General features: G+C 71.7%; 46 protein-coding genes (2 of these 46 only partly in view). 28 read left to right on the plus strand and 18 right to left on the minus strand.

From position 1 onward, the window contains the following. Positions 1-415, plus strand: partial view of a hypothetical protein gene (locus tag WMF45_RS09505; protein WP_437716611.1) — the 3' portion only. Its footprint begins 101 nt before the window's first position; the window shows 415 of its 516 coding nt (coding positions 102-516); its start codon lies beyond the left edge, outside the window; its stop codon occupies positions 413-415. 111 nt (positions 416-526) lie between these two features. Here WMF45_RS09505 and WMF45_RS09510 read toward each other — a convergent pair whose 3' ends face one another. The 3 genes from WMF45_RS09510 to WMF45_RS09520 all read right to left on the minus strand — a co-directional run bounded on the left by WMF45_RS09510 (position 527) and on the right by WMF45_RS09520 (position 3,435). Beyond that, positions 527-1,033, minus strand: a complete 507-nt coding sequence (locus WMF45_RS09510) for a CarD family transcriptional regulator (protein ID WP_012234339.1) — start codon at positions 1,031-1,033, stop codon at positions 527-529. A gap of 631 nt (positions 1,034-1,664) precedes the next feature. Beyond that, the gene (locus tag WMF45_RS09515) at positions 1,665-2,600 is read right to left on the minus strand and encodes a Ppx/GppA phosphatase family protein (protein ID WP_437716612.1); all 936 of its coding nucleotides are present in this window, start codon (positions 2,598-2,600) and stop codon (positions 1,665-1,667) included. Positions 2,601-2,610: 10 nt separating this feature from the next. Continuing rightward, positions 2,611-3,435 carry an OmpA family protein gene (locus WMF45_RS09520; RefSeq protein ID WP_437716613.1) on the minus strand — a complete coding sequence of 275 codons (825 nt, stop codon included), beginning with the start codon at positions 3,433-3,435 and terminating at the stop codon, positions 2,611-2,613. 491 nt (positions 3,436-3,926) lie between these two features. Here WMF45_RS09520 and WMF45_RS09525 point away from each other — a divergent pair, with 491 nt between their 5' ends. Next, entirely contained in the window at positions 3,927-4,304 is a 378-nt protein-coding gene (locus tag WMF45_RS09525; RefSeq protein ID WP_012234342.1) for a hypothetical protein, read from the plus strand. A gap of 371 nt (positions 4,305-4,675) precedes the next feature. On the opposite strand, the gene WMF45_RS09530 is transcribed toward WMF45_RS09525, so the two are convergent. Next, positions 4,676-6,286, minus strand: coding sequence for a hypothetical protein (locus tag WMF45_RS09530; RefSeq protein WP_437551195.1), 1,611 nt, complete (start codon positions 6,284-6,286; stop codon positions 4,676-4,678). A gap of 28 nt (positions 6,287-6,314) precedes the next feature. Further along, complete coding sequence (locus WMF45_RS09535; protein WP_437716614.1) at positions 6,315-6,977, minus strand: AgmX/PglI C-terminal domain-containing protein; 663 nt, start codon at positions 6,975-6,977, stop codon at positions 6,315-6,317. A gap of 95 nt (positions 6,978-7,072) precedes the next feature. Here WMF45_RS09535 and WMF45_RS09540 point away from each other — a divergent pair, with 95 nt between their 5' ends. Then, the gene (locus WMF45_RS09540; RefSeq protein WP_437716615.1) at positions 7,073-7,540 is read left to right on the plus strand and encodes a hypothetical protein; all 468 of its coding nucleotides are present in this window, start codon (positions 7,073-7,075) and stop codon (positions 7,538-7,540) included. Positions 7,541-7,598: 58 nt separating this feature from the next. Here the strand turns inward: WMF45_RS09540 and WMF45_RS09545 are convergent, their stop codons facing one another. After that, positions 7,599-8,264 (minus strand): HNH endonuclease, encoded by a 666-nt coding sequence (locus WMF45_RS09545; RefSeq protein WP_437716616.1) that lies wholly within the window; start codon positions 8,262-8,264, stop codon positions 7,599-7,601. A gap of 320 nt (positions 8,265-8,584) precedes the next feature. Here WMF45_RS09545 and WMF45_RS09550 point away from each other — a divergent pair, with 320 nt between their 5' ends. From WMF45_RS09550 to coaD, 3 genes are read left to right on the plus strand one after another with little or no spacing between them, the layout of a single operon-like run. Then, positions 8,585-9,481: a 3'-5' exonuclease gene (locus tag WMF45_RS09550; protein ID WP_437716617.1), complete on the plus strand. Its 897-nt coding sequence runs from the start codon at positions 8,585-8,587 to the stop codon at positions 9,479-9,481. A 7-nt stretch (positions 9,482-9,488) separates the two neighbouring features. Beyond that, positions 9,489-10,976: a tetratricopeptide repeat protein gene (locus WMF45_RS09555; protein WP_437716618.1), complete on the plus strand. Its 1,488-nt coding sequence runs from the start codon at positions 9,489-9,491 to the stop codon at positions 10,974-10,976. 5 nt (positions 10,977-10,981) lie between these two features. Continuing rightward, entirely contained in the window at positions 10,982-11,479 is a 498-nt protein-coding gene (gene coaD, locus WMF45_RS09560) for a pantetheine-phosphate adenylyltransferase (protein ID WP_012234349.1), read from the plus strand. A gap of 12 nt (positions 11,480-11,491) precedes the next feature. Here coaD and WMF45_RS09565 read toward each other — a convergent pair whose 3' ends face one another. Then, entirely contained in the window at positions 11,492-12,526 is a 1,035-nt protein-coding gene (locus WMF45_RS09565) for a site-2 protease family protein (protein ID WP_437551206.1), read from the minus strand. A gap of 444 nt (positions 12,527-12,970) precedes the next feature. Here WMF45_RS09565 and WMF45_RS09570 point away from each other — a divergent pair, with 444 nt between their 5' ends. From WMF45_RS09570 to WMF45_RS09595, 6 genes are all read left to right on the plus strand, one after another. Beyond that, entirely contained in the window at positions 12,971-13,933 is a 963-nt protein-coding gene (locus WMF45_RS09570) for a serine/threonine-protein kinase (RefSeq protein ID WP_437716619.1), read from the plus strand. A gap of 405 nt (positions 13,934-14,338) precedes the next feature. Next, positions 14,339-15,589: a polynucleotide adenylyltransferase PcnB gene (pcnB, locus tag WMF45_RS09575; RefSeq protein ID WP_437716620.1), complete on the plus strand. Its 1,251-nt coding sequence runs from the start codon at positions 14,339-14,341 to the stop codon at positions 15,587-15,589. 133 nt (positions 15,590-15,722) lie between these two features. Then, positions 15,723-17,369 carry a transglutaminase-like domain-containing protein gene (locus WMF45_RS09580; RefSeq protein ID WP_437716621.1) on the plus strand — a complete coding sequence of 549 codons (1,647 nt, stop codon included), beginning with the start codon at positions 15,723-15,725 and terminating at the stop codon, positions 17,367-17,369. Then, positions 17,366-17,812, plus strand: a complete 447-nt coding sequence (locus WMF45_RS09585; RefSeq protein WP_437716622.1) for an NUDIX hydrolase — start codon at positions 17,366-17,368, stop codon at positions 17,810-17,812. The genes WMF45_RS09580 and WMF45_RS09585 overlap by 4 nt, the downstream gene beginning before the upstream one ends. 209 nt (positions 17,813-18,021) lie before the next feature. Next, complete coding sequence (locus WMF45_RS09590; RefSeq protein ID WP_437716623.1) at positions 18,022-18,294, plus strand: hypothetical protein; 273 nt, start codon at positions 18,022-18,024, stop codon at positions 18,292-18,294. A 164-nt stretch (positions 18,295-18,458) separates the two neighbouring features. Continuing rightward, positions 18,459-19,256, plus strand: coding sequence for a TetR/AcrR family transcriptional regulator (locus tag WMF45_RS09595; protein ID WP_437716624.1), 798 nt, complete (start codon positions 18,459-18,461; stop codon positions 19,254-19,256). Positions 19,257-19,267: 11 nt separating this feature from the next. Here WMF45_RS09595 and WMF45_RS09600 read toward each other — a convergent pair whose 3' ends face one another. Then, positions 19,268-21,271, minus strand: coding sequence for a C1 family peptidase (locus tag WMF45_RS09600; RefSeq protein WP_437716625.1), 2,004 nt, complete (start codon positions 21,269-21,271; stop codon positions 19,268-19,270). A 137-nt stretch (positions 21,272-21,408) separates the two neighbouring features. On the opposite strand from WMF45_RS09600, the gene WMF45_RS09605 reads away from it, so the two are divergent. The 4 genes from WMF45_RS09605 to WMF45_RS09620 all read left to right on the plus strand — a co-directional run bounded on the left by WMF45_RS09605 (position 21,409) and on the right by WMF45_RS09620 (position 26,234). Further along, positions 21,409-22,488 (plus strand): geranylgeranyl pyrophosphate synthase, encoded by a 1,080-nt coding sequence (locus WMF45_RS09605; protein ID WP_437716626.1) that lies wholly within the window; start codon positions 21,409-21,411, stop codon positions 22,486-22,488. A 112-nt stretch (positions 22,489-22,600) separates the two neighbouring features. Beyond that, a complete protein-coding gene (locus WMF45_RS09610) occupies positions 22,601-22,822 on the plus strand; it encodes a Franean1_4349 family RiPP (protein ID WP_437534351.1) in 222 nt (73 codons plus the stop codon). Next, positions 22,819-24,828, plus strand: coding sequence for a hypothetical protein (locus WMF45_RS09615; RefSeq protein WP_437716627.1), 2,010 nt, complete (start codon positions 22,819-22,821; stop codon positions 24,826-24,828). Before WMF45_RS09610 ends, WMF45_RS09615 begins: the two co-directional genes overlap by 4 nt. After that, positions 24,825-26,234 carry an adenylate/guanylate cyclase domain-containing protein gene (locus WMF45_RS09620; protein ID WP_437716628.1) on the plus strand — a complete coding sequence of 470 codons (1,410 nt, stop codon included), beginning with the start codon at positions 24,825-24,827 and terminating at the stop codon, positions 26,232-26,234. Before WMF45_RS09615 ends, WMF45_RS09620 begins: the two co-directional genes overlap by 4 nt. A 31-nt stretch (positions 26,235-26,265) precedes the next feature. Here WMF45_RS09620 and WMF45_RS09625 read toward each other — a convergent pair whose 3' ends face one another. After that, a complete protein-coding gene (locus tag WMF45_RS09625) occupies positions 26,266-27,972 on the minus strand; it encodes an oxidoreductase (protein ID WP_437716629.1) in 1,707 nt (568 codons plus the stop codon). Between the two features lie 491 nt (positions 27,973-28,463). Here WMF45_RS09625 and WMF45_RS09630 point away from each other — a divergent pair, with 491 nt between their 5' ends. The 3 genes from WMF45_RS09630 to WMF45_RS09640 all read left to right on the plus strand — a co-directional run bounded on the left by WMF45_RS09630 (position 28,464) and on the right by WMF45_RS09640 (position 30,093). Next, entirely contained in the window at positions 28,464-28,868 is a 405-nt protein-coding gene (locus WMF45_RS09630; RefSeq protein WP_437298776.1) for a response regulator, read from the plus strand. 515 nt (positions 28,869-29,383) lie between these two features. Then, positions 29,384-29,740 (plus strand): response regulator, encoded by a 357-nt coding sequence (locus WMF45_RS09635; protein ID WP_044964390.1) that lies wholly within the window; start codon positions 29,384-29,386, stop codon positions 29,738-29,740. Next, entirely contained in the window at positions 29,737-30,093 is a 357-nt protein-coding gene (locus WMF45_RS09640) for a gamma-glutamylcyclotransferase family protein (RefSeq protein ID WP_437716630.1), read from the plus strand. The genes WMF45_RS09635 and WMF45_RS09640 overlap by 4 nt, the downstream gene beginning before the upstream one ends. A gap of 8 nt (positions 30,094-30,101) precedes the next feature. Here the strand turns inward: WMF45_RS09640 and WMF45_RS09645 are convergent, their stop codons facing one another. The 4 genes from WMF45_RS09645 to WMF45_RS09660 form a co-directional block, all read right to left on the minus strand. Next, positions 30,102-33,197: a CheR family methyltransferase gene (locus tag WMF45_RS09645; protein ID WP_437716631.1), complete on the minus strand. Its 3,096-nt coding sequence runs from the start codon at positions 33,195-33,197 to the stop codon at positions 30,102-30,104. Between the two features lie 155 nt (positions 33,198-33,352). Continuing rightward, complete coding sequence (locus WMF45_RS09650; RefSeq protein ID WP_437716632.1) at positions 33,353-33,997, minus strand: hypothetical protein; 645 nt, start codon at positions 33,995-33,997, stop codon at positions 33,353-33,355. Positions 33,998-34,181: 184 nt separating this feature from the next. Beyond that, positions 34,182-34,565, minus strand: a complete 384-nt coding sequence (locus tag WMF45_RS09655) for a hypothetical protein (RefSeq protein WP_437716633.1) — start codon at positions 34,563-34,565, stop codon at positions 34,182-34,184. A 341-nt stretch (positions 34,566-34,906) separates the two neighbouring features. Then, positions 34,907-35,638: a TetR/AcrR family transcriptional regulator gene (locus tag WMF45_RS09660; protein ID WP_012234368.1), complete on the minus strand. Its 732-nt coding sequence runs from the start codon at positions 35,636-35,638 to the stop codon at positions 34,907-34,909. A 149-nt stretch (positions 35,639-35,787) separates the two neighbouring features. Between WMF45_RS09660 and WMF45_RS09665 the strand changes: the two genes are divergently transcribed. Beyond that, positions 35,788-36,450, plus strand: coding sequence for a UdgX family uracil-DNA binding protein (locus tag WMF45_RS09665; protein WP_437716634.1), 663 nt, complete (start codon positions 35,788-35,790; stop codon positions 36,448-36,450). A 58-nt stretch (positions 36,451-36,508) separates the two neighbouring features. Beyond that, on the plus strand, positions 36,509-38,455 hold the full coding sequence (locus tag WMF45_RS09670; RefSeq protein WP_437716635.1) for a potassium transporter Kup: 1,947 nt from the start codon (positions 36,509-36,511) through the stop codon (positions 38,453-38,455). Between the two features lie 15 nt (positions 38,456-38,470). Here WMF45_RS09670 and WMF45_RS09675 read toward each other — a convergent pair whose 3' ends face one another. Continuing rightward, the gene (locus tag WMF45_RS09675; RefSeq protein WP_437716636.1) at positions 38,471-39,760 is read right to left on the minus strand and encodes a citrate synthase family protein; all 1,290 of its coding nucleotides are present in this window, start codon (positions 39,758-39,760) and stop codon (positions 38,471-38,473) included. 223 nt (positions 39,761-39,983) lie between these two features. Between WMF45_RS09675 and WMF45_RS09680 the strand changes: the two genes are divergently transcribed. The 4 genes from WMF45_RS09680 (at position 39,984) to WMF45_RS09695 (ending at position 47,372) form a co-directional block, all read left to right on the plus strand. Further along, positions 39,984-41,132 carry a citrate synthase gene (locus WMF45_RS09680; RefSeq protein WP_437716637.1) on the plus strand — a complete coding sequence of 383 codons (1,149 nt, stop codon included), beginning with the start codon at positions 39,984-39,986 and terminating at the stop codon, positions 41,130-41,132. Positions 41,133-41,405: 273 nt separating this feature from the next. Continuing rightward, a complete protein-coding gene (locus WMF45_RS09685; protein ID WP_437716638.1) occupies positions 41,406-42,206 on the plus strand; it encodes a recombinase A in 801 nt (266 codons plus the stop codon). 13 nt (positions 42,207-42,219) lie between these two features. After that, on the plus strand, positions 42,220-44,088 hold the full coding sequence (locus WMF45_RS09690) for a DinB/UmuC family translesion DNA polymerase (protein ID WP_437716639.1): 1,869 nt from the start codon (positions 42,220-42,222) through the stop codon (positions 44,086-44,088). After that, positions 44,085-47,372: an error-prone DNA polymerase gene (locus WMF45_RS09695; RefSeq protein WP_437716640.1), complete on the plus strand. Its 3,288-nt coding sequence runs from the start codon at positions 44,085-44,087 to the stop codon at positions 47,370-47,372. The genes WMF45_RS09690 and WMF45_RS09695 overlap by 4 nt, the downstream gene beginning before the upstream one ends. Positions 47,373-47,441: 69 nt before the next feature. Here the strand turns inward: WMF45_RS09695 and WMF45_RS09700 are convergent, their stop codons facing one another. The 3 genes from WMF45_RS09700 to smc form a co-directional block, all read right to left on the minus strand. Next, a complete protein-coding gene (locus WMF45_RS09700) occupies positions 47,442-49,091 on the minus strand; it encodes an ATP-binding protein (RefSeq protein WP_437716641.1) in 1,650 nt (549 codons plus the stop codon). A 182-nt stretch (positions 49,092-49,273) separates the two neighbouring features. Then, the gene (locus tag WMF45_RS09705; RefSeq protein WP_437716642.1) at positions 49,274-49,858 is read right to left on the minus strand and encodes a hypothetical protein; all 585 of its coding nucleotides are present in this window, start codon (positions 49,856-49,858) and stop codon (positions 49,274-49,276) included. Next, positions 49,855-53,460 (minus strand): chromosome segregation protein SMC, encoded by a 3,606-nt coding sequence (gene smc / locus WMF45_RS09710; protein ID WP_437716643.1) that lies wholly within the window; start codon positions 53,458-53,460, stop codon positions 49,855-49,857. Before smc ends, WMF45_RS09705 begins: the two co-directional genes overlap by 4 nt. A 275-nt stretch (positions 53,461-53,735) precedes the next feature. Here smc and WMF45_RS09715 point away from each other — a divergent pair, with 275 nt between their 5' ends. From WMF45_RS09715 to WMF45_RS09725, 3 genes are all read left to right on the plus strand, one after another. Beyond that, positions 53,736-54,077 carry an FmdB family zinc ribbon protein gene (locus WMF45_RS09715; protein WP_437716644.1) on the plus strand — a complete coding sequence of 114 codons (342 nt, stop codon included), beginning with the start codon at positions 53,736-53,738 and terminating at the stop codon, positions 54,075-54,077. A 123-nt stretch (positions 54,078-54,200) separates the two neighbouring features. Continuing rightward, complete coding sequence (locus WMF45_RS09720; RefSeq protein WP_437551260.1) at positions 54,201-55,295, plus strand: bifunctional chorismate mutase/prephenate dehydratase; 1,095 nt, start codon at positions 54,201-54,203, stop codon at positions 55,293-55,295. Continuing rightward, positions 55,295-56,332: a hypothetical protein gene (locus WMF45_RS09725; RefSeq protein WP_437716645.1), complete on the plus strand. Its 1,038-nt coding sequence runs from the start codon at positions 55,295-55,297 to the stop codon at positions 56,330-56,332. The genes WMF45_RS09720 and WMF45_RS09725 overlap by 1 nt, the downstream gene beginning before the upstream one ends. A gap of 1 nt (position 56,333) precedes the next feature. On the opposite strand, the gene WMF45_RS09730 is transcribed toward WMF45_RS09725, so the two are convergent. Beyond that, a protein-coding gene (locus WMF45_RS09730; protein WP_437716646.1) for an ATP-dependent RNA helicase crosses the window boundary here: on the minus strand, positions 56,334-56,920 show its 3' end. The gene runs 2,137 nt beyond the window's last position; only the last 587 of its 2,724 coding nucleotides appear in the window; its start codon lies beyond the right edge, outside the window; it ends in the stop codon at positions 56,334-56,336.

Raw genomic sequence — 56,920 nt, forward strand, 5'->3', positions numbered from 1 at the left:
CTCTGCCGGATGCAGCAGGCGGCCTCCGAGCGGCACGCCCGACGGTGCCGTCCGGGAGCTGGTCGCTCGTCTGCGCCAGCTGCACGGCGACCCGGCTGACGCCAAGGCCGCCTTCGAGCTCCTGTCGCGCCGCGCTCGAGACAACCTCGCGTCGCGCGCGCAGCGCTACAGCGCCGCGACCGGCAAGGCGATCGCGCCCGAGGCGATGATCACGCCGTCCCGCTTCCTCTTGCGCTTCGAGCCGCAGCGCTACACCGCCCAGATCGCCGGCGCCCACGCCCTCGTGGACATCGCCGGCCTGCTCCCGGGAGAGCGCGTCCAGGTGCCCTGCGTCTACGAGGACGCGGGGTGGCGCGTCGATGTGGCGCTGCCCCCGCTCCCTCCCGTGCAGAAGCGACCGGGCAGCGACCTCTGAACGCACCCGGACCGATGGTGCAGGGAATTTTCGGCCCACAAAAGCCCGGAGGCCGGCAGTGCCGGCCTCCATCGGCAGCGGCCGCAAGGCCGCTAACCATCAGGTAACGCCTTAGTTGGCGAGAAAGATCGCCTCGATCTCGGTCTTCACCTGCTCTTCCGTCTGACCTCGGGCGATCGCGATCTCCTTCACGATCAGCGTCCGGGCGGTGTCGAGCATGCGGCGCTCACCGAACGAGAGCTGCTTGTCCGTCTTCAAGCGATAGAGGTCGCGTAGCACCTCGGCGACATCGTAAATAGAACCCGTCTTGATCTTGTCCATGAAGCCGCGGTACCGACGGTTCCAGGTCTGGTTGTCGAACGCGATGGTACGCTCGCGGAGGATGTCGAAAATTTCCCGGATTTCCTGTTCAGAGATGACCTGGCGAAGGCCGACCGCGCTCGCGTTGCTGACTGGAACCATGATCTTTCGATCCGTGTCCAAGATGCGGAGAACATAGAATCGCTGACGGTTGCCAGCGATGTCCTTCTCCTCGATGTTGACCACCTCGGCCACGCCTTGGGCCGGGTAGACGGCTTTGTCGCCCACCTTGAACTGGATCTCCGAACGAGCCTGCATATCGTCTCCTTTGCCTTCCACCCCGCCGTCCTTTTAGTTTTTCGTCTGCCTCCCGAAATCCCTTCGAGGGGCGTACGCTGCACATGCGGTTGAACCTGGACCCGCAGAACCGACACACACCGTCACGCATTCCGAGAAAAATTCCGAGAAAAGAGCCACGAGCCGCCGCTCGAGACCGCTGTGCGAGAAGCGGGAACGCGAGCACCCTCCATGACCCGCGAGAGGTCGGTGCTCCGGCGTGCACGGCGGAATCTTGACAAGCGGCGGTTGAAGCGGACGGTTGCGGGCGGAAGGGATTGAGGTTGGGGGAACCGCCCTCTTGGAAAAGGGCCGGTTTGCGCCAGGCGCGCGCACTCTAGTGAGCCGGCCGATATACGTCAACGAAAATCCCCGTGGTTGAGCCATCGTGGCGTGATCACTCTGGTTTTTCCTCGGGGTCGGGCGGGGTGACAGTGTGTACCGATGGAGGCATCGGCGTGGGTACGCGCCGGCTCACTCGCCTAGTTTAGGGCAGAGCGGGCCTCTCCGGGAGAGGTGGCGGACCTGACCTGGGTGGGATGACTCGAAAATGTGACGGACGCGACGCACCTCGGGCGTTGCGTCCGTCCGTACTTCAAACGAGCCGGGGTGCTCAGGCGGCGCTGAGGCGTTCGGCGAGCCCCCAGCGGACGCCGCGATCCGAAGCGACGAGATCGACAGGAGCTCCGGCGAGCCGCGAGGCCCAGGCGAGGATCTCCTCGATGAGCACGCTGCCCGCCACGATGACGTCCGCGCGCGCTGGATCCAGCGCGCGCAGCTGCCTGCGCGCGGAGAGCGGCAGCGAAGCGAGGCGGGACGTGATGTCCACGATCTCTGCCCCGGATACCCGCGCGCCATGCACGCGGGCGCCGTCGTAGGGGGCCACGTCGCGCACGAGCGCGGCGAGGGTCGTCACCGTGCCCGCGACGCCGACCAGGGTGGGCGCCGCGAGCTGGGGCACGGCTGGAAGCGTCGCCAGCGCCGCCCGGACGTCGGCGCGGACAGCCTCGAGGTCCGAGGCGGCCGGCGGATCCGTGCGCACGTGACGCTCGGTCAGGCGGACGCTCCCCACGTCGAGGCTCACCGCCTGCTCCACCGCGCCGCCGGCGCTGCCGACGATGATCTCCGTGCTGCCGCCGCCCACGTCGACCACGATCCTGGGACCATGCGCCGGCAGGTCGAGCCCCGTCAGCGCGCCGGCGTACGTGAGCTCCGCCTCCTCCGGCCCGGAGATCACGCGCGGCGCGACGCCGATGAGCTCGCGGGCGCGGGCGATGAACGCCTCGCCGCCAGCGGCGTCGCGCATCGCGCTGGTGCCGACGGCGTCCACGCGCTCGACCCCCCGGGACCGGAGCTCCTCCCCGTAGCGGGCGAGGCAGGCGAGCGTGCGCTCCACGGCCTCGGGCGCGAGCGCGCGCGCCGCGTCGACCCCCTGGCCGAGCCGGGTGATGGTCGCGCGCTCGACGAGCGCGACGAGCTCACCCCCGCGGCGCTCGGCGATGAGCAGGAGGACCGAGTTCGTGCCGATGTCGATGGCCGCGACGCTCATGCCCCGAGCCTTACTGGGTGAGCGTCTTCAGGTCGAGCATCTCCTCGACGTTCGGCAGCACCACGAGCTCGCAGCGCCGGTTGGCCTGCTTGTTCTCCGGGGTGTCGTTGGGCTTCACCGGGTCGGTGTCGCCGTAGCCGGAGGCGCTCCACCGCTCGGGCTTGAGGCCGCCGCCGGCCTTGTCCTCCGGCTGGAGCAGGAACGCCAGCACCTCGCGGGCGCGCATCACGCTGAGCCCCCAGTTGTCCTTGAAGCGGCCGCCGGCGAGCGGCGCGTTGTCCGTATGCCCGGCGACCTGGAAGGAGCGCGCCGACAGGCCGGCGTCGTTGCGGATGACCTCGGCCACCTTGAGCAGGATCTCCTGACCCTCCTTCTTGAGCGTCTCCCGTCCCGAGTCGAAGAGGACGTCGCCGGGCAGCTGGATGACCATCCGGTTGTTGCGGACGGTCACGCTGAGCCCGAGCTTGGTGAGGGCCTGGAGCTTGTCCCGCAGGACCTCGAAGCGCTTCTTGATGTCCTCGAGCTGCTGGGCACGGCGGCGGAAGTCCTCGAGCGCGCGCGCCTGCTGCTCGAGGTTCGCGTTCAGGTTGGAGATGTCCACGCCTGCTGCCTTGAGCTGGGACTTGAGCTGCTCGATCCGGGCCGCCGCCTCGTCGAGCTCGCTCTTGGCCTTCTTGTTCTGCGCCTGCTCGGCGCTCAGCTGGGTCTTCAGGCCCTCGATCTCGCGGATCTTCGCCTGCATCTCCTCCTCCGAGTAGCCGCACCCGAGCGCCCCCGAGCCCGCAAGGAGCGTTGCACCAAGCAACAACCACGACGTCGAGCGACGAACCAACATACCTTTCCTCCTAGAGCAGCCTAGAGCAGCGCGGCGCTCGGCCATGAGGGGCGCCGCGCAGGCGGCGCGACCGTAGCGAGGCGAATGGCGCCGCACAAGGCTCTCTAGAGCCTGCGCAACGCTGGAGCTCCGTGCGACCATGAGCGCTCCGGCGCCTTTTGCCGCGCCGTGCAGGCGCGCGATCGCCAGGAAGGAGCGCAGAGGGCCAAGACAGACATCCCGTCAACTGTCAACAAAAATCATTCGTACGGTTCGGTCTGGTTGCTTCACCATGGCCTGCTCCGACGTTTACCCTCGCAACGCTTGCGGACCAGTTTGCCTGGAACACACGGGATACATCGGTTTAGGGCCTGCAAGATTTTCCTTGACCATCACCATGCGTGGCAATATACGTCGTGCAACATCTGTTGCCTCGGTAAGGAAACTGTAGCGGAGAGGACGTTTGGCGATGTCCGCCGTGCCGTGCCGGGGCGAATGCAGGAGGATTTCCAATGGCTGCTAAGAAGACCGCGAAGAAGCCTGCGAAGAAGGTGACGAAGTCGGCCAAGAAGCCGGCCGCCGCGAAGGCCGGGAAGGTCGCGAAGAAGCCGGCGCGGAAGGCAGCGAAGAAGGCCGCCCCGAAGCGCGCCGCCGCCAAGAAGACCCCGAAGCGCGCCGCCGCCAAGAAGCCGGCCGCGAAGAAGGCCGCTCCGAAGCGCAAGGCGAAGGCCGCCGGCAAGCGGGCGGCTGCGCCGAAGAAGGCGGCCGCTCCTCGAGGACGCGCCGCCGCCAAGCGCGCGCCGGCCAAGGGCGCGAGCACCCGCGGCGCGCGCAAGAGCACGCCGGCTCCTGCTCCTGCGAGCACCGGCCCGTCCGACGAGTCGGAATAAGGCGACACGGGAGCGCCTCGGGTCTTCCAACAGAACGAGGCGCAGCGAGCCGACCCGCCGTTTGCGACCAGATAATCCGTCTTACAAGACCATCGGGGGGTGAGGACGCCGCGGCTCCGGACGCGCGAGGCCAGGCCGGAGGCGCGCGCGGGTGGACGATATCCCCGCGGCGGCGCCGCCGCCTGCGGCCGAGGTGGCCGGCATCGGCGTGCGGCGCGTTGCTCCCGTTCGCCGGCGTGCCGGAGCGGCGGGTGGGGCGCGTGCGTCCCGCTCAGCGACGGCGGACCGCGGGGGAGCTTCCAGGATCTGCGAGCGGCGCTCGTGCCCTCGGTGCGCTCTGAGGATGCGGCGGCGCGGCCCGCGAGGGGCGCTCAGGTGCGCTCGCCGAGGTAGAGCCGGAGAGCGCGCGCGGCGCCCTTGCGATCGAACGGGACGCCGGCGAGGTCCTCACGCTTCGAGATCTGCTCGAACAGCTTCATCAGGAACTCGAAGAACGCCTCGCACTCGCGGATGGCGGCGTCGAGCCGCTGCGGATCGAGGAGATCGCTCTCCTCGAGCGCCGTCATCGCGGAGACGAACGCGTCGACGTGGGGATAGTCGCCCACCCGGAGCAGCGGGTAGCCCATCGCCCGGAAATACGAGAGGAACTCGCGCACGAACGCGAAGCTCGCGATGCCGGTCCATCGATCGGGCGCCGGGCCGGTGTGGCGCGCCTTGCTCGCGAACGCGCGCGCGATCTGGGCGAACATCCACACGTCGCGTCGTAGGCGATCGCTCGTCGCGCGCCGCGCGGCCTGATCGTCGAAGACGCGGCCCTCCTCGAGCTTCGCGCCGAGCGACCTGCCGAGGAACAGGATCGCGTTCTGCAGCGCGGGGCGGAGGCCGTGCGAGACGGCGCGGAGGCGGACCCGGTACTCGGACTCGCTCACCAGCGCGTCGGCGGGCGGGAGGTCGTGCTCGAAGGCGCGGCGCATCTCGAGCCGCAGGTTGGCGGCGAGCCCGGTCAGCGCGGCCTTCGTGGAGAGGAGGCGGTGCCCCTCGGCGGCGAGCTCGTCGTGGCGCGCGACGATGTCGCTCGCGGGCACGCGCAGCAGATCGCGCTCGAAGCTGTCCGCGAGCAGCGCGCCCGCCCGGCGCCGGAGGTAGTTCGAGAGCGCGCGGGCGTCGCTGCGCAGGACCGCGAGCACGAGGTACCCGCGCCCCGCCACGCGGTGATCCGAGTGATCGAGCGCGATGGCGTCGAGCAGGCGGAGGTACCTGAGCATCCTGAACAGCGCGAGGAACGTGAGCGCCACGAGCCGGTGCGCCTGCTCGCCGGGCACGCGGTGGATGAGCTCGAGCACCTGCGTCGACGGGATGCGATCGAACTCAGGGCGAAACTCGAGCGCGTGGAGAGGGTTGAAGAACGTGCTCTGGGCGATCTCGCGCATCGCCGTCGCGAGGTGGGCGTAGAAGAGCCTGAAGCTGACCCTCGGCAACCGGAGCAGCCCGCCCGCGACCTCGATGAGGTTCGTGAAGCCGTGCCGAAGCACGAAGAGGCTCGACTCCGGCGACTCCTGCGCCATCGTCGCGTGGAGGAGGCGCGTGCGCGCCGTGTCCTCCGGGAGCACCGTCTCCAGGTAGCGCTGGAAGACGAAGGCGCGATCGCGATCGCCGAGCATGGTGCGCGTCAGCTGAACCACGCGGGCCATGCCGTCGCGGGCGTGCTGGAGGTGCTCGCGGAAGTCGTGGCTGACGATCGTCTGGCGCCGCCCGGCGCCCGGGTGGTTCCGCGGGTTCGCGAAGCAAGCGACGCCCTTCAGGAGGATCTCGAGCTCGAAGAGCGTCTCGTCCTTCTTGTCGGCCGCGAGGCGCGCGAACCACGCCTCGCGCGCTTGCTGCTGCTCCCGCCTCAGGCCGCGCGTGTCGCGGAGCAGCTCGGCGTAGGCATTGCGGCCGGGGTGGCCCGAGCCGCGCAGGATCCCCGAAGCGTCGCTCGACACTGACGTGCTCCTCGCAGGCGGCGCGCTGCTAGTAGTTGCGTCGCTTGAAGTCGAAGGGGTAGGTCAGCACGGTCTCCTTGCCGCTCGGCGAGCGCGCCCAGGTGATCGACTTCGCGAGCTCCTCCATGCAGGACTCGACCTGCGGCGCGGTCACGTCGCTCTTGTCGCGCACGATGCTCGCCTCCTCGAACGTCCCGTCGGGCTTCAGCTTGAGCTGCCACGTGATCCTGCCCTGCGCGCCCGGGTGCTTGCGGGCGTAGAGATCGAAGCAGCAGCGGAAGCCGTCGCGCCTCGCCTTGATCGCGTCGACGAGCGGCTGCAGGCGATCGCTCGATCCGGCGTCGGCGGAGGTCGTCGCGTTGTTCATCACGACCCCGCCGTCCGGCGGATCGTTCGTGATCTCGGAGGCGATGACCTTGCAGTCCTCGACGGTCTCGGGGGCCTTCTTGCGGCTCGCAGGCCGGTCCGGCTGCGCGGGCGCGGCGGCGCCTGGGTCCGCGGCGCCAGGGGACGTGGCGCCGGGGTCCGCGGCGCCAGGGGACGTCGGCTGCGAGGCAGGCGGCGGCGAAGGCAGCGGCGCGCTGTCAGGCGGCGAGGGCGGCGGCGCGGCGCCGCTCGAGCAGGCCGCGAACAGGGCCGCGGCGAGGAGGACTCCGGTGAACACGGCGCTGGCGGTGGCGCAGGGACGCATGGCGCGCATACTAAACGGTTCGGCTGAGCGGAGGCGAGGCGCCTTGCGTTTTTCTCCCCTCGCGCCGGCAATCCGAGCTCTCCTCGACGGCCGTCTTGAAGATCCCGCTGTGCCTCATCGCGGCCGCCGCCGTCGCCGCCCTCGCGCCAGGCTGCGATCCCATCGCGGAGCCGCAGCTGTGCGGCCAGATCCCCCAGGGAGGGTGCCCGGTCGGTCGGGGGGGCACCTGCGACGATGCAGCGTGTCGTGCGCTCTACGATTGCCTCGAGGGGGCCTGGACGGAGGCCGCGGTCTGCGATTCCGCCAGTGAGCCCGCCGGGGACGGGGATGCGGGCGCGGGCGGCGGCCCCGGCGCGTGCGAGGTCGTGACGCTCGATCGCAGCGGCGAGGCCGCGGGCTGCTCGCCCGCCCTGCAGCAGCCGGACTGCCCGGCGGATGCCGCGGAGACCTGCGTGGATACCGCGTGCTGGACCGGCTGCATCGACTTCTTCCTCTGCACCGAGGACGGGTGGAGAGCGATCGCCTACTGCGACGAGCAAGGGCGCGTGACCATGGCGCCGTGAACGATCTGCTCGTCGGCGCCCGCCTTCGGCGCCGAGGAGAGACCTGCGGGGGAGCCCGTCAGCCGGCCCTGAGGAAGGGGCTCCACTCGTCGAACGAATGCGGCAAGCCGATCAGGATCTGCATCGTCGCTGACCACCGCGGCGGCAGAGGCTGGCGGATGAGCCGCATGCTGGCCTCGTCCGGCGTGCGCCAGCCCTTGCGGAGGTTGCACGTGCGGCACGCGGTCACGAGGTTCTCCCAGGTGTCCTCGCCGCCGCGCGACCGGGGGAGCACGTGGTCGATGTTGAGATCACGGACGGGCGGGCGGCGCGCACAGTACTGGCACTGGTGCGTGTCGCGGAGCATCACGTTCTTGCGCGTCAGCCGGATCGTCGGGCGCCGCATGCGGTCGTACCGGCGGAGGTGGAGGACGCGCGGCACGCGGAGCGAGCCGCCGACCACGGGGAGGCCATCGTCCTTCTCGCGCACCGGCAAGCTCCGCCATGCCGAGAAATCGTGGAGATCGCCGACCTCGTCGACGGCGAGGGCGGCCCCGCCGAAGAGCAGCAGGAAAGCGCGACGCGCGGTCGTGATCTGCACAGGTTGGAAGAAGCGGTTCACCACGAGGACCGGGAGATCGAGCGGCTCGGTCCTACGCTCGCAGCGGAACCCCGAAAAACCGTCGCCGAGATCGAGCTCCTCGTGAGGAGGGCCCCCCGGGACTGTAGCTACCCCGTCCGGCACGCTGGGCAGTGTAGCAACGAAAGCTCCGGTGAACATCCGGCGCTGCACGGCGGCGTTTCTGCTGGATCTCTGCCATTGCCGCGCGGCGGATCCGGCGCGACGCCGCGCCCTGCGCCGTCAGGGCATCGCCTCGAACCCCCCGCGCCCGCCCTGTCGAAGCTCGGGCTGCGCGCCGGAGCCCGGACGTCACGGGCCGGGCGTGCCGCGCTCGAAGCTCCGCGAGGATCGCTTTCGATCGGGCGCCGTATTCGCTAAGACGCGTCCATGTCGAGGGACGGTCGTCTCCTGGGTCGAGCCGCCGTGGTGGGGAAGCAGGTCGGATGACGGAGCAGCGCGAAGGGGTGGGGCCCGAGCGGGCGACCGGCGCGGAGCCCCCTGCCGGCTCGCCCTGGGATGATCCGATCGAGAGCGCGCCGCTCGTGTTCCTCGATCTCGAGATGACGGGCCTCCGCCCCGAGAGCGATCGCGTGATCGAGGTCTGCGCCGAGCGGACGCGGGGGGATGCGTGCGAGGACGCGATCACGTCGCTCGTGCGGCCCGAGCCGGGCGTGTTCGGCAACGCGCACGTGCACGGCATCGATCCGCGGGAGCTCGCGGGCGCGCCCACGTTCGCCGAGCTCTGCGATCGCATCGACCAGGTCACGGAGGGCGCGGTGCTCATCGCGCACGCGGCCGCATGGGACGTGGCGTTCCTCGAGGCCGAGCTTGCGCGGGCGGGCAGGGCGAGGCGCCTCCCGCACTACCTCGACACGCTCGTCCTCTCCCGCCGGGCCTTCGCCCTGCCGAGCCACAGCCTCGCCTCCCTCTGCAGGGAGCTCGGCGTGCACCGCGAGCGCGCTCACCGCGCCGAAGACGACGTCCATGCCCTGCGCGCCGTGTTCCGCAAGATCGTGGAGGTCCTCGCGCCGCGGACGCCGCGCGACCTGTGGCACGTCCGGATCGGCGAGCGCCACGCCCGCCCGGCGCTGGTGGCAGCGGCGGTGCGCGCGGCCGAGCACGCCGCCATCGTGCGCGTGAGGTACCGTCCGGCGCGCCGGGGGCCGGAGGAGCTCGTCGTGTGCGTAACGGGGGTGCGAACGGACCTCGACCCACCCCGGGTTCTCGGCTATCTGCTCCCGTCGCGCAGCCGTCGCGAGCTACGGGCCGATCGCATCCTGGCGATCGAGCCGATTTCGCCGGGAGAGCTCGGGCCGGACGGTGTGCCGCAAAGGGCCTGAGATCCACGTGCGAATCCACTCGAACCGAACCTCGCCGACGAGAAGCTCCCTCGCTGTCCGCCTCGGCGGCCTCCTGACCGCGACCTTCCTCGCCTCGTGCTCGAGCATGATCGGCCCGGAGTCCGCCCGCCCGCCGGCGGCCGAGAAATGGCTCGCCCGCGCCCGACAGGAGTTCCAGTCCGCCGACGTCGAGAACGCGCGCGATGCGGTCTCGAGGGCGCTGACGATCGTCCCGGCCGACACCGAGGCCCGGCTGCTCGCGGGGCGCATCGCGCTGGCCCGGCTCGATTACGCCGAGGCGCTGCGCCTCCTCAAGGGCGTCGCCGGCTCCGAGGCCGCAGGGCTCCGCGGGCGCGCGCTCTGGTACAAGGGCGATCTCGACGCCGCCGCCGACGAGCTCGAGGCGATGCTCGACGATCCCGATGTCGTCGACGAGTGGGCGAAGTCGATCGCCAAGCTGGCGAGGCGCGGCGCGGGGCGCGCGCCGTTCACGGTCTCGGGCGCGCTCCTCGCGGCGATCGAGATGCAGCACGTCAGCCCCGCGGCCCCGTTCTTCGTCGTCCCGCTCGAGATCGACGGCGAGTCGGCGCTCGCGATGGTGTCGACCGGCACGGGCGAGGTGGTCCTCGACAGCAGCACGCGCAAGGAGCCGAGCTGGGTCTCCCTCCGCTTCGGCAAGAAGCTCGAGATCAACGACGTGCCCGCCCTCACGCAGGACCTGTCGGGCGTCTCGAAGCAGATCGGCGCGCCGGTCAAGGCGCTGCTCGGGGTGAACCTGCTCCGCCGCCTCAACGCGACCATCGACTACAGCGGCTGGCAGTTCGTCGTGCGCAGCTTCTCCCCGCCGGCGCCGCCCGACGCGACGCGCGTCGACGTCGTCTTCATCAAGGGCGGCGGCATGGTGCTTCGGAGCAGCCTCGGCCCCGACAAGTCGGTGCAGGGGCCGCTGCTCATCGACACGTCGATGACGTTCCCCATCGCGCTCGACAAGGAAGGCTGGAAGAAGGCCGGCTTCGAGGCCGATGGGTTGAAGCGGGTCGAGCAGGATCCGGAGCAGAAGCTGAAGCAGGGCGTCGTGCCGATGCTGCGGCTGGGCGCGCTGGAGATCCCCAAGGTCCCGGGCGTGTACGGGGCGCCGCTCCAGGCCGTCGAGAAGCAGCTCCAGCTCGATCTGGACGGCGTGATCGGGGCGGGGCTGCTCGCCTACTTCCGTGTCACCTTCGGCGACGGCGGTCGGCTCATGTGGATCGAGGACGACAGCGCGGTGAACAAGGTGCTCCGGGGCAGCGCGCCGGCGCCCGTCAACGAAGGGCAGGCTCCCGCCGCGGCGCCAGCAGACGGTGCAGCAGGCGCGCCCGCCTCACCTTCGCCCCAGGGGCCCGCGCTCCAGGCGCCGCTGACCCCCCCCGCCGCCGCTCCGAAGCCGACTCCGCCTGCGGCCGCTCCGAAGTCGGCGCCGCCCGCGGGCGCTCCCAAGCGGACGCCGGACCAGTGAGTGTCATGTCCAAGGATCTGTTGGCAGTTTACGCGGGGAGCTTCGATCCGATCACGTTCGGTCACCTCGATCTGATCCAGCGGGCGTCGAAGCTGTTCGGTGAGGTGATCATCGCCGTCGGCCGTCATCCGACGAAGCACCCGCTGTTCACGTACTCGGAGCGGCTGGAGCTGCTGCGCCAGACCACGAGCGAGGTGACGAACGCGCGGATCGATTCGTTCGAGGGGCTCCTCATCCAGTACTGCCAGCGCGTCGGCGCGCGGGTGATCGTCCGCGGCCTGCGCGCGGCGACCGACTTCGAGTACGAGCTGCAGATCGCCCACGCGAACGCGGACATGCTCCCCGGCGTCGATACCGTCTTCTTGCCGACGCGCACCCACTACGGCTTCGTCTCCGCGTCGCTCGTGCGCGAGATCGCGAGCCACGGCGGCGATGTCAGCCACTACGCGCCCGCCGCCGTCTGCGATGCGCTCCGGGCGAAGTTCGGCGCCGCGAAACCCTGAGCGCCCGCGCGCTCAGTAGGTGCCGAACGGGGTCGGCATCAGCAGCAACACGAACAGGAGCAGCGTCACCACCGCGATCACCTTGCGCGCCGGCGACAGCTCGCCGGCCTCCGTGGGAGGGTGCTCCCGCCCACCCACGTGCAACATCAGGTGGACCAAGCCGAACCACGTGAGCCACGGCATCCCGTTCGCGACCGCGGAGATGAGCGCGTCGGACAGCCCCTCCGCGATGAAGTGCCGCGTGAAATAGGCGACGTTGCCGACGAAGAGGGCGAGCATCAGCCAGTGCGCGGCGCGGCTGTAGCGGTCCTGATCTTTGCCGAACAACGCGTACGCGACGTGCCCTCCGTCGAGCTGGCCGACGGGAAAGAGGTTGAACGCCGTGATGAGCAGCCCTGCCCACCCCGCCATCGCCGTGGGGCCGAGGAAGACGTCATGGGTCTCGGGGATCGGGCCGACCGCGAGCCGCCTCAGCAGGAGATACAGGAGGCTGCGCCCCTCCTGCAGCGCAGGTCCGGAGCTCGCGTGCACGTCCGAGTGCATGAGGCCCACGAAGAGGACCGGGAGCGCCACCGCGAGGCCGGCGAGCGGGCCGGAGGCGCCGATGTCGAGCAGCGCGTTCCGCGACTTGATCCTGCCCTTCATCGAGATCACCGCGCCCATCGTGCCGAGCGGGCTCACAACAGGGAGCGGGATGAAGTAGGGGAGCGACGCCTCCACCCCATGCGCGCGCGCCGCGAAGTAGTGCCCGAACTCGTGCGCCAGCAGGATCGACAGGAACGGCACCGCGAACGGCCACGTCTGCGGGAGCGCCTTCACGAACGAGAGCGCGCTGTCGTCGTCCGGCGTGATCGGGGTCCAGAGGGTGCCGGCGACGAACACCGAGACGACCGTCAGGCAGAAGAGCGCGAGGTTCTTCTGCCATCGCAGCGGGGGCGGGTGCGAGGCGGCTGCTGCGCTCGGCTCTGCGGAGCTCGTCGCCGCAGGCGCCAGCTCGGCGTCGAGGTCGAGCGTGCTCGGGGTGGAGGATCGACGGTCGTCGGTCATGCGGCGCCTAGCGTGGCCGCCTCCTCGTCGCCGCTCAAGCGATCCAGGCGCGCCTGCGTTCAGGGCGGGCAGTTCGCGGCGCTCCAGGAGCGCACGCCGCGCTGCTAGGCGGCGCGGGGCCCTGCGGCGGCGGTGTGCTGCTCGTCTGGCCCCGGGACCCTTGACCACGCCCGCTGCAGGCTGGACAAGGTCTGCGCGCACACCGATGACTTTGCGCGTCATCTCGCTGCGCCGCGGTCGTCCCGTGGCGTCGGCCCGGTCGGTGGAAACGATCGCGGCCGGAGCGCGGCGCTGCAGCGGGGCGCGCGATGCGGCCGCCCGATGGTACGGGCGCGAACCTCTCCTGGCTGCGCGCAGGCTGGCCAGCGCGCTCTTCTGCGCCGCCGTCGCGTCCGTGTGCCCTCCGTGCCCTTCGGCAGGCGCGACTGCGCTACGATCGATCCCATGCCTCCCGCTCGCGTCGCCGCTGAAGCGCTCGTGGGCAAGCTCCTCTGCGAGAAGTACCGCGTCGTGCAGCTGCTCGGCAGCGGCGGCGTCGGGCACGTCTACCTCGCGGATCGCGTCGGCAGGCCGCGTGAGGCCGCGACGTCGCGCGTCGCGGTCAAGGTCCTCCGGGCAGAGCTCCGCGACGATCCGCTGCTCATCGCGCGGTTCGAGCGAGAGGCCGGCGCGGCGTCGCGCGTCCGTCATCCCAACGTCCTCTGCGTCGATGCGCTCGAGCGCGCCGGCGACGCGCCGTGCTTCGCGATGGAGCTGCTCGTCGGGCTCGATCTCGCCGATACGCTGACGTTCACCCGAGCGCTCGTCCCGTCTCGCGTGGTCCGGATCGCCGCCGACCTCGCCTCGGGCATCGACGCCGCCCACCGCGCCGGGGTGATCCACCGCGACGTGAAGCCGGAGAACGTGTTCCTCGTGCACGCGGCCGACGGGCGCGAGATCGTCAAGCTGCTCGACTTCGGCTTCTCGTTCATCCAGGGCCAGGGCGCCGAAGGCGCGCTGCTCCCCCGGGTCGTGGGGACGCCGGAGTACATGGCGCCCGAGCAGGCGCAGGGCGCGCCGGCGGCGCCCGCCGCCGACGTCTACTCCCTGGGTATCGTGCTCTACGAGATGCTCGCGGGCCGTGTCCCCTTTCAGGGCCCGTACCCCGCCATCGCGGAGAAGCACGGGCGCGAGCCGCCGCCGCCGCTGCACCGGGTACACCCGGGGCTGCTCATCTCGCGCGAGCTCGACGCCGTCGTGCGCAAGGCGCTCGTGAAGGACCCCCGCGGCCGGTTCGCCTCGATGGCGGAGCTGCGGCAGGCGCTGCTCGCGACGCCCGAGGCCCGCGCCGGGACGTCGTCCGCCGTTCCGCCCGACGCCGGCGCGCCGCCGCCCCCCGGCGTCGGGCACTGGGGCACCAAACCGTGAAGCCCGCTCGCTCCGGAGGCTTCCGTCGGCCCCCCTGCGCCTCGGCTTTGCTCTCACGGCGAAGCCCTGCTAGACGGCCGTTACCATCTCTTGTTCCGGGCGACAGCCGGATCCGCTCGTCAGGCCGACACTGGCCGCGGCGAGCGAGCCGGCGTGGTTCGGAGGTCCGCGGGCGCGGGCCTCATCTGCGCGGGTCGGTTCTCCAGCGAGTACTGGAATCCCAGAATCGCGCGCCAGTCGTCCTCCACTCCCTCCAGGCTTTGCCTGGCGCTTTTTCGGTTGCTGACTATGGGTCGCGCGACCCCATCACCTGATAACGGCACAGCGGCGTTTCACGACGCCGAACTCCCGATGTACGAGAGCCGCAGCGCCTTCGGGCCACGCGCTGGGCCCGAGGGCGAGCTCATGCCGACGGACACAGGCGCCCTCGACGAAGATCCGTTCCGCGTCGAGCTCGTCGACGAAGACATCCCCACCCCGCGGCGCTACCAGGTCGTCTTCGACGAAGCGCGGATCGATCCGGACGTCCAGAAAGTCGTTCGACGCCTCGTACGCCACGGCTTTCAGGCCTACCTGGTGGGCGGCTGTGTGCGGGATCTGCTGCTGGATCGGCGCCCGAAGGATTTCGACGTCGCCACCAGCGCGCGGCCGGAGGAGGTCCGCGAGCTGTTCCGCAACTCGCGCATCATCGGCCGGCGGTTTCGCCTGGTGCACGTCCTCTTCCAGGGCGGCAAGGTCATCGAGGTGGCGACCTTCCGCCGCAACCCGAAGGAGGACTCCGACGACGGGAGCGAGCTGCTCATCCGCAGCGACAACGCGTTCGGCGTCGCGCACGAGGACGCGCTCCGCCGCGACTTCCGGATCAACGCGCTCTTCTACGACGTGGAGGCGCGGCAGATCCTCGACTGGGTCGGCGGCATGGAGGACGTGCGCCGCCAGGTGGTCCACACGATCGGCGATCCGGAGACGCGCTTCCGCGAGGATCCGATCCGCATCCTGCGCGCGCTCAAGTTCGCCGGTCGGCTGGGCTTCGCGATCACCCCCGACGTCTACGATGCGGTCGTCTACTGCCGGGACGCGCTCGCGCTCGCGGCGCGCCCGCGCCTCTCGGAGGAGATCCTGCGCCTGCTGCGCGGCGGCCAGGCGCGCCGCACCATCTACCTCGCGTGGGAGACCGGGGTGCTCGACGTCCTCCTGCCGGAGGTCTCGGCGCTGCTCTATGACGATCGCGGCGATGATGGCCCCGGCCAGCGCCTCTGGCGCGTGCTCGACTACGTCGACCGGCGCACCGCGGCGGATCGCCCGCTCGACGACACGGTCCTCTGGACGCTCTTGCTCCTCGAGCCGATGAAGGAGGCCTGCGACGGCGTCCGCGACCGCGCGGCGGCGGTCGCCGATTTCCTCGAGCCTCTCATCGACCGGCTGGCCATCTCCCGCCGCTACGCCGACGGCATGCGGCGCATCGTCGCCGTCCTGCCGAGGCTCGCGGGGGGGCGCGCTGGCCGCTTCGCGCGGACGGACATCTTCCAGCCCGCCCTCGACGTGCTCGCCGCCGAGCTCACCGCGCGCGGAGAGTCGACGGAAGCGATCGACCGGCTGCGCTCCGCCCCGCACCCGCGGCGCCAGCAGGCCGACGCCGCGCACTTCCGGCGCTGACCGGTGATCGACGCGGGCGCCGCCAGCGCCGCGGGCGGCGCGATCGAAGGTGGCCGTCGGGCAGGTTGCTGACGGCAACCGACCAGCCGCCGTGGAACATCACCGGGGTTTCTGGTTTCATAAGAGGCCCCTGATGTCCTCTCCGGTCGCGCGCCTGCGCCCTGTTGCTCCGCCGGCTGTCCCCGTGTCCAGGCGCCGGTTCGGCGGCTCGGCGCGCAGCCTGCTCGTGTTCGCGCTCGCCTGCGCCGTATCGCGGCTCGCCGATGCTCAGGCGTCGCTCCTGCACGAGTTCATCGCGCCGGATCCCGCGGAGGACGTGTCGCTCGCCACGACGACGCTCGACGGCGGGCTCCCCGCGGCGATCCAGACGCCGAGCGGCCTGGCCACGGCGCCCGACCCGCAGCGCCCGCCGTCGAACCAGCAGCAGGTCTACAGCAACGTCGGATCCGACGCCGGCCCCGACGCGTCCTACGAGCCGGATCGAGACACCCGCCGGCCGAACGTCGAGCGCTACGACGATCCGTTCTCCCCCGCGACCGCGCCGTTCAAGCGGCTGCAAGCGTACGACGCCGTGAGGGCGGACTACTCGCTCGTCGTCCGAGATCGGAGCCTGAAGACCGTCAAGGCGGACAGCGCCGTCTCGGCGGGCGACGAGGCGTTCTACGGGGACATCGCCGTCGATCTCGTGCCCAACGAGCCGGTCCGGATCCCGACGGTCGGGCCGGACACGCGGCTCGTGCGGATGCACGTGAACCCCGATACCCCGGTCGTCGTCCTGCGTGACGGCGCCGACAACTGGTTCGTGCGCGGCACGAAGAGCGCGCGCGTCCGGCTCATCGTGCAGCTCGCCATCCCCCGCGCGACCTTCGGCAGCGACTTCGCCGACGTCGGCTGGAGCAAGCTCGAGCCCTTCCGCGGGCCGCAGGAGGCCTCCCACGAGGCGGCGTTCAGGCAGGTCGCCCAGGCGATCGGCATCTCGTCCGCGATGCGGCCGCGCGACGTCGTTCAGAAGATGGTCGAGTACTTCCGGTCGTTCGTCCCGTCGGACGACCCGCCCAAGGGGAACGGCGACATCTACCTGGATCTCGCCCTCTCGCGAAAAGGCGTCTGCCGCCACCGCGCGTTCGCGTTCCTCGTCACGGCCCTGCACATCGGGATCCCCGCGCGGATGGTCGTCAACGAGGCGCACGCCTGGGTCGAGGTCTTCGATGGCTCGCTCTGGCATCGCATCGACCTCGGGGGGGCCGCCCTCAACATGGACCAGGAGGTCGATCCGAGCCGCCCGCCCCATGTGCCGCCGCCGGATCCCTACAGCTGGCCGGAGCAGCGGGACTCGGGCCAGGATCTCGCTGACCGCACGCGCGCCGAGCAGGCGCAACCGGGGCCTGCTGGCCCAGGGGCCGGGAGCAGCGGTGCCGCCGTGCCGCCGCCCCCCGCGCCCACGCCCACGAGCGATGCGGCCGGGCCCGCGGCGGAGAGCACCGACGTGGTCGTGACCGCGCTGGACAAGGACATCCGCCGCGGCTTTCCCCTCCACCTCCAGGGACAGGTCAGCAGCGCCGGGGCGCCGTGCGGGCACGTCCGCGTCGACGTGATCCTGACGGGGACCGCGGCGCCGCAGGGCGTGACGGTCGGCTCGCTGTCGACCGACGAGCGCGGCCGGTACGACGGGGCCGTCGTGATCCCCGGCGATTTCGCGCTGGGCGAGTACGACCTCGCGGTCGCGACGCCCGGCGACGTCCGCTGCAAGGCCGGCCGCACGGAAGCTGCCGCCCCGTGAGCGACGCGCCGGCGTGCGCCCTCTCGCCCCCGCGCGTCGCGGTGGGCGCCGTCGTCATCGATCGCCGGCCGGATGCGCCTGACGCGCCGCGCGTGCTCATCGTCAAGCGCGCTCGGCCTCCCCTCGAGGGCTCCTGGTCGCTTCCGGGTGGACGCGTGGAGCCCGGAGAGCGGCTCGCCGACGCTGTTGCCCGCGAGATCCGCGAAGAGACGGGCCTCGACGTCCGCGTCGGTCCCCTCGTGGAGGTCGTGGAGATCGTGGCGACTCCCTATCATTACGTGATCCTCGATTACCTGTGCGAGTCGATCGGAGGCGCCCTCTCTCCAGGAGACGACGCCTCCGAGGTGGCCCTCGTGCCCGTCCCCGAGCTGCCGGCCTACAGCCTCACCGACGTCGCGCTCCGCGTGATCCATAAAGCTTTGGCGATGGCGGCCGCCGGCTGAAACAGCGCGATCCAGGGAGCGCCCGACTTGGCGCGGCCGTGGCGTAGGTGGGATGTCGCAGAAAGGGCGACTCTCCATGTCGAACTTCCCTTGTTGGACAGCAGCAATGTTATTTTGCTGCCCTGCCGCTCGCGACAATCGTCGGTGGCAGCGCTAGGTTAGATGTGGGTGCAGGGGTGAGCGCTGGTTCGACGATCAGGAGGGGATTGGTGGTCGTCACGGTGGCGACCTTGGTCTCTTTTCCTCTCTGCTTCGCGCTGCCTTGCAACGATGGCGCTGGCCTGTTCGCGCTGCCCGCGCCGCGCGTCACGCGCGTCTCGCGTGCCGCCGCGCCTCCCGGTGTACCCGAGGGGTCGGGCTGGCTCCCGGCGCGGGTCGCGCGCGCCCTCTCAAGGACCGTCGAACAGGTGGCGCGTTCGGGCATTGCCCCGATGTTCCTTGGTCTGCACGGGTTCGGTGTGACCGTGTCCGGCGAAATGTGATGAACGCGGCTACTGCGGCTGCAACATGCGTTTCGCTGCTCTGCTGAGCGAACGGCGAACGTGGCGAGCGCTGGTCGTGCCCGTCAGCTCGAATTCGCGCTGTGTGTGGTGACCGCTGAGTCTGGATTGCGGCGCTTCTGGAGACATCGTAGACCGGGGAGTCTATGAGCTCGACGCGGAGAGCGAGGAAGGAGGAGCAGAAGGAGGAGCGGCGACGGTTCATCATCGACGCAGCCTGGCAGCTGTTCCAGGAGACCCCCTATTCCGAGGTCACCATGGCTCAGGTCGCCGAGCGCACCAGGCTCGCCAAGGGCACGCTCTACCTCTACTTCACCACGAAAGAAGAGCTCTTTCTCGCGGTCGTCGATCAAGAGCTCGCGAAGTGGTTCCACGATGTGGATATCCATCTGACGCATTTCTGCGCCTCCCGCGGCGACGCGAGCGCGGCGCGCCCCCGGCCCTCGCGGGCCCGCCGCGGCGCGCCCGGGGCGCCTGCCGAGGACGCCTCGGCGAGCGTCGCCTCGATCCTGTCGACGACCCTCGCCGCGCGCGACGCGATGACACGCTTGCTCGGCATCCTCCACAGCGTGCTCGAGCAGAACGTCAGCTACGAGGCCGCGCTCCGCTTCAAGCTCTCTCTCCTGGGTCACGTCGAGCGCACCGGGGTGCTGCTCGAGCGGTGCCTGCCGTCGCTCGCTCCCGGCCACGGCGGCCCGACCCTCATCCGGATGTACGCCCTGCTCATCGGGATGCGCCAGGTCTGCGATCCCAGCGACGTGATCCGCGATATCCGCAGCCGCCCCGATATGGGCCTCTTCCGGATCAACTTCGGCGAGGAGATCCGGGCGTCGTTCGCGCTCCTCCTGAGCGGCGCGAGCGCGCCGCCGCTCCCGTCCGGGCGGCTCGACGCCCCGGCGCTCCGCGGGCTCAGCTCAGTGGAGCGGCGCCGCCCGGAGGGGTGAGGGGCGCGCGTTCACCACGGATCCCGCGCCGACATGGGCGGCAGGTGATCGGCGAACGGCTGGTTGAGGATGCGGGCGATCACGGACTTCCACGTGGTCATGTCGTTCTCGAAGTCCTCATGCCGCCGCGCCTCGGAGCCGTGGGGCGGGGGCCTCGTGTTGGGCCCCTTGATCCACTCCGCCCTCGGGAACACGACGGGCCGGTCGTCCTTGGTCTCCGTGAGCAGCGAAAGGACGTCGGCGTTCTCCGGATCGAGGAGCCCCGCCTCCATGCCGAGCAGCGAGACGCCGCTCGTGCCGGGCACCCGCGGGCGCCGCTCGAGGGCGTTCGACACCAGGTAGAGGAGCGACCTCCCGTACACCTCGCAGTGGTCCTGGAGCTCCGCTTCGTCCGTGAGCGTGAACAGGGCGAACCGGCGCACCATGCCGCTCTTGATAGGCGTCATGTACGTGTCGCGGAACGCGTCGAGGGCGCTCGCCGGCGCGAGCAGGGAGAGCGACTCGATGGGGAGCCCGAGCCCGAGCTGACCTCGCATCGGCCCGCCCTCGATCTTCTTGCCCTTCTCCGAGGTGACCAGCTGGACGAGCGGCGCGAGCAGGAACGTGCCGCTCGAATGGGCGACCAGGTGGAGCTCGATCTTCGGATCGCTGTCCATCAGCGACGCGAGGCGGCCGATCAGCTCGCGGAGGCCGCCGTGGTCGGCGTCCATCGTCGCGTCGCCCGCGGCCAGCTTCATGCGGTCCCACTCGGCCTTGCCGCCCATGCGGCGGACGAGCGGCTCGAGGGCGTCGTCGCGCCGATCGATCATGAACCCGAACGCCCTGGGATCGTAGCCGTCGTGGCGGCGCCCCTCCGTGGCGCGATGGAGGATCTCGAGGAGGCGCGGGTAGTGGTCGGTCTCCCAGAGGAGCTCGATGGGGTAGATCTCGTGCCCGAGCAGCTTCGGCCGGAGGCGCGACATCCGGTTGATCGCGTCGATCTGCCGGCGCAGCCCGCCGCCCGCGATCAGGACGAGCCGGCGGCGCTTCCATGTCGCGGTCGCGCTCAGGAAATCCTCTTCCATGATGATACGGACGTCCTCCGACGACGTGCCGTAGGCTCCGCGCTGCTGGAGCTGGCCGTGCATGTCGACGCTGACGAGGTGCGGCCGCAGGCTGGCGAACGTCCGGCTGGTGGACGTGAGCGGGCGGAGCGAGCGCGCCTGGTTCAGGCGGATCGGGACGCCGAGCCGCCCGACCCACGCGTCGAAGCCGTATTGAAGCCAGTCGTCGTAACAGAGTCGACCGAAGCCGCCTTTGCCCCAGCCGACACCCCACGAGTTCTGGATCCAGAAGCCCTCCGCGTCATACCCGATGATCGCGAACGCGTGACCTCCCCAGGGGGCGATGAAGGGGTTCGTCTTGTCGACCGTCGGGATGATGCCGTTCCTCTGGGTCCCGTAATACCAGCCGTTGAACGGGATCAGCGCCGAGGCCGCGATGATCCCGACCTCCGCGAGGGCGCTGTGCATCGCCGGGAGGTCCCTGTGGTTCACCCGTTGATACAGGCCGAGCGGCCGGAGCATCCCGTCCACTGCGCGCTCCGGCGTGAGCGTGCCGTGGAGATCGTTCGCGTCCCACGGCCAGTGCTCGTAGGAGCAGATACCGTGTTTGTGCCAGCCCTTCATGGCGCCCCTCAGGCTGGATCCCCTCGCGTCGTCCTCGCCGGGGTACTCGTCGTAGCGGCGCGCCATCGTGTACACCATGTTCTGGCTGACGAGGCTGCGGTCCGGCGAGACCCGGCGCCTGCGCAGCAGGTAGTGCGCCACGGTGGCGACCGTGAAGCCGGTGCAGCCGTTGTTCTTGCCCTGGTCGAGCACGGGCACGCCGTACTCCACGAAGCGCTCCGGGGGCATGATCGGAGGCACTTCCACCATCGTGGGGCGATAGAGGGTGTCGCGAAAATCGAGGACGTCAGCGCGCGCGTCGGTCGTGATGTCCCCGTGACGCCCAGCGAAACGCTCGGAATCGATCATGGTTTCTGATCTCGTGAAGTCGCTGAGTGTCGCACGGGCGGCGCGCGGGGCAAAGTCGGCGGCGCCCGCCCCCTCGGACGAGGCTGCTCGTGCTAGCGTCGCCCGGGTCGGCGCCGCCAGCGCCGTCCGGAGGTGGGATGAGCGAGGACAGCCGCGCAGGGGGAGGCGAGGGCGCGCAAGGCGCCGTCGAGGCGGCGCTCGAGGCCGAGGTGCTGCGGCGGCTCGCGTCGTTCCGGGCTCGGCTGGGGAGCGAGCTCGGCGCGCTGTTCGATGAGCTCGCCGGGCGCCTCCGGCTGTTCGAGGGGGAGCCGGGCGAGGGCTACTTCTCGCACCCGACGGCGCTCCCGGTGCTCGAGCTGCCGCTCTGGGTCGCGACGCGTCCCGGCGGACCAGCGCTTGCGCTGGACGCTGGATCGCCGGCGCTTCCGCCGCTCGCCGTCGACCTCGCCGAGGCGGCAGCGGTCGGGTACCTGCACGTCCGGATCGAGGACGACCTGCTGGACGAAGGGGTCGGTGAGCCTGGAGCGACGGTGCTCCTGTCCGGGGCGTTGTTCGCTCGCCATCAGGCGTTGCTCGCCCGCTCGCTGCCCGGCGGGAGCGCGTTCTGGGGCCTCTTCGAAGAGGTCTGGTTCGGGTATGGCGAGGCGATGCTCCTCGAGCGGCGGCTCCACCGCGGCGCAGGCCCGCGGGACGGCGCCACGTTCCGGCGGGTGCTCGCCCGCTCGCGTCCGCTCGTGCTCCCGGCAGCGGCGGCCCTGTTCGCGCTGTCGCAGGCCGAGCACCTGGCTGCCCTCGAGGAGTTCGTTTCCGCCCTTGTCGCAGCGCATCAGCTGTTCGCGGACCTGCTGCACGCTGAGAAGGATCGTGCGTTCGGCAACACAACGTATGTGCTCTCCCGGCTCTGGGCGCTTGCTGAGGCGGATGCGGCGTCGCCGAGGGGGGCCGATGTCTACGACAGGGGGGCTTGTCGCGCTCAGGAGATGCGCAGCGCGGCGGCCCTGCGCGCGCGCCTGTTTGCGCGCGGCGGCTTCGACGCCATCCTGGAGGAGGCGCGTTGTGAGCTGGCTCGCGCCGAGGTCGCCGCCGGGGCCCTCGGGCTACCGGAGGCTGCGCGGTTCTGCAGGGAGCGCGAGCAGTACATGGGCGCGATCCAGCGGCGGATATTCCTCGCGTTCTTCAGCGCGCTCGCCGGCGAGCCCGCCGTCGCGCCGCGGTGAACCGGCGTGTCGTGCGCGGACGCAACATCGCCGGACGACGCGCGGACGCGCCTGCTTGTACTTGCTCGCCGTTTGGAGGTCTCCTAGCCTCCGAGCCAGAAAGCGAGGAGTCGTGACGTCGAAGAAATCTGAGGCAGAGCTCATCGGTCGTGCCGTCGTGGATTCGAGCTTCCGTCAGCAGCTCCTTGCTGATCCCGAGCGCACCATCCAGGCGGAGGGGTACGACGTCGGCGCGGAGACGCTCCAGCGCATCCGGGATGCCGCGACCTCGACGCCCGAAGCGGTCGATGCGGCCATCTCGGCCGCGGCGCGTGAGGGCGGAGTCGGTATGTGACCCTGTCCCCTGCTGGTGGGGTGACCGCCGCCTGGCCATGGCTCGACCCGGGTGACCGGGCTGTGTGCGGGCGCGCCTGGTCGGCGTATCTGTCATCAGAGGGGGCGCTCCAGCGCGGTGAAGCGGCGTGGGGAGCGCTCGCGCTCGAGCGCAGCGTGGGCACGCCGCCGGGATACAGCGTCCCGTGGGCCAGCTGGGCGCTGCGGCTCTGCGGGCGGGTGTCCGCGCCCGACGCAGCCGCGGACGCCGCCGTGGCGGTCGCCGCGGTGGCCGCCGGGGGCATCGAAGGCGCTCCTGACGCGCTCGCGCGGGGCGCGCTCGCCGCGCGGCTCCTCGCGCAGCACGCGGACGACGCGCGCGCGCACGGGTGGCTCCTGGGCCTGGCCGACCTGGCGGAGGCTTCGTGGCGCGAGAACCCGGTGATCGAGATCGACGGCTCCGGCGCCATGGCGGCGCCCACCGCTGCCGGCGCGCGCGAGGCCGTGGCCCTCTGGACGGCGCCCGCGCTCGTCGCAGGCGACGATCTCGCGCCCGCGCGTCGCTTCGGAGAGGCCGTGGCCGAGCCGATCTGGCTGCTGGACGGGCTCGTGCGCCTCTGGATCGATCCGATCGCGCCTGACCTCGCAGCGCCGACGCTCACGCCGCTCTTCGCGCTCTGGCTGCGCGGCGCGGGGCTCGCTCCTCCGCTGCTCCGCGCGCTCTCGGGTGAGCGTGCGTCCCGCGTGCGCCGCGGCGAGATCCACAGCCTGCTCGCGACCCGCCCGTACCGCGCCGCGCTCGCCGCGCGCATGCAGGAGACGCTCGCGTCCGCCCGTGAGGTCGTGGCAACCTCTCCTCGAACGAGCCCGAGCGCGCGCGGCCTCGCCGAGGCGCAGCGCGAGTTCATCGAGGCGCTCGGCGAGCGCCTCCGCTTCTTCGAGGGGCTGATGTCTTTCCGCGATCTCCTCGGCCCCGGCGCGGCGCTCGGGCCGCCGCGCGCGCAGGGCGACCCGGCGCCGCCCGACGAGGCGCGCGCGGATCTGCAGGCGGCGGCCGCGTTCCTCCTGGACGCCGCGCCGTGGCGCGAGTCCTGGGAAGTGCAGCGTTTCGGCGTGCTCGGGTCGAGCGAGCAGCCGGTCGGGCATTGGTTCGTCCGTGCGACGATCCTGAGAGCGCTGCTCGAGATCGGGGAGGTCGGGCGCGACGTCCGCGCCGACGCCGCGGCGTTGCTCGACGAGATCCCTGCTGGAGAGCTCCGCTACTTCACCGCGTTCCGTGACGTCCCGCCGGACGCCGACCTCCTCGGCATTGTGCTCGAGCTGGTCGCCGAGACGGGCGCCGCGAAGGAGAGGGCAGAGTCGTGGATCGAGGTCATGCTGGCCAACGTGGGTGAGGATGGCGTCGTTCCGACCTGGTTCTACCGCGGGCCCGCGGGGCCGACCACGCCGGGCGTGGCGTGGGCCGGCGACGACTGCGCGACGGTCCGCCTGAACCTCCTCGTGGGCCTGCTCTCGTTCGACGCGGAGCGGTTCGCGCGGCTCATCGACGCGAACGCGCGGCGCGTGCTCGACGCCGCCTCGGAGGGCGGCTTCGAGGGCGCTTGCTTCTACGATGCCTCGTACACGGACCTCGCGTTCCTCCGCTTCGCGCGGCTTTACCGGGGGAGGGCGGGGGACGCGCGGTGGGCCGACGAGGTCGCGGCGGTCGAGGCCGCGACGCTGTCACGGATGCTCCGATCGCAGCGGCTCGACGGCGGCTTCGGGACGCCGCTCCGCACGGCCGCGTGCATCGAGGGGGCCGCGATGAGGGAGCGGTGCGATGCGCTGCTCCTTGAGCGAGGGGCGCGTTACCTCGGCGAGCGCCAGCTCGTGGACGGCTCCTGGCCAGCGGAGCCGCTCTACCGGGTGCCCATGAAGCGCGGTCGCGAGGGCCACCACCAGGGCAGAGCGCTGACGACGGCGCTCTGCGCGCGTGGGCTCGCCGCGGCGCGGTCTCGGCTGCGGCGCGCAGGGGGACGGCGCACATGAGCATCGAGAAGTCGCCCGAGATCGCGCGGATCATGGAGGCGCAGGAGATGCGCGGCGAGCAGATCGTGAACCACATCCGGTTCGCGTTCGCGCTGCTCAGCGCCGCCACGCTCATGCACGTGTGGACGATCAACACGCCGGCCGCCAACCAGATCTTCGCGATCCTGACCGGCGGGTACCTCGCCTACTCGCTCGTGCTCTACGCGTTCTTCCGGCTGCGCCCCGGCGTCTACGCGGGCTGGCTCAAGTACGTGAGCATCTTCGTCGACCTCGCGCTCCTGACGCTCACGGCCCTCGGCAACGCGAGGAATCACTCGGGGATCATCGAGTACTTCACGAGCTACCTCGCGACCGTCTACGTGCTCTGGAACCTGATGTCGGGCTTCCGCTACAGCCTCGCGGCGTGCCTGTACTCGGCGGGGCTGTCGGCCCTCTTCAACTCCGTCGTGCTCGCCGTCACGGTCGGCTCCGGCGCGATCCCGATCAGCCCGGTGTCCGTCTACGGAGAGAACGCCATCAACATCGCGGACCAGTGCCAGCAGATCCTCTTCATCGCGCTCCCCGGCGTCGTCGCCGGCATCATCGCGCGGATGTCGCGCAACCTGGTCGTGCGGGCCGAGGTGGAGTCCATGGCCCGCCTCCGGCTCGAGCGCGAGAAGCAGGAGCTCGGCCGGTACCTGTCGAAGGATCTCGTCGACTTCGTCCTTTCCGATCCGAGGCGGCTCAAGCTGGGAGGCACGCGGCGGCACGTCTCGGTGATGTTCACCGACATCCGCAACTTCACCCCGCTCACCGAGTCGGTCGAGCCGGAGGCCGTGGTCTCGTTCCTGAACGAGTACTTCACGGAGATGGTCGAGATCGTGTTCCGCTACGGGGGCACCCTCGACAAGTACATCGGCGACGGGCTGATGGCGGTGTTCGGCGCGCCGCTCTCGGTCGAGGACGCGCCGAAGCGCGCCGTGATCGCGGCGATCGAGATGGTGCAGGCGCTCGAGCGCATGAACCAGCGGAAGCTCCTCGGCTGCGGCGAGATCCAGATGGGCGTCGGGATCGCGACCGGCACCGTCATCTCCGGCAACATCGGCTCGCTCCAGCGCATGGAGTACACTTGCATCGGAGATACAGTAAATACGGCCGCGCGCCTCGAGCAGTTCAACAAGGAGCTCGGCTCCAAGATCATCATCTGCCAGACGACGTACGCGACCCTCGACGACTGCGTCCCGGCGCAGCCGACCGGCGCGCTGAGCATCCGGGGCAAGACCCGCCAGGTCCACCCCTACATCGTGGACCACATGGAGCTGTCTCCGGCGCGCCTGAGCGAGCTCCGGAGCGAGCTCCTCTCGAGGGCCCGTCCGATGGAATCGATGCCGCCGCGGGCGCCGGCCGCCCTGCGCGGCAAGGAGTAGCCGAGGGCTCGCGGCGCGCTGCGCGATCGGGTCACGAGGGCGTGGCGCGGAATCGCCGGACGCGCGCCGAGCCGGGGCCGCCGTCCTGCGTCGACAGGCCGAGCGCCGTGCGCGCCGGCGCGTGGAGGCGCTGGAGGACGCGATCGAGCAGGCGGAGCGCGCCGTCGCTCATCTTCACGCCGCGCGGCGAGCGGTAGCCGAACGCGACGCCGTCCACGACCTTGTAGGCGTTCTCCGTGGGTGAGGCGGGGCGCATCTCGACGACCAGCGCGCCGTCGCGCGTCTTCATGATGACGACGATCTCGCCCGGGCGCGCCGAGGCCTCGACGAACGTCCACCCGCCGGAGGTCGCCTCCTTGATCCCGAGCTCGAGCACGCGCTGCAAGTCCTGGCCCGCCGGCGCGAGCGTCGTCGCGCCTTCGACCCGGATCTCGGCGCCCGGCGGGACCACGCCGCTGCCGAGCGGCATCGCGGGCCGCCGCATCTCCCGAGGCCCGGGGAACGACCACATGTCCGGCGTGATCTCGCCGCCTTCGCGGTAGGCCATCTCGATGAGGCGGCTGCGCTCGCGAGAGAGCGCGTCCTCGGACCAGCCGAGGCAGGAGCGCATCATCAGCGTGAAGGGGTCGAAGCGGAGCTCGAACGAGGCGGGCGCGCGGACCATGAGGTCGTCCGGAAGGACGAGGCTGTGGAAGATGCGGACCTTGCACGGGAGCTCGCGCGCGCGCTCGAGCGTGCGCCGGAACGTGATCGGACCGTCGCCCGGGAGGCCGAGGAGGATGTCCACCTCGATGTCCGTGAACGTCGAGAGCTCCTCGATCACCTTCGCGAACTTCGACTCCCTGAAGGGGCGCTGCGTGCCGTCGCCCGTCTCCTTGTTGAGCGGCGGCAGCCGCGCGTCGAGCGACACGCGCGCGACGCCGCGGAGGAACTCGAGGTGCTCGTCGTGCACGTGCTCGGGATCGATCGATGCCGTCAGCGTCGCCTGCTTGAAGAAGCCGACCTGCTTCTCCGCGGCCACCAGGTTCCGGAACGCCTCCGCGCTCAGGTTGAGCGGGGCGTCGACGATCTGCGCGCCCGGCGCGCCGGCGGCGCGGAGCGCGCTCAGCTCTTCGACGAGGTAGGCCTCGGAGAAGACGCTGCCGGCGTCCCCCGCGGAGACGCCGCACGTCGCGCAGCTCATGGCGCCCCCGCGGCAGATCTCGAGCGGGACGACGCGATCGGTCGGGAGCAGCTTCATCCGGATCGGCGAGGGGAGCGCGTCGGGCGCCACATGGAGGGGGTCGCCCGTCGAGACCCAGCCGCCGGCGGTGCACACGTGCAGCCCCGGCACCGCGCGCAGCGCATCGGGAGAGCGCTCGCTCAGCCGGACGATGTCCCGGAACGTGAGCTCGTTGCCGTGCACGAGGGCGTCGATGCAAGCGGTGGCGTCGCGCCAGGGCGCGAGCGCGAACATCGCGGGGCGCGCGAGGGGCCCCCAGAGGGCGATCGTGCGCTCCGGCCGGTTGCGCTGCAGGTGGCGCGCGACCTCGATGAACGTGGGGAACGACCAGACGTGCGCGGCGAGGCCGACCACGTCCGCGTCCACGGTCTCGACCTCCGCGACCCACGCGTCGAGATCCCTCGTCTGTGCGTCGATCACGTGGATCGGCACGCCGGCGAGGTCCGGATCGGCGAGCAAGGAGGCCTCGACACGACGGACTCCATGGCTGGACGGCGCTCCCCCACCGTCCGGCATGGTTGGCTCCATCGCGAGTAGCGCGACGCGGCGTTCGCCAGGCATCCATGAGAGTCTACCAGGGTGTCTCCCCTGTCGGGGAGTCCGTTCGCGCTCTCTGTCCGCTCTCACTCCCCGCCCCCCGGTCGGTTCCTTGCGCCCGGAGTTGCTCCTTCTGCCCGGAGTTGCATCCGGCGCGCAGTCGGGCTTTCATATTGCCCTGGGCGGGAGAGGGGGAACGGAACGTACCGGATCGGCAGACAGCGGCGGACTGTCGGGCTGCGCACTTCGTGGCGTGGTCGTACGTGTGGCGCACCGCGGCGAGCGCCCCGGTGTGTCCGGGCGATTCGTCACACCGGGGCATCACGGAGGTTGCTCGCGCTGCGCTGGCTGCTGGCCAGCGGAGGCTCGGGCAGCGTCGAGCGTCCATCCCGTCCTCCCCCGGCATGGGGAAGAGCGGGCGCGCTGCCCTGGCGAGCGACCCCCGCTACTGAAGAAAGCCGAGGGGAGCCATGTGTGGCAAGCACGTGATCCTGGTTGCGGAGGACGACGTTGACACCGCGACGATGCTGGAAGAGCTCCTGACCCTGGAAGGGTACGAGGTCGAGCTGACCGCCACCGCGCGCGCGGTGCTCGATGCGCTCGCGGAGCGGCGCTTCCACGCGGTCCTCCTTGATCTGACGATGCCAGGCATGACGACGGACCGGTTTGTCTCCGAGATCGAGGGGCTCGGCACGCCCTCGCCCCTCATGATCTTCTCCGCCCGCCTCCCCCACGAGATGCAGGCGATCGCCGAGCGGCTGCATGCGGCCGCGCTCATCCCGAAGCCGGTGGACATCGACGTCCTGCTGGGCACCCTCTCGAAGGTGGTGCTCGGCTCGCTCGGCTCGCGCGGTTCAACAGATATCGACCGTTGACGCTGCCCGTTCGGACCACGTCGCGAGCGCCTCGGGCCGTCGTTCCGGCGGACGCCGGGCTGCTGCGCCCCCCGGCGCCGGTGGTAGGATCGCCGCTCATGACGTGGTGGATGGCGAGCAAGCCGCGCTGCGCTCACCCTGGCGGGCCGCAGATCGGGCACAGAGCGGCTTCGCCGGAGCGCCGCCGTGCTGTAACATCGGGCTCGACCGCCGACGATCGATCGCCGTAATGCGTACGCCCGAACCCGCCTGCCAGAGCTGCCGGCTCACCCAACGTCGACCCCGCGCGGTTGCATGGCCGTATGGCCGCACGGGCGACGCGGGAGCGGGCTCCGTTCCGAGGCGCCTTTGCGGCGGTGATTGCCGGAGAGAGACGTAGAGAGACCTTCATGAGCCCCCTTCCTCGCAGAAAGAGCCTCATCAAGCGGAACCCGAGCAGGGATTCAGGGCTTTCCCTGTTTCGCCGTGACGTCAGGCTTTCGCATAGTGGTTGATGCACCGTGCCTGCCACTCCCTTGAAGAGGATCCTCGTTGTCGATGACGATCCGGATATTCGAGAGACCCTTGCCGAGCTCCTGCAGGAGGAGGGGTACGCCGTCGCGTCGGCGGCGCACGGCGGTGAGGCGCTCAGCGCGCTGAGAACGGATCCGAGACCCGGGCTCATCCTGCTCGATCTCATGATGCCGATCATGGATGGCTGGCAGTTCAGGGCGGAGCAGAAGAAGGATCCGGAGCTCGCCGCGATCCCGGTGGTGATCATCTCGGCGACGGGCCGCGACGAGTTCGTGTCCTCGCTCGGCGCAGCGCAGTTCCTCAAGAAGCCGATCAACCTCGAGCAGCTGCTCGCCGCGGTCGAACAGCACTGCCGGTGACGGCGCGCCTGTTCGTCTACGGCACGCTGATGCGCGGCGAGCGCGCGCACGCGCTGCTCGGGCGCGCGCGGTGCCTCGGGCCCGCCCGCACGGCCCCGTCGTTCGAGCTCGCCGATCTCGGCGCCTACCCGGCGCTCGTGCGCGGGGGCTCGGTCGCGGTCCTCGGGGAGCTGTACGAGCTGGACCCGGAGGCGCTGCCCTCGCTCGACCTCTACGAGGACTGCCCCGAACTCTTCAGCCGTGAGCCGCTCGAACTCGACGGGGGCGCGCTCTGCGAGGCCTACCTCATGCCCGCAGGGCAGGCGCTGGGGTGGCCTCGGATCGCCTCGGGGGACTGGCGGACACGGCGGTGATGAGCGCGTCAGCCGGGGCCCGCGCGGCGCGCTGGCCGCAGCCCGGGTGGACCGGCCGGGTCGATCTCGGGCGCCGTCCTGTCCTCGACGACGAGCAGCAGGGCCGGGAGCTCGCCCTCGTCGGCCTGGAGCCGGAAGGCTGAGAACGAGAGCGTCCTGCGGCCGGCGTGCGCGAGCACGGCCTCGAGGCGGAAGTCGACGAGCGCGGCGCGGCGGTGGAGCACGTCCCGGAGCTGCTGCTCCAGCTGCGGGGTGTTCCATCCGGCATCGATGGCCGAGAGCGATCGTCCCTCGATGTCCCCGAGCGGGACCATGAACTGCTCGCAGTAGCGCCGGGTGACCGCCCGGATCCGGAGCTCCCCGTCGAGCAGGAGGAACGGATGGCGCAGCACCTCGAAGACGGCGGAGAGGCCGTCGCGCGCGCCCGCGAGCTCGCGCGCCGCGCGCCTCGGCGCCTCGCTCTCCAGCCAGCAGATCACCGCGCCGTCGACCTCGTCGTCGGTGGTCCGGGAAGGGCGTGCCCGCAGGAGATAGCACCGCCCGTCGCGGTCCTCGACGTGCCGCTCGACGGTGCTCATCTTGCCGAGCACCTCGGCGACGACCGGCGCGATGTCGGCCACGCTCCTCGACTTCACCTCGAGGATGGACCTGCCCACGTCGCTCGCGGCGAGGCCGAGCAGCTTGTCGGCGGCGCCGGCGACCCGGCGGATCCGCAGGTCCGCGTCGACCATCAGCATCGGGATGTTCATGCCGCCGAGGAGCATGCGCAGCTCGTCGTTGGCGAGGCCGAGCGCGACGTTGCTGCTGCGGAGCTCCTCGTTGATGGTCGTCAGCTCCTGGTTCGCCGACTCGAGCTCGTCGTGGGCGCCCTCGAGCGCGTCGTTCACCCTGTGCAGCTCGTCGTTGCTCGCGAGGATCTCGTCGTTCGTGCACAGGAGCTCTTCGTTCGTCGCCTCGAGCTCATCGATGAGCGACTGGAGGTACTCCCTCGTGGTCACGAGCTCCCTGCGGAGCTGGACGATCTCCAGATCCTTCTGGGCGTCGTTCGGGGCCGGGTCGCTGCCCGGCCGGTCCAGCCGCGCGGCGCCCGAATCGGAGAAGGTGACGAGGAAGCAGCGCCCTTGCGGGAGCCGCACCTTGAGCGGCCAGACCTCGACGTCGACGTACCGGATCTTCTCGTCCTGCCTGACCTTGAGCTGCTCCTTGCGGGCCATCACCCCCGAGTTCATCGACGCGTCGATGGCGGCCCGGATGCCGAGGACGAGCCCCTCTCGGGCCATCTTGAAGAGGTGGAGGCTGGCGTCGCCCGGTGACGGCTCGAGGTAGGGCCCCGTCTTGCCCCGGAACTGGACGATCTGCATCTCCTCGTCCACGACCACGCCGGCGGGGGCATAACGCGCCATGACGATGGCGTCGGCCTCCTTGCGCACCGCATCCATGCCGAGCCCCTCGGGCTCCCGCGGCCGCTCCGACGCCAGCGCGACCACCGGCGCGCCGGGCAGAGCGGGCGCGGTGAGGGCGAGCGAGTGGGCCGCCTCCGACGCGGCGCGCTTGCAGAAGATCCTGTGGGTCCTGTCCACGACCCCGAACAGATCGGGCGCCGTGGTGAGGCTCTCGGACGAGCCGAGGAGCAGGAAACCCGTGGGCTTGAGGGCCTGGTGGAACGTCTGCAGCAGCCTGCGCTGCAGGCTCGGCTCCAGGTAGATCATCAGGTTGCGGCAGCTGGTGAGATCGAGCTTCAGCAGGGGCGGGTCGGCCGCGGCGTTGTGGCGCGAGAAGATGCACAGATCGCGGACCGATTTGTTGACCTGAAAGCCGCCTTGTACCCTGACGAAGAAGCGGCGCAGCCGGCTGGGAGAGACGTCCATCGAGATGCTCTCGATGTAGATCCCGGACCGCGCCTGCTGGATGGCGGCCTCGCTCAGGTCGGTGCCGAAGATCTGGATGGCATGATCGGTCGCGTCGGCTTCGAGGAACTCGAGCAACGAGATCGCGAGAGAGTAGACCTCCTCGCCCGTCGAGCAGCCCGGCACCCAGATGCGAACAGGGGAGTCCTGCGGCCTGCTGTGCATGAGCACCGGGAACACGTGGGTCTTCAGCGCGGCGAAGGCGCCCGGATCGCGGAAGAACGTGGTGACCTTGATGAGGAGGTCCTGGTAGAGATCCTCGATCTCGCCGGGGTGCGCTCTCAAATGATCCAGGTAGTCCTGGAGGGTGGCGAGCCGATGGAGCGTCATTCGCCGCTGGATGCGCCGCCTCAGGGTGCTCTTCTTGTACTGGCTGAAGTCGACGCCCACCGCGGCGTGAAGCAGCCGAAGGAGCTTGCTGAGATCGGGGTCCATGCCGAGGGGCGCACCCTGCCTGAGCCATGGAGCGAGCACGTGCCCGGGGCGACCCATCCGCACGAGCTCCGCCGCGATCTCCTCGACGCTGAGGACGAAGTCGACGCCTCCCGCCGCGATGGCGCTCCGCGGGAGCGCCGGCCGCTCCGCGCCGCGCGGGTTCTCCGCGAAGGTGACCCCGCCCTCGGCCTTCACGTCCTTCAGCCCCAGCGCACCGTCGCTCCCGGCGCCGGACAGCACGACAGCCACCGCGCCCGACCCCAGCTCGCCCGCGAGCGAGCGCAGGAAGAGATCGCCTGGGCCCGGGCCGCCCTCGCCCCGCGGCGCGAGCTCGACGCGGAGCCCCGCCAGCGTCGCCCGCGCCTCCAGGGGCAGGACCTGGACGCGACCCGGCGCGAGCTTCGTCCCCGATCGGAGCTCGGCCACAGGGAGAGGGCTGCTCTGCGCCACGAGCTCGAGGAGGGGGAGCTCCCCTGGATCTGCGCTGTAGATCAGGACGAGAGAGAGGCTGGTATCTCTGCTGGGCAACCGCCGGAGGAGCTCCGCGATCGCGCCGCGTCCGCCGGCCGAAGCGACGACACAGACGACGGGAAAGCGCAGCTCACCCTCGGGGCGCGGCTCGCCCGCCGCGGCGCTCTCGCCGGCGTCCTCGGGCGGGACCGGCGCGCGCCCCGGCGCGGATGCCCTGCCGGCCTGGGGCGCGGCGTCGCTCGGGCCCGGTGCCCCGAGTTGCGTCCGGCGTGACTTCTTCTGTTCGGGCATTGTTGGCTTGAACGGTTGGGCGCGCTCTCACGCGTCTCGCGACGGCGAGCGCCTGACAGGGACTAAGCCAGGGTTCCGGTGGGCGGTCGGTCAACGATGGCTGTCGTCGTCCATGTCGCGCATGGGACACGGCGCCTCACGGTCATCTCACCCTATCAACGCGCGCCTTCCAGGCGCTTCAGGAGTTGCTCGATCCGCTCGATGATGTGTGCGGATCGGTCGGATACCATTCGGGCAGAATCGTTGAGCCTCATCAGTGCCATTTCATCCATCCTCCCGCCGGGCTGGAGCCTGATCATGGCTTCCAGCGCGGCGTCGTGGCGCGCTCGGGCGACCTGGGCTGCCGCCATCGCGCGGCGCAGGCGTGCGCGCGGCGGCTTCAGGTTCTCGACCCCGGACCACCTCCTCTCCGGTGAGACGTGCCGCGCCTCGCCCTCGGCTCGCGCCAGGTGATCGGCGGGCGGCGCGAGCGCCTCGGGCGCCGCGAGCGGCGCGGGGGCCTGCGCCCCTCGCGGCGATCGATCCGCCTCGTCGTTCCCCGCGTCCTGCGTCGGAAGGCGGAGGTTGACGCTGATCTGCTGATCCTCCGCGTGCCCCCCGGCGTCCTCCCAGCCCCGTTCGTCGACGATCTGCTTCGTCGTGTCGTTGACGAGGAAGACCTGATCGGCGTCGTGGAACCGCTCTGCCCGCAAGGCCTGCAGCGCAGACCGGGCCGTCTCGAGCGAGCGGATGTGCTTCGTGAGCGCGAGCCGCCTGCCCCGGAAGCGAACGTAAATGCTGTAGCTGGTCTGGGGCGCCATCTCTATCGCCTCGTGGGCCCGGTCGCGTCATGCGGTGTCTGTGCTCTTCTTGACAGCAGCTTCCGGGGTGCAGCTCGCCATGGCGCCGGGCCGAGCGGGCGAGGCCCCCGCTCCATGAGATTCTCACGGATCGCTCGCCGTGAGCCCAGGGCGCGAGTCCTCGGGGCTCGTCCTGCTTGCGGTCTCACGCCTCCGGTACCGCCGTCAGCATCACCAGCCTCCCGGCGGTCTGCTCGGCTGTTCTGCAGGCGGTGCGCACGAGCTGCCACTCTGCCTTCACGAGCTCCGCCATGAGCGACCTGTCCTGACAGAGGGCTTTGCTCAGCGACTCCTCGGCGTCTTCGCCGAAGGACAGCACGCGAATCGCGATGGAGAGCGCAAAGTCCTTGGTCAGCCGGACGCGCAGGTCGACGTCCGGGGTGGAGACGTGGAGCGCGTGCTCGGCGAGGGCGACCTCGATCCTTTCCGCAATCGACCTTGCGGTGTCCGCACGCCACTGGATCGATCGACAGGTCTGCCGGAGCAGCTCCTGGATTAACCGTCCATCACGACCCGTCTGTATGCCCATTCCGCCCCCTCGACAGTTCCGTTCTTCTGCGGAGAGCCGTCCAGAGAGTGCCTGCGACCGGCCAGAGCGCGCGACGGTCGGCCTGGCGCGATTGAACGAGCAGGACCGCTCCCCAAGGCTGCACTCCTCCCGAGTTGCCCGAGCGGTTCCCCCTCCGGCTCCCCGCTCCACCCCCTCACTGTCCCGCCGAAAATCCCGTTGACTGCTAGCTGTAGCTCAGCTGCTGCCCGACCGACCGCTAGGGCGATATGGAATCCCTCGTCAGGGATTCCCTGCAAGCTGTCCTGGCACCGCTGAGCCTCTGGCCGTTCTATTCAGGCAAAGCCCTACGCCTAGGTCACCTAGGTCGCCTTGGCCTTGGAGCGCCGGCGCTCGCTGCTCGACGCTGAGGCAGGCGGCGGGTCGGCGGTCTGCCGCGCGCTGCGCGGGGGGGCTTCCATGACCGACAGGTCAGCGACGGCGCGCACCTCCGGGGCGAGCAGGCCGTGCGTGAAGAGCTGGAGCACCTGCGCAGCCCAGGCGGCGATGTCTGGCCTGGACGGCGCGTCGATGAGCTTGCGCACCAGGCGATCGAAGGCGCCGGAGATGAGCGCGGCGATGACGCTGGGCTCCAGATCGCGCCGGTAGAGGCCGATGTCGATCGCGTACCGGACGCGGCCCTCCACCTGCCGCGCGACGCGCTGCGCGAACTCGTCGATCAGGTAGGCGTACGGGGTCCCACCGCCTCCGGCCAGCATCATCCTGAGGAGCGCCCGGTTCTGCCAGCAGAACTCGAGCACCTCCAGGTCGTGGGCGAGGACCCGCTTGAAGTACTCGTTCACCGACGCTCGCTCGGCCTCGAAGACGATGGGCGGCGGCTCCACGCAGTCGGCGAGGCGCGCGATGAAGGTCTCGACGATCTGCTTGAAGCAGTCGTCCTTGCTCTGGAAGTGCAGGTAGAACGCGCCCTTCGAGACGCCTGCGCGCTCGGTGATGTCCTCGACCCTCGCGGCGGCCAGGCCGCGCTCGGTGAAGGCAGCCTCGGCGGCGCGGAGCAGCTCGATCCTGGCGCGGCGATCGGCAAGGCGGGGCATTCTGACTGGTCGGTCAACGTCGGAGGACCGGGGCACTATGGGAAGGCTGCCGGAAGCCGTCAAGACGCTCGTCGGCCGCGCTCCTCGCGACGCGGCGCGTTCGACCACGCCGCGTCGCCCATGGCACGAGCGATGCCGCGGAGGCGGTCATGGCGACCGTGGCGAGACGAAATGCAGCAGGGCGCGGCGTCGGCGAGGCGACGGCGGCGGCTCTCGTCCCCAGCCCTCCTTCGTTGCCGAGCCTGCGCGAGGCCGCCGCGCGGTGCCGGGCGTGTCCGCTCTGGGAGCGTGGGACGCAGACGGTGTTCGGCGAGGGCGCGGCGCGATCGGACGTGCTCCTCGTCGGCGAACAGCCGGGCGACAAGGAGGATCTGGCCGGCAAGCCGTTCGTGGGCCCGGCGGGGCAGCTGCTCGATCGCGCGCTCGAGGCGGCGGGGATCGAGCGGCGCCGGGCGTACGTGACCAACGTGGTGAAGCACTTCAAGTGGGAGCCGCGCGGCAAGCGCCGCATCCACGTGAAGCCGGACGCGCGCGAGATCCGCGCGTGCCTGCCGTGGCTCGCCGCGGAGATCGCGGTGGTGCAGCCGGCGATCGTGGTATGCCTCGGCGCGACGGCGGCGCAGGCGCTGCTCGGCGGCTCGTTCCGGGTCACGCGCGAGCGCGGCAGGATCGTCGCCTCGCCGCTCGCGCCGCGCGTGCTGGCGACCGTGCACCCCGCGTCGATCCTCCGCGTGCCGGACGAAGCGACGAGGCGAGCCGAGCTCTCCCGCTTCATCGAGGATCTCACCGTGGCGGCGCGCGCGCTCGGCTGAGCCGGCGCGCGCCGCCTCCTCGCGAGGCGCGCTCTCGATGGAGTAGGATTCGCCCGCGATGACGATGAGCCCACGACCGGTCCCTGCCGCAGAGCGCCCCGCGTCCTCTCCGATGGCCGAGCGCGCCCACCCGGGGAGCTCGAAGAAGATGTGGCCGCTGATGCTGGCGGCGCTCGGGGTCGTCTACGGCGACATCGGGACGAGCCCGCTCTACGCGATGAAGGAGTGCTTCAGCCCCAGCAGCCCGCACCACGTCGCTCCGACGCCCGAGAACGTGCTCGGGGTGCTCTCGCTGATGTTCTGGTCGTTGATGATGGTGGTGACCGTCAAGTACGTGACGTTCATCACGCGGGCCGACAACGAGGGCGCGGGCGGCATCCTCGCGCTGCTCGCGCTCGTCCCGAGCGGCGATCGCAAGGGTGAGGGCCGCGGTCTCCTCGTGCTCCTCGTCCTCGTCGGCGCGGCGCTCCTTTATGGCGACGGCGTGATCACGCCTGCGATCTCGGTGCTCTCGGCTGTGGAGGGCCTCGAGGTCGCGATCCCGAAGCTGGACCCTGCCGTCGTGCCGATCCTCACCTGCGGCGTGCTGCTCGCCGTGTTCCTCGTGCAGAAGCGGGGCACGGCCGGGGTCGGGTCGATCTTCGGGCCGGTGACGCTCGTGTGGTTTGTCACGCTCGTGCTGCTCGGGGCCAAGGAGCTCATCCGCAGCCCCGGCGTGCTCCGGGCCGTCTCACCGACCTACGCGGTGAGCTTCTTTGTCGAGAACCAACTGCATGGCTTCCTGATCCTCGGCGCCGTCGTCCTCTGCATCACGGGCGGCGAGGCGCTGTACGCCGACATGGGGCATTTCGGCCGCGTGCCGATCAAATACACCTGGTACACGATCGTCTGGCCCGGGTTGCTCATCAATTATTTCGGCCAGGGCGCCATGCTCCTCGCGGACCCCACCGCGGCGGCGAACCCGTTCTATGCGCTCGTCCCGTCGTGGGCGCTCTACCCCACGGTGGCGATCGCCACCGCGGCGACGGTCGTCGCGTCCCAGGCGCTCATCTCCGGGGCCTTCTCGCTGACCCAGCAGGCGGTGCAGCTCGGGTATTTCCCGCGCGTCACGGTGGTCCACACGTCGAAGGACGAGGCGGGGCAGATCTACATCCCCGAGGTGAACAGCGGGCTCCTGATCTCGTGCATCGTGCTGGTCCTCACCTTCAAGAACTCGAGCGCGCTCGCGGCTGCCTACGGCATCGCCGTCACGGGGACGATGGGGATCACCACGGTGGTCTATTACGTGGTCACCCGGAAGACGTGGGGTTGGCCGGTCTGGAAGTCGCTCCCGCTGGCCGGGCTCTTCCTGGTGATCGATCTCGCGTTCTTCGCGGCGAACAGCGCCAAGTTCTTCCACGGGGGCTGGGTGCCCATCGTGATGGGCGCGGCGATCTTCACGGTGATGACGACCTGGAAGACGGGGCGCAAGCACCTCGCCGAGGCGATCAAGTCGGCGATCTTGCCGCTCGACATGTTCCTCGAGGACGTGAAGCGCGTGAAGCCGCACCGGGTGCGCGGGACGGCGGTCTTCATGGCGTCGAGCCCGGAGGGCACGCCGCCGATCCTGCTGCACCACGTGAAGCACAACCAGGTGCTGCACGAGCAGGTGGTGCTCCTCTCGATCCAGGTGACGAACGTGCCGGAGGTGCCGGCGGAGCGGCGCACGACGGTGATCCCGCGGGGGGAGGGGATCTACCAGGTCACGGCGTGTTACGGCTTCATGCAGACGCCGAACGCGCCGTCGGTGCTCGAGGGGTGCAAGCGGCACGGGCTCGACATCGACCTCGGGAGGACGAGCTACTACCTCGGCAGGGAGACGCTGCTGACGACCGGGCGCTCGAAGATGTCCCGGTGGCGCAAGGGCCTGTTCGCCTTCATCTCGCGGAACGCGCGGCCGGCGACGGCGTACTTCGGTCTGCCCCCGAACCGGGTTGTCGAGCTCGGAATGCAGGTCGATTTCTAGGGGCGGGCGCGGGGCTCAGGGCCCCGTGTACCGGGCGCGCGGCCGGAGCATGTACCCCGCCTCGCGCTGCTCGAACGCGTGGGCGATCCAGCCGGCGGCGCGCCCCACCGCGAAGAGCGCGGCCGCCGTGCCGGCCGGCAGGCCGAGCGCGGCCGCGATCGCGACGAGGCCCAGGTCGAGCGACGGCGGATCGAGGCCGGCGTCGCGCAGCGCGTCGACGAGCGCGAGCACCGTGCGCAAGGCCGCGCTCTGCGGGGCGAGCGCGCGGGCCGTGTCGAGCAGTAGCTGAGCGCGGGGGTCGCCCTCGGGGTAGAGCCTGTGCCCGACGCCGGCGATGGGCTCGCCGCGGCGCAGCCGCTCGTGGACCGCGGCGGCGGCGCGCTCGGGCCGGCCTGCCTCGGCGACCAGGGCCTCCACCCGGTCGGTCATGCCGCCGTGCCTCGGGCCGGAGAGCGCGGCGAGCCCCGCGCTGACGCAGGCGTAGAGGTCGGCGCCGGTGGAGGCGGCCACCCGGACCGCGAACGTCGAGGCGTTCAGCTCGTGATCGGCCGAGACCAGGAGCGCGCGGTTCACGGCGCGCTCGGCCTTCTTCGAAGGGTTCGCGCCGAGGGCGATGAGCAGCCGCCGCGCCGCCCCGTCGGCCTCGAGGGCGTCGGTCGCCCTGCGCGCGTCCCGCCCGAGCCCCACGAGCGCCGCGACCGATCGCACGAGGGCCCGCGCCCGCGCGCGCTCCGCGTCGCCCGTGGGGATGCGCCCGTCGCCCGAGGGCGCGCCCACGTGGCGGGTGGCGTCGTGCGCGCCGAGCGCGGGCACCACGAGCGCGAGCGCGACGAACGGCGGCGCGCCTTCCGGCAGGAGCGCCGCGAGCTTGGCCGGGCGGACGCTCAGCCGGCCTGGCCGCGGCGTCGGCGCGCCCTCCGCCGGCAGCTCGCCGGTCCAGAGCAGCTCGGCGACCGCCTCGAAGGGCACGTCGTCGAGCGCCAGCGCGACCGCCTCCTTGCCCCGGTAGACGGGCCCGCGCGGGCCGATCGCCGTGAGCGCCGACTCGAGCACCGGCTCACCCCACCGGAGCGCCTCGGCGGCGACCGGGCCGTGGCCGGCGCGCGCGTCGTGCCGCGCCTTGAGCCGCTCGATGTCCGCCCGGAGGTAGAGCCGCGCGCGCCCTCGCCCGCCGGGCACCCCCCGGAGCACGCCCCGGCTCGCGTACGCGTAGAGCGTCTCCCGCTTCACGCCGAGCAGCTCCGCCGCCTCCGCGCCGGTCACGTACGCCGAGGGCCGTTGACCCGAGTCAGGTAGATCCACCATGAGCGCCCATCAACGTCGCATCCATCCTGTCTTCCGATGCACGAGGCGCCAGCGTCGCGAGCGCCGGCGACATCGGCGACATCCATTCCTCCTAGCACCGCCCTCCTCGGCTTCCTCCGGGATTCTGCCTCGACGCGCTTCGAGGCCGTGCATGGTTGATTGTACAATCAAGGTTGATCAACCTCGTGCGGTGCCCAAGATGTCGTCAGCGGAGGTGATCGGGATGAGGGATGTGGCGGCGCCGCTCGCGAGCGGCCTGGAAGGCGTGGTGGTGGCGGAGACGCGGCTCTCGGAGGTGGACGGAGAGCGGGGGAGGCTCACCCTGGCGGGCCATGACGTCGAGGCGCTCGCCAGCGGCGGCGGGGTGACCTTCGAGGACGCGTGCGGGCTGCTCTGGGGCGGCGCGCTGCCCGGGGCGGCGGAGCGGGAGTCGCTCCGGCGAGCGATCGCCGAGGGGCGGACGAGGGCCTTCGCGCTGCTCGGGCGGCTCGGGGACGCGCTCCAGGCGGGCGACGGGATGGACGCGCTCCGCGCCGCGGTCGCGCACCTCTCGGGCGACGTCCCGCCCGCGGCGATCGCCGGGGCGGTGGCGACGTTCGCGGCGGCGTGGGCGCGGCGCTGCGCGGGGGAGGCGCCGGTCGCGCCCGATCCGGCGCTCCGGCTCTCGGCCGACTACCTGCGCATGGCGCGGGGGGCCGCGGCGAGCGAGGCCGAGGCGCGCGAGCTCGACACGTACCTCGTGACGGTCTCGGATCACGGCATGAACGCGTCCACCTTCACCGCGCGCGTGGTCACCTCGACGGGGTCGGACGCGATCTCGGCGGTGGTCGCGGCGATCGGCGCGCTGAAGGGGCCGCTCCACGGCGGCGCGCCCGGGCCGGTCCTCGACATGCTGGACGCGGTCGCGGCGAAGGCGGGCGAGGGCGGCGCGCCGCTCCCGGGCTGCGCCGAGCGCTGGATCCAGGCCGAGCTCGCGGCGGGCCGGCGGATCATGGGGATGGGCCACCGGATCTACCGGGTGAGGGATCCGCGGGCGGCGGTGCTCGAGCGGGCGATCGAGCGGCTCGAGCGGACGGCAGGCGGCGCGCGGAGCGCCCGGCTCGCGCTGGCGCGTGAGGTCGAGCGGGCGGCCGAGGCCGCGCTCCGCGCGCGGCACCCGGAGCGCCCGCTGCGCGCGAACGTCGAGTTCTACACGGCGGTGCTGCTCGACGCGCTCGGGCTGCCGCGCGCGCTCTTCGCGCCGACCTTCGCGGTGGGCAGGGTCGCCGGCTGGTGCGCGCACATCGACGAGCAACGGCGCGCGGGGCGGCTCATTCGCCCGAGCTCACGCTACATCGGGGGCGTCCCCGCAGCGGCAGCTCCGCCGCATTGAGGCGTCAGGCCTGCCGCCCGCGCCCCGCAGGGCTGGCAGGAGCGCTGGTCGTCGCCGGCCATGAGGTCGACCTGCCCAGGTCGGACTTATTGAAGAGTCCGCGCCGGCATTCGCTTCATCCCCGTCGTCTTGCCATTCTATCCGCACAGAAATTGCCGGAGAGGCTGCTCCAGAGCCCTGGGAGGGCAAAAGGAGAACGCCACGGGCGCGGGTAGGACGTTGTTCGTCCTGCAAAGTTGGCAGCCTCGCGGGGGCACTGTTATCGTGTTCAGTATGTCGTCCGCCGCTCTTGCCGCTCCGCTTGCCCGGGACCTCCTGCGCCATACCCTCCCCGAGTTCGAAGCGCGCGCCAAGACGCTCCCGCTCGGCCTGCGGGAAATCAACGACGCGCTCCCGGAAGGGGGGCTGCCGCGCGGGGGGGTGGTGGAGCTCGCCGCGCCGCGGGGGCTGGGGCGCTCCACCTCGCTCGCCCTCTCCGCGTGCGCGTCGGCGCAAGCGGAGGCGCGGCTGCGCGGGACGAGCGCGACGGCGGGGGCGTGGTGCGCGTGGATCGACCCGAGCGGCTCGCTCTTCGCGCCGGCGGTCGCGCGCGCGCAGGTCGATCTGAGCCGGCTGCTCGTGGTGCGGCCCCCGCCGGAGGTGCTCGCGAAGGTCGCGGTGCGGATGGCGATGAGCCGGGCGTTCGCGGTGCTCGTGATCGACGTGGCCGGGGTCCCGGGGGCCTTCGGCCAGGGCACGGGGAAGGGGGAGCGGAGCGCGCCCGGGGCGGGGCGCCGCGAGGAGGACCTCGCGCGCTGGGTCAACGTGGTGCGCAAGCTCGCCCTGGCGATCGAGGGGAGCGACGGGACGATCCTGCTCCTCACCGATCGCCAGGCGGCGCGGCCGATGCCCTTGCCGGTCGCGATGCGGCTGGAGCTAGAGCAGGTCGCCGAGAACCGGTTGATGGTCCGCGTCGCCAAGGACCGCCGAGGGCGCGTGACCTCGCCGACGCCGGTGGTGCTCGGGGAGCGGCCCGGGGACAAGGCAGAGCGGACGGCGGGCGGCGAGCCGCGGCCCGCGCTGTCGCGGGCGTGAGAGAGGAGAGGCGATGGCGGTGAAGCGCATTGTGGCGATCGTGCTCCCGCAGCTCGCGTGCGAGCTGGTGAAGCAGCGCGGGCCGGTCTCGCCGAGCGGGAAGGCGCCGCTCGCGGTGATCCTCGGGGGCGAGGAGGACCGCCGCGCGGCGCTCACCCTGCAGACCGAGCGCGAGCCGCAGGCGCCGGCGGCGGTGATCGACGTGGTCGACGACGAGGCGAGGCGGTACGGGGTGAGGCCGGGGCAGAAGGTCGTCGAGGCGGCGGCGCTGGTCGCCCACCTCGCGATCCACCGGGTGACGTTCGCCGAGATCGACGCGGCGCTCGGCCGGGTCGCCGAGGTGGCGCTCGGGCTCGGGGCGACGGCGTCGATCCAGCTCGGCGAGCAGGGCGCCCCGCGCGCCGGCGCGGCGCGGGCGAGCCGCGCTACCGAGCGCGCCGCGAGCGAGGCGCGGAGCCCCTGGGGCGACGGCCCGTACGACACGGTGTGGCTCGACATCACCGGGGCGTCGCACCTCGTCGGCGGCGAGGAGGCGCTGCTCGGCGAGCTCGGCGAGCGCGTGGCGGCGCTCGGCCACCGGGCGCGGCTCGCGATCGCCGACGGGCCGCGGCTCGCGCAGGCGCTCGCGCGCTTCGGCGCGCACGCGGACGGCGGGGGAGGGGCGGAGGCCCCGATCGCGCCGCCGGGCAAAGGGGCGCAGGCGATCGGGCCCTTGCCGGTGCAGGCGCTGCCGGTCGAGCGCGAGGTGGCGAGCTTCCTCGTCCGGCTCGGCGTGCTCCGCGTCGAGGATCTCGCGCGCCTTCCGCGGGCGCAGGTGGCGGCGCGGCTGGGGCCGCGGACGGCCGACGTGATGGAGCTCCTCGCCGGCCGCGATCCCGTGCCGCTCCTCCCGTTCGAGGTGCCCCGGCTGCTCGAGGAGGAGGTGCTCTTCGACGAGCCGATCGAGAGCGCCGAGTCGCTCCTGTTCGTGCTGCGCGGCATGACGTCGCGGATCGCGTCGCGGCTCGCCGCGCGCGGGGAGGCGTGCGGGCGGCTCAACGTGGCGATCGCCTACGATCGCTCGATCGCGCGGCTCCGCCTCGGCGAGCGCGAGGACGACGGCGGCGCCGCGGCGCTCCTGGAAGACGACGGGCGCGGCCCCTCTCTGCGCTTCCACGTCGACATGCCGGTGCCCCTCTCGGACGCGGGCGATCTGCTCCGCCCGCTGAAGGCGAGGCTCGAGCGGATCGAGCTCGCGGCGCCCGCGGTGGGGGTGCATGTCATCGCCTCGCGCATCGCGCGGGCCCGCCGGGTGCAGCTCGATCTGTCGCGCGACCGGTCGGTCGATCCCGACAGCCTGCCGGCGCTCCTGGCCGAGCTCTCGGCGGAGATCGGCCAGGAGCGGGTGGGCATCCTGGAGATCGCCGACGCGCACCGCCCCGAGGCGCGCTCGCGGCTCGTGCCGGCCTCTGGCGAGGCGGCCATGACGCGCGCGTCCGCCGCGGCCCGCGCGCGCGCCGCGGCGGATCGGGGCGCGGCGGAGCAGGCGGGGGGCGCCGACGCGCCGGCGCTGGAGCCCGCGCGGCTCCTCGTGCAGCCGATCCCGCTCGGCCGGGTGGGGCGCGGGGCGATCGTGGCCGTCGATCGGCACCTCTACGCGATCGAGCGGCTCTCCTTCGTGATGCGGATCGACGCGGTGGAGTGGTGGACGCCCACGCCGGCGTCGCGCGATTACGCGCGCGCCTGGCTCGTCTCGGGCTCTCCGTCCGGCAAGGCCGCCCCGGCGCGCCTCGGCGAGCTGCGCCCTCCGCGAGACGGCGCGAGCGCGAGCTCCTGCGGCGAAGCGTGGATCTACGTCGACCGCGCGACGGGCGAGGCCTTCCTGCAGGGGTGGTGCGAGTGAGCGCCGGCGCGTCGGTCCCGTTCGTGGAGCTCTGCGGCCGCTCCTGCTTCTCGTTCCTGGAGGGCGCCTCGCACCCCGAGGAGCTCGTGCACCGCGCCAAGGAGCTCGGCCTCGAGGGGCTCGCGCTCTGCGATCGCGACGGGATCTACGGCAGCGTGCGCGCACACACGGCGGCGAAGAAGGTCGAGCAGCGGGTGATCGTCGGGGCCGAGCTGACGCTGGGCGCGCCGCGCGGGGGCGCCGAGCGCGCGCCGGAGGTCCGGCCGTCGGTGGTCCTCCTGGTCGAGGACAGCGAGGGTTACGCGAACCTCTGCCGCCTGCTCACGATCGCGCACGCCGAGTGCGAGAAGGGGATGGCGAGCATCTCGGTGGAGGCGATCGCGGCGGCGCAGCGGGGCCTCTCCGCGATCGTGCCGCTCGATCCTCTCGTGCCCGCGGGCGTCTCCGGCGCGCTCCTCGGCACGCTGCGCGACGCGTTCGGCGAGCGCGCGCTCGTCGCGACCTGGAAGCACCTCGACCGCCGCGACGGCGAGCGCGTCGCGGCGGCCCTCGCGGCGGAGCGCCGCTACGGCCCCTGCGTGGTGGCGACGGCGCGCCCGCTCTATCACCACCCGTCGCGCAAGCCGCTCGCGGACGTGCTCGCGTGCATCCGGACCAAGACAACGCTCGATCAAGCGGGGACGCGGATCGCGCCGAACGCGGAGGCGTACGTGCGGTCCGGCGCGCAGATGGCGGCGCTGTTCCGCGATCATCCGGCCTGGGTCGCGCGCACGGTGGAGGTCGCGTCCCGCTGCCGCTTCTCGCTGTCCGAGCTCCGCTACAGCTTCCCGAGCGACGCCCTCTGCATGCCGGGGGAGACGTCGGATCAGGCGCTGCGCCGCCTCACCGAGGAGGGCTGCCGCGACCGTTACCCGGAGGGGGCGCCGCCTCCGGTGCGCGCGCAGATCGAGAAGGAGCTCGCCTTGATCGCGAAGCTCGGCGTTGCGCCCTATTTCCTCAGCGTGCAGCAGGTCGTGAAGATCGCGCGCGCGCGGCAGATCCTCTGCCAGGGGCGCGGGAGCGCGGCGAACAGCGCGGTGTGCTTCGTGCTCGGCGTGACGGCGGTGGACCCGGCCCGGTCGAGCCTGCTCTTCGAGCGCTTCCTGTCGGAGGAGCGCCACGAGCCCCCGGACATCGACGTCGATTTCGAGCACGAGCGCCGGGAGGAGGTGATCCAGGCGATCTACGAGATGTACGGGCGCGACCGGGCGGCGATGGTCTCGGAGGTGATCGCCTACCGCGGCAAGAGCGCGCTCCGGGAGGTGGGCAAGGCGTTCGGCTTCTCGGCGGATCAGGTCGATCGGCTGAGCGGCCTCGTGCTCCACCACGAGGCGGACATCACCGAGCAGCGGGTCAGCGAGGCGGGCCTCGATCCGGATGACGTGCGCGTCCGGCAGGCCGTCATGATGGCGAGCGCGCTCGAGGGCTTCCCGCGCCACCTCTCGATCCACGTGGGCGGCTTCGTGCTGTCGTCCGAGCCGCTGCACAAGGTGGCCCCGGTCGAGCCCGCGCGGATGGAGGGTCGCACGGTGATCCCGTGGGACAAGGACGATCTCGACGATCTCGGCTTCTTCAAGATCGACGTCCTGGCGCTCGGCATGCTGACGGCGATCCGCAAGGCGCTCGGTTTGATCCACTCGGACCGGTACGCCGAGCTCGCGGGTCGCTTGGGCCACGCGGCACGGGACCCCGCGTCCGCGGGTCCCTTGGTCCACGCGGCAGAGGACCCTGCGCCCGCGGGGGTCTCGTTCCATGCGGGCCGAGGCGCCGCGTTCGATCCGATCGCGGCGCTCGCGCAGATCCCGCCGGAGGACCCGGCTGTCTACGAGGCGATCGGCCGGGCCGACACGGTGGGGGTGTTCCAGATCGAGAGCCGCGCGCAGATGGCGATGCTCCCGCGGCTGAAGCCGAACAAGTTCTACGACCTGGTGATCGAGGTGGCGATCGTGCGCCCCGGGCCCATCCAGGGCGGGATGGTGCACCCCTACCTGCGCCGGCGGACGGGGCAGGAGCCGCCGGTGTCCCCGCACCCGTGCCTGGATCCCATCCTGGAGCGCACGCTCGGCGTTCCGCTCTTCCAGGAGCAGGTGATGCAGATCGCGATGGTCGGCGCGGGTTACACGCCGGGCGAGGCCGACCAGCTGCGCCGCGACATGGCGGCGTGGAAGAAGCACGGGCGCCTGGAGCGGCACCGCGGGCGGCTCATCCAGGGCTTCGCCGAGCAGGGGATCTCGGCGAGGTTCGGGGAGATGCTCTACCAGCAGATCCAGGGCTTCGGGGAGTACGGCTTCCCGGAGTCGCACGCGGCGAGCTTCGCGCTCCTCGTGTACGCGTCGGCCTGGCTCAAGGTCCACCACCAGGCGGCGTTCACCTGCGCGCTGCTCAACGCGCAGCCGATGGGGTTCTACAGCCCGTCGGCGCTGGTGCAGGACGCGCAGCGGCACGGCGTGGAGGTGCGGCCTGTGTGCGTGGTGCAGAGCGCGTGGGACGCGACCCTGGAGCCTTCCGCCGAGCCCTCGGCGGGCCCGGCGCTGCGGCTCGGCATGCGGCTCGTGAAGGGGCTCGGCGAGGCGGCCGCGGCGGCGATCGTCGCGGCGCGCGAGGAGGCGCCGTTCACGAGCCTCCCGGATCTCGTGAGGCGCACGGAGCTGAAGAAGAACGAGGTGGAGGCGCTCGCAGAAGCGGGCGCGCTCGCCGCGCTGGTGCCTGCCCGGAGAGAGGCGCTCTGGCGCGCGCGCGCCCCCCGGGTGGAGGGGTTGTTCGAGGGCGTTCCGATCGAGCAGGACCGGGACGTCGGGCTCCCTCCGCTCAGGCCGCTGGAGCAGCTCGCGCTGGACTACGGGCGCGTGGGTCTGTCGCTGCACGACCACCCGATGCGGCACGTGCGGCGGGCGCTCAAGCGGCGGCGCGGGGCCGGGCGCGTGCGGACCGCCGAGGAGATCAAGGCCGCGCGCGACGGGGAGAGCGTTCGGGTCGCCGGGATGGTGGTCGGACGCCAGCGGCCGGCGACCGCGAGCGGCGTGACGTTCATGACGCTCGAGGACGAGACCGGCGTGGTCAACGTCATCGTCCAGCGGCAGGTCTTCGCGGAGTACGAGCACGTGGCGAGGAACGCGGCGCTCTTGCTCGTCGCCGGGCGGATCGAGCGGCAGGGCGAGGTCATCCACGTGCTCGCGCGCGAGCTCGAGCGGCTTGAGCTGCCGAGCGGCGAGGAGATCGCGCTCAAATCGCGCGACTACCGCTGAGGGCGCGCCGACGCCGCGCTCCCGGGGCGCGGGGCGATCGGCGGCGCGTGAGGAGAGCACGCGCGCTCGTCAGCGGGCGGCGACGACCTCGTCGACCAGCGAGAGCAGCGTCGCCGCGTCGAACGGCTTCAGGAGCAGCCGGGCGTTGACCTGCTGCAGGAACGCCTTGCTGCGCTCCGTGAAGGCGCCACCGGTCAGGAACACGACACGGCGCTGCTGCTCGGGCGCGTGCTCGGCAAGCGAAGTGTAGAAATCCATCCCCGTCATATCGGGCATCATGAGGTCGCACAGGATGGCGTCGTAGCGCTCTCCGGCGCGGATCCGGCTGAGCGCGTCGCGCGCGCTCGCGGTCGCGGTCGTCTCGTGCCGTGGCTCGAGCGTCCCCGCGATCGCCCGCGTGAGCAGCGGCTCATCGTCGATGATGAGGACCCGCTGCCGCTGCGCCGCCTCCGGCGCGAGCGCGTCGAGGATGCCGTTCTCGCGCGGCCACCTCGACGCGCACGAGCCGGGCGCAGCGGAGGCGTGCGCCTCGCTGGCCGTGGCGGCGGGGAGGACGAGGCGGAACGTGCTCCCCTTGCCGTGACGGCTGTCCACCTCGATCCGACCGCCGAGCGCCGTGACGATGGAGTGGCAGATCGCGAGCCCCAACCCGAGCCCTTCGCCAGCTTCCTTGCTCGTGTAGAACGGCTCGAAGATCCGCTCGAGCGACTCGGGCGCGATCCCGGCGCCCGTGTCGCGCACCTCGACGACGACCGACCCCTGGGCGTCACAGCGCGTCGAGAGCTCGATCTCGTTCTGCTCGGCGAGCCCCTCGGGGATGGCCTGCGCGGCGTTCACGATGAGGTTCAGGAAGACCTGCGCGAGCCGCGGCTCGTTCGCCTGGACGGGCGGCACCTCCTGGAAGCTCCGGACGACGCGGGCGCGGTGCCGGATCTCGTTCATCGCCATGTGGACGCAGGAGTCGAGCACCCGCCGGGGGTCGACCGGGCCGCGTCGGTCCTCTTCGGCGCGCGAGAAGCTGTGGAGATCGCGCACGATGAGCCGCACCCGCTCGGCGCCCTCGCGCGCGTCCTCCAGCAGGCTCAGCACGTCGGAGAGCTCGCTCGATGGAGCGCGGCCGTCGCCGTGAGAGCGCGCCCAGGGGCCGCCGCGCGCAGCGCTGTTCCTACGATCGAGCGAGCCGATGCGCCGGATGGCCGCGTCGACGTTCGTGATGACGAAGGCGAGGGGGTTGTTGATCTCGTGCGCGACGCCGGCGGCCAGCGTGCCGACGCTCGCCATGCGGCCGGCGCCGACGAGGCGGGCCTGCGTCTGCGCGAGCGCCTGGCGCGAGGCGGCGTCGCGCGCGGCGCGCTCGCGGACGACGGAGAGCCGCGCCCGGGGGCCCGCGCCGTCGCCGCCCGCGAGCAGGAAGTCGCTCGCGCCGGCCGCGAGGATGCCGTCGATGTCTCCGTCGCGCTCGGTGATGGCGAGGACGAACACCGCATCGCCGCCGGGCTGCGCCCGCACGCGGCCGCAGAACGCGGCGGCGCTGGCGGGCTCGCTCCAGTCGACGGCGAGCACCGGCGGCGCGTCGCTCAGGCACCTCTCGAGGGCGTGCGCGGGATCGGAGGTGACGCCGACGTCCGGCACATGGCGTCGGATCAGCGCTTCGAATCGCTCGCTCGCCGCGGCGCGCCCGCGGAGGAGCAGGATGGCGGCCGGCTCCGCGCAGCCCATCGACGTCCTCTCAGCTGTCCTTCGAAGACCCGTTTCAGGTGTCCTTCGAAGATCCTTTACCGCATCTCCATCCCGGCGTGCAGGCATGGTGATCCGTTCCGCTGCGCCTGCCAGGCACCCCGCCGCGTCGCCGGTCTCCTTCGAGCCGCTCGCCAGCCGGTCGGCTCGCCCGCTTCGCGCGGCTATCGAGGGCTGGATGTCGCGTCGTCGTCCGGATCGCCGTCGTCGGCGATCCTCGTCGCACCGTCCGTGAGCGGCGGATACAGGCTCTCGACGAACTTCCCGGAGAGCCGCCCCGCGAGGTGTGCATCCATCCGCGCCATCGCCTCGCGCAGCCGATCGATCTCGTCCGAGAGCGCTGCCTTGAGCGGCTGGCGCTGCGCCTGTTCCATCCAGGCGAGCTCTACAAGCGCCTCCTCCAGGTGCGCGCGCGCCGCACCAAGGTGCGCGCGCGCCGTGCCGTCCGCCTCGCCCGCGTTGGATTCTCGGACCAGGTACTCCGCGACGCGCACGCGCCCGCGGTAGCGGACCCGCGTCCGCTCGAGGAAATCCCGGTACGGCTTCACCGCCCCGCTGAGCGCCTGCACCGCCGCCGCGAGCGCGCTCGCCTCGCCCTGGAGCGCCTCGCGATCGGCGCCGGAGAGCGCCGTGTTGTGCTCGACGTGGGCCTCGATCGTCGCCAGCACCTCGCGGGCCCAGCGGAGGTGCCGGAGCCCCGAGGCGCTGCGCGACAGGCGCTGCGCGGCCGCCGCCCCCTCCGCGCTCACGCCACCGCCGCCGCCGGCGCCGCCTCGCGCTCCGGGCGCTTCGCCGTCTCGTTGATCTTCACGCTGACGAGCTTCGAGACGCCGGGCTCCTGCATCGTCACGCCGTAGAGCACGTCGACCGACTGCATCGTGCGCTTGATGTGCGTGATGAGGATGAACTGCGAGTGGCTCGTCATGCTCCGGATCGCCTCGTTGTAGCGGGCCACGTTCGCCTCATCGAGCGGCGCGTCGACCTCGTCGAGGATGCAGAACGGCGACGGCTTGAACTGGAAGATCGCGAAGATGAGCGACACCGCGGTGAGCGCCTTCTCACCGCCGCTCATGAGCTCGATGTTCCCGAGCTTCTTGCCCGGCGGCTGCGCGAGGATCTCGATCCCCGTCTCCAGCATGTCGTCGGGGTTCGTCAGCCGGAGCTCCGCCTGGCCGCCGCGGAACATCTTGGGGAACAGCGTCTTGAAGCGCGCGTTGATGCCGTCGTACGTCGTCTTGAAGAGCCGCTTCGACTCGCGGTTCATCTGGGCGATCGCCTTCTCGAGGTCGTCGAGCGCCTTCTCGAGATCGGCCTTCTGGCTCGAGTAGTACGTGTACCGCTCCTCGGCCTCGGCGTGCTCGCGCACGGCGTCGAGGTTGACGGGGCCCATGCGGTCGAGCAGCTCCGTCAGCTCCTGGATGCGCGCGCGGTGCGAGGCGTCGGCGGGCGGCCGCTTGTGGTAGTCGCCGACCACGCGGGCGAGCTCCAGCCCGCGGAAGCGCTCGCGCACCCCCTCGATGAGGTGGTCGTGCTCGACCCGCAGCCGCTCCAGCGCGAGCTCGTGCTTGCGGAGCCGCTCCGACACCTCGGCCAGCTCCTGCCGCAGCCCGCGCAGGTCGGCCTCGCGCACCCCGTGCGCCTGCCGCGCCTCGTCCAGCGAGCGCCGCGCCTCGGTCAGCGCGGCCTGCGCGGCGTGCGCCTCGGCGACGGCGCGGACCAGCGCCTCGCGCGCGATCATGATCGTCGCCGCGGCCTTCCCCGCGCCCACGGCGCTCTCCGTCCGCTCCTGGTCGAGCCGGGCGATCCGGCCACGGAGCTCGTTGCACGACCGCGTGAGCCGCTCGACCGTGCCCCGCGCCGCCGCGGCGCGCTCGCGCACGCGCGCGAGCTTCACCTTGCGCTCGGTCACGACCGACTGCTGCCCGAGCACCCGCTCGCGCCACTCGGCCGCGACCTGCTCGGCGTGCTCGAGGCCGGCCGCCGCCGCCTCGCGCGCCGCTCGCCCCGCCTCGAGCTTGTCGCGCGCCGCTTGCTGCTCGCTCCCGCCGGCGTCGAGGTTGTCGGCGAGGTCCTCGAGCTCGGAGCGCACCACGCCCTCGCGCTTCTGCGCCGCGGCGAGCTGCTCCTCCGCGCGGCGGAGATCCTTCTCGGCCGTCACGAGCGCGAGCTCTCCCTCGTGCGCCTCGCTCCGCGCCCGCTCCAGCGCCGTCCCCACCTCGGTGATGCGCAGGCGGAGCTTCTGCTGCGCGTCGAGCAGCGCCGTCACCTCCTCCGACTTGGTCGCGACGAACTCGTGCAGCGCGCGCATCTCCCGCTTCTGCTCGATCATGCCGGCCGCGACCGCGTCGCCCGAGCCGCCGCTCACCACGCCGTCCTCGCGGAGGACGGTGCCGTCGAGCGTCACGAGCGTGCACCCCGCGCCCTCCGCCGCGAGCCGCGCCGCGACCTCGGCGGAGGCGACGACCACCGCGTCCCCCACGAGCGCGCGCGCCAGCGCCTCGTCCTCGGGCGCGAAGACGAGCCGGTCCACGAGGGGCCCGAGCACGCCCTCCCCGCGCGGCGGCCGCCGCGTCGCGCCGGCCACGAACGAGGGCCGCGCCGCGATCACGCTCGCCCGCCCCCGGTTGTTCTTCGACAGATCCGCGAGCAGCGCGATCCCGCGCTCGACGTCGCTCACGACCGCGCACTGCAGCCGGTCCCCGAGCAGCCCCGCGAAGGCCGCGGTCAGCTCGGCCGGCGCCTCGATCCGGTCGGCCACGAGCCCGAGCAGCGCCGGGTCCTTGGTCTTGAGGAGGTTCTTCACCCCCGCGCCGACGCCCTCCAGCCGCGCGTGCAGCTCCTCGAGCGCGCGGAGCCGGTTGCGCCGCTGCCCGAGCTCGTTCTTGGCGTGCTCCACGGCGCGGTCGCTCGAGACCGCCTGCTCCCGCAGCGTCTTCATCTCTGCGTCGAGCCGCGTCCGCTCCTCCGCCGAGATCCGCTTCCCCTCGGCGAGCTCCGTCACGTTGCGCGTCAGCGACGAGCGCCGCCGCTCGAGCTCCTCCGACTCGTACATCAGCCGCCCGAGCTCGTCCTCGAGCTTCGCCCGCCGCTGGCTCATCTCCGCCATGCGCCGATCGAAGCCGGTGAGCGACGCCTCGGCGGCCGCGACCGCCGCGGTGGCCTCGGCGGCCCGCCGGCGCAGGGCGGCGACCTCGTGCTCGGCCGTCCGCTCTCCGTGGCGCAGCTCCTCGAGCCGCTCGTGCTGCTCGAGCGCGAGCTCGCTCTCCCGCGCCTCTTCCTCGTCGACGCCGGCGAGCTGCGCCTCGAGCTGCGCCTTCTCTGCGCTGAGCTCCTCGACCGTCTTCTCGAGCTCTCCCTGCTCCTTGGCCGCGGTGACGAGCCGCTCCTCGAGGTGCCGCAGGCGGTCGCGCGCCCGCGCGATCTCCGCCTCGTGGGTGCGCACCTGGTTGTCGGCCGCGAACGCCTCGTTCTGCGCGCGCTCGGCCCGCTCCTCGCAGGCGAGGGCCTCGAGCCGGGTGACCTCGATCTCGGCCTCGCGCGCCGAGAGCGCCGTGCGCGACGCCTGCTCGCGCTCCGCGTGCGCGGCCCTGCCGAGCGACTCGTGCTGCGTGAGCACCGTGAGCTCGAGGAGCTTGTGCGACGCCTCGTGGAGCACGAGGTCCTCCAGCTCCTTGCGGTAGTTGACGTACCGCTCGGCCTTGGCCGCCTGGCGCTTCAAGGACGCGAGGTTCCTCTGGATCTCGGAGACGATGTCCCCCACGCGGAGCAGGTTCTGCCGCGTCTGGTCCATCTTCTGCTCAGCCTGCTTCTTCCTGGCCTTGTACTTCGTGATGCCGGCGGCCTCCTCGATGAGCATCCGACGGTCCTCGGGGCGCGCCGAGACGATGAGCCCGATCTTTCCCTGCTCGACGATGGAGTAGGCCTTCGTGCCGACGCCGGTGCCCAGGAAGAGGTCGGTCACGTCCTTGAGCCGGACCTGGGTCTTGTTGATGAGGTACTCGCTCGTCCCGTCGCGGAAGAGCCGGCGCGTCACCGCGATCTCCGCGTAGTCCCGGTACTCCAGGGGCAGCTGCGACGCCGCCGTCGGCTCGCTGTTGTCGAAGGTGAGCGTCACCTCGGCCATCCCGTGCTGGGCGCGGGTCTCGGAGCCGTTGAAGATGACGTCCGACATCGACTTGCCGCGCAGGTGCTTCGCGCTCTGCTCCCCGATCGCCCACCGGATGGCGTCGACGATGTTCGACTTGCCGCAGCCGTTGGGACCGACGATGCCCACCACGTCCGTGTCGAAATGGACCACCGTCCGGTCGACGAACGATTTGAACCCGCTGATCTCGAGCTTACGAATGCGCATGACGTCCCCGGGACCGGCCGGGCGGGCTTAAACGTATCGTCACAGCACGCCACGTACCGTCACAACTGGTGTCTCGGGGTCTACGTGGGCTGGCGCCGCGCGGCAAGAGCGGAATCCTGGCTCCTCACGCGCACCGAGGAGCGCGTCGAGGACCGGGTCTTGCGCATCCCGCTGGTGCAGCGATGTCCGAAGCGCAAGGTGTGCTTTTGGCAGCCGCCTTGACAGGTGGCTAACGTGGCCATACTCCTCGGGTTGTTCCGAGGAGTAGAAACGTCATGCCCACTTACGAGTACGCCTGCACATCTTGCGCGCATGAATGGGAGGCCGAGCAGTCCATCAAGGAGGCCGCGCTCTCGGAGTGCCCGTCGTGCCTCAACGCGACAGCCCGGCGGCAGATCTCGCGCGGCACGGGCTTCATCCTCAAGGGCAGTGGCTGGTACTCCGACCTCTACGCCTCGGGGTCGAACAAGCCGCCCGCGAAGTCGGAGGGCGGGTCGGGCAGCTCCTCAGGGTCGGAAGGCGCGAGCTCGGACTCCGGGTCGAGCAGCGCCTCGTCGGCGAGCGGCAGCACCAAGAGCGACTCCAGCGCGTCGTCCGCCTCCTCCGCGGCGGCCTGACGCCAACTCGGCGAGCAGCGACGGGGGGATGGCCAGCGCGGCGCAGCGCGCAGTGGCGCCGTCGTGGTGCGCCGGCAGCGCTGCGTGCCCACCGGCGCCGGGCGTGGTGCTAGGGTGCCCTGGATGGATGAGAGAAAGCGACTTGAGGAGCTCCGCCGGCAGCTCACGGAGCTGGATCAAGAAATCCTTCGCAGCATCGAGCGGCGGGCTCGCATCGCGCACGAGCTTGCCAAGCTGAGGACGGGCACGGCCCGGTTCGCCCCCACGGCCGACGCCGCCCACATGCAGGCGCTGGAGCGCGCCGTGACGCCGCCGTTCCCGCAGCGCGCGGTGCGGCCGATCTTCGTCGCCATCGACGCGGCCTCGCGCGCGTTCGAGCTCGCGCCCCGGGTGGCGTACCTGGGGGCCGAGGGCGACTATGGCTGGACCGCGGCGCACGATCACTTCGGGATCGGAGGCGAGTTCGTCCGCGCCGACAGCCCCCTCGCCGCCATCGAAGAGGTCGCGCGCTCGCGCGCCGACTTCGCGGTGGTCCCGTACGAGTCGCTCAAGGAAGGGCCGATCTTCCCGACGATCCAGGCGATCGGCGGCGCCGATCTCAAGGTGGTCGGCGAGCGCCAGCTGGTGCAGGCGCTCGACCTCGTGAACCGGACGGGCAGCCTCGCCGACGTCGAGCGGGTGTACTCCTCGCCCCAGGACCACGTGGCCTGCGTGAACTACCTCGAGCTCCAGCACCCGCGCGCGCTGGTGCTCGACGTGCGGGGCCCACAGGCCGCCTGGGATCTCGCGGCGGAGAACGAGGGCAGCGCCGCCATCGTCCCCCGCGGCTTCGCCGGCGGGCAGGAGCTCAGGGTCGCCCGCGAGAACGTCGGCGACGAGGGGGAGCTCCGGATCCGCTACGCGGTGCTGTCCCGGCTCCCGTCGCCGCGCTCGGGCCACGACGCCACGGCGGTCCTCTTCAGCGTCCACGATCGGCCCGGCGCGCTCCACGACATCCTCCAGCACTTCAAGGAGCGCAGCTGCAACCTCAGGCGGGTCAACTCTCGCCCCGTCCCCGGCGAGGGCTGGGACTACGTGTTCTACGTGGAGGTCAGCGGACACACGACCGATCGGGCGCTCGTCGCGGCGCTCGAGGGCGTGAAGCGCGAGACGAAGATGCTGAAGATCATCGGCTCCTTCCCGCTGGAGCGCCCCGACCCGCCGCACGAGCGAGCTTGATGACGAGCGCGATGGTGCGGACGCTGTTCCATTCCCGAGGCGCTGCCGTCCTGCGCCGCGCGGCGGGCGCGATCGCGATCGCGGCGCTCGCCCTCCAGGCCCTTGGCGGCTGCGGCGGCGCCGACGACAGCCTCGCGCTGGTCGGCGGAGAGAAGATCGACGCGACGGCGATTGACCGCGACCCCCTGGCCGTCCTTCCGAGCGGCGCGGTGATGCTCGGTTACCTCGACGCGGCGGCCATGTTCACCTCCGGCCTGGGAGGCGAGGTCAACCAGATCGTCACGAGCCTGCTCCCGCTGGGCCCCGAGTCGAACTTCGTCCCGTCGCGCGACATCGTGAAGGTCTACGGCGGTCTCTATGCCATGCAGGGCGCGGACTTCTGCGCCGTGATGCAGGGCAACTTCGACGTCGACGCGATCCGCCGCTCCGCCGACGCCAGGTCGGTCACCGTCATCGGCGCGCCGCTCGTGAAGACGCGCTACGCGGACAACGATCTCTTCACGGCCGGCAACGTCGGCTTCGTCGTGCTCACGCCGCACACGATCCTCACAGGCAACGAGACCGGGATGCGGCGGGCCCTCGATCGGCTCCGCTCCGGCAAGCTGACGCGCTCGGTGCCTTCGTGGATGGTCGAGCTGCTCGGGACGAAGGGCGCGTCGTTCGCCGTGGCCGGCGATCTCTCGAGCCAGGCGGCGGTCGCGTCTGCGGCGGGGCAGTTCCCCTTCCTCGCGGGGCTCCAGTACGTGCGCGTCATCGGCAACTTCCAGCCGCCCGGGGTCAACTTCGCCGGCGCCCTCACGTACACGGACCCGCAGAGCGCGGCGAACGGCGCCGTCGCGCTCCGCAACCTCGAGCAGATCGCCAGGATCGCGACCCTGCTCTCCTCGTGGGGCTTCGGCTACGGCTCGGTCCCTCCGATGCAGGTCGCGCAGCGCGAGAGCGACGTCGCGTTCACGCTGCCCCTCGGCGAGGGGATCGTGCGCATGCTCCTCCGCACGGTCGCCGACACGGTGCGGAGCGTCGCGCTCGTGCGCTGACTCAAGCCTTGCGGAGCGGCGCGCGCGAGGGCGGCGCGGCGTGGGCGGGGTCGTCCGGCCACGCGTGCTTCGGGTAGCGGCGGCGGAGCTCCTTCGCGATGGCGGGATAGTGGCGCGCCCAGAACCCCGACAGATCGGTCGTGACCTGGACGGGGCGCTGGTTCGGCGCGCACAGGTGAAGCACCACGGGGACCCGGCCACCGGCGACGCGCGGCCCCTCCGCCATGCCGAAGAAGTCCTGCAGGCGGGACGCGAGCGACGGCGGCGCGCCCGCCGTGTACTCGAGGCGCGCCCGACGGCCGCCGGGCAGGACGATCGACTCGGGGGCGAGCTCGGCGAGCGCTCGCGCCTTCGCGGGGCCCAGCGAGGCCTGCACGGCGCTCGAGAGGTCGGCGTCGCGGAGCTCGGCGAAGCTCCGGCGCCCGTCGCAGAGCGCCTCGAGCGTGGCGATCACCGCGTCCTCGTCCACGTCGGGTAACGCGGCGTCGGGGCAGTGCGCGCGCACGAACGCGACCCGCAAGAGCCAGCTCTCGAGGGCGTCGCCCTTCACGAACGCCCGCCACCCCTTCGCCTTCGCCTGCGCCGCGA

This window comes from Sorangium sp. So ce448 (genome assembly GCF_051520915.1).
In the GTDB taxonomy this organism is placed as follows: domain Bacteria; phylum Myxococcota_A; class Polyangia; order Polyangiales; family Polyangiaceae; genus Sorangium; species Sorangium cellulosum_B.

Excerpts from the sequence above, each read along its gene's own strand:
- WMF45_RS09510 (WP_012234339.1), bottom strand. The coding sequence starts at position 1,033 with ATGCAGGCTCGTTCGGAGATCCAGTTCAAGGTGGGCGACAAAGCCGTC.
- WMF45_RS09515 (WP_437716612.1), bottom strand. The coding sequence starts at position 2,600 with ATGAGCGTCGCGGCCATCGACATCGGCACGAACTCGGTCCTCCTGCTC.
- WMF45_RS09520 (WP_437716613.1), bottom strand. The coding sequence starts at position 3,435 with ATGTTGGTTCGTCGCTCGACGTCGTGGTTGTTGCTTGGTGCAACGCTC.
- WMF45_RS09525 (WP_012234342.1), top strand. The coding sequence starts at position 3,927 with ATGGCTGCTAAGAAGACCGCGAAGAAGCCTGCGAAGAAGGTGACGAAG.
- WMF45_RS09535 (WP_437716614.1), bottom strand. The coding sequence starts at position 6,977 with ATGCGTCCCTGCGCCACCGCCAGCGCCGTGTTCACCGGAGTCCTCCTC.
- WMF45_RS09550 (WP_437716617.1), top strand. The coding sequence starts at position 8,585 with ATGACGGAGCAGCGCGAAGGGGTGGGGCCCGAGCGGGCGACCGGCGCG.
- coaD (WP_012234349.1), top strand. The coding sequence starts at position 10,982 with ATGTCCAAGGATCTGTTGGCAGTTTACGCGGGGAGCTTCGATCCGATC.
- WMF45_RS09565 (WP_437551206.1), bottom strand. The coding sequence starts at position 12,526 with ATGACCGACGACCGTCGATCCTCCACCCCGAGCACGCTCGACCTCGAC.
- WMF45_RS09570 (WP_437716619.1), top strand. The coding sequence starts at position 12,971 with ATGCCTCCCGCTCGCGTCGCCGCTGAAGCGCTCGTGGGCAAGCTCCTC.
- pcnB (WP_437716620.1), top strand. The coding sequence starts at position 14,339 with ATGCCGACGGACACAGGCGCCCTCGACGAAGATCCGTTCCGCGTCGAG.
- WMF45_RS09580 (WP_437716621.1), top strand. The coding sequence starts at position 15,723 with ATGTCCTCTCCGGTCGCGCGCCTGCGCCCTGTTGCTCCGCCGGCTGTC.
- WMF45_RS09595 (WP_437716624.1), top strand. The coding sequence starts at position 18,459 with ATGAGCTCGACGCGGAGAGCGAGGAAGGAGGAGCAGAAGGAGGAGCGG.
- WMF45_RS09600 (WP_437716625.1), bottom strand. The coding sequence starts at position 21,271 with ATGATCGATTCCGAGCGTTTCGCTGGGCGTCACGGGGACATCACGACC.
- WMF45_RS09605 (WP_437716626.1), top strand. The coding sequence starts at position 21,409 with ATGAGCGAGGACAGCCGCGCAGGGGGAGGCGAGGGCGCGCAAGGCGCC.
- WMF45_RS09620 (WP_437716628.1), top strand. The coding sequence starts at position 24,825 with ATGAGCATCGAGAAGTCGCCCGAGATCGCGCGGATCATGGAGGCGCAG.
- WMF45_RS09625 (WP_437716629.1), bottom strand. The coding sequence starts at position 27,972 with ATGCCGGACGGTGGGGGAGCGCCGTCCAGCCATGGAGTCCGTCGTGTC.
- WMF45_RS09630 (WP_437298776.1), top strand. The coding sequence starts at position 28,464 with ATGTGTGGCAAGCACGTGATCCTGGTTGCGGAGGACGACGTTGACACC.
- WMF45_RS09645 (WP_437716631.1), bottom strand. The coding sequence starts at position 33,197 with ATGCCCGAACAGAAGAAGTCACGCCGGACGCAACTCGGGGCACCGGGC.
- WMF45_RS09650 (WP_437716632.1), bottom strand. The coding sequence starts at position 33,997 with ATGGCGCCCCAGACCAGCTACAGCATTTACGTTCGCTTCCGGGGCAGG.
- WMF45_RS09655 (WP_437716633.1), bottom strand. The coding sequence starts at position 34,565 with ATGGGCATACAGACGGGTCGTGATGGACGGTTAATCCAGGAGCTGCTC.
- WMF45_RS09660 (WP_012234368.1), bottom strand. The coding sequence starts at position 35,638 with ATGCCCCGCCTTGCCGATCGCCGCGCCAGGATCGAGCTGCTCCGCGCC.
- WMF45_RS09665 (WP_437716634.1), top strand. The coding sequence starts at position 35,788 with ATGGCGACCGTGGCGAGACGAAATGCAGCAGGGCGCGGCGTCGGCGAG.
- WMF45_RS09670 (WP_437716635.1), top strand. The coding sequence starts at position 36,509 with ATGACGATGAGCCCACGACCGGTCCCTGCCGCAGAGCGCCCCGCGTCC.
- WMF45_RS09675 (WP_437716636.1), bottom strand. The coding sequence starts at position 39,760 with ATGGTGGATCTACCTGACTCGGGTCAACGGCCCTCGGCGTACGTGACC.
- WMF45_RS09680 (WP_437716637.1), top strand. The coding sequence starts at position 39,984 with ATGAGGGATGTGGCGGCGCCGCTCGCGAGCGGCCTGGAAGGCGTGGTG.
- WMF45_RS09685 (WP_437716638.1), top strand. The coding sequence starts at position 41,406 with ATGTCGTCCGCCGCTCTTGCCGCTCCGCTTGCCCGGGACCTCCTGCGC.
- WMF45_RS09690 (WP_437716639.1), top strand. The coding sequence starts at position 42,220 with ATGGCGGTGAAGCGCATTGTGGCGATCGTGCTCCCGCAGCTCGCGTGC.
- WMF45_RS09700 (WP_437716641.1), bottom strand. The coding sequence starts at position 49,091 with ATGGGCTGCGCGGAGCCGGCCGCCATCCTGCTCCTCCGCGGGCGCGCC.
- smc (WP_437716643.1), bottom strand. The coding sequence starts at position 53,460 with ATGCGCATTCGTAAGCTCGAGATCAGCGGGTTCAAATCGTTCGTCGAC.
- WMF45_RS09715 (WP_437716644.1), top strand. The coding sequence starts at position 53,736 with ATGCCCACTTACGAGTACGCCTGCACATCTTGCGCGCATGAATGGGAG.
- WMF45_RS09720 (WP_437551260.1), top strand. The coding sequence starts at position 54,201 with ATGGATGAGAGAAAGCGACTTGAGGAGCTCCGCCGGCAGCTCACGGAG.
- WMF45_RS09725 (WP_437716645.1), top strand. The coding sequence starts at position 55,295 with ATGACGAGCGCGATGGTGCGGACGCTGTTCCATTCCCGAGGCGCTGCC.